This window comes from Streptomyces sp. NPDC007095 (genome assembly GCF_040634475.1).
Lineage (GTDB): Bacteria > Actinomycetota > Actinomycetes > Streptomycetales > Streptomycetaceae > Streptomyces.
The window spans coordinates 1-57671 of the sequence record NZ_JBEYFS010000049.1 but is presented as its reverse complement, the minus strand read 5'-3'; the positions used below and the strand labels follow the sequence as shown (position 1 = coordinate 57671).

General features: G+C 67.8%; 44 protein-coding genes. 25 read left to right on the top strand and 19 right to left on the bottom strand.

From position 1 onward, the window contains the following. Window positions 1-435: 435 nt before the first annotated feature. The 3 genes from ABZ656_RS18730 to ABZ656_RS18720 form a co-directional block, all read right to left on the bottom strand. Complete coding sequence (locus ABZ656_RS18730; protein WP_360269283.1) at window positions 436-804, bottom strand: hypothetical protein; 369 nt, start codon at window positions 802-804, stop codon at window positions 436-438. A 134-nt stretch (window positions 805-938) separates the two neighbouring features. Beyond that, complete coding sequence (locus ABZ656_RS18725; RefSeq protein WP_360269281.1) at window positions 939-7559, bottom strand: RHS repeat-associated core domain-containing protein; 6621 nt, start codon at window positions 7557-7559, stop codon at window positions 939-941. 129 nt (window positions 7560-7688) lie between these two features. Next, the gene (locus ABZ656_RS18720; protein ID WP_360269279.1) at window positions 7689-11387 is read right to left on the bottom strand and encodes a LamG-like jellyroll fold domain-containing protein; all 3699 of its coding nucleotides are present in this window, start codon (window positions 11385-11387) and stop codon (window positions 7689-7691) included. 751 nt (window positions 11388-12138) lie between these two features. Between ABZ656_RS18720 and ABZ656_RS18715 the strand changes: the two genes are divergently transcribed. The 5 genes from ABZ656_RS18715 to ABZ656_RS18695 all read left to right on the top strand — a co-directional run bounded on the left by ABZ656_RS18715 (window position 12139) and on the right by ABZ656_RS18695 (window position 14613). Continuing rightward, complete coding sequence (locus tag ABZ656_RS18715; RefSeq protein ID WP_360269277.1) at window positions 12139-12627, top strand: hypothetical protein; 489 nt, start codon at window positions 12139-12141, stop codon at window positions 12625-12627. Between the two features lie 90 nt (window positions 12628-12717). Continuing rightward, on the top strand, window positions 12718-12939 hold the full coding sequence (locus tag ABZ656_RS18710) for a hypothetical protein (RefSeq protein WP_360269275.1): 222 nt from the start codon (window positions 12718-12720) through the stop codon (window positions 12937-12939). Further along, on the top strand, window positions 12846-13481 hold the full coding sequence (locus ABZ656_RS18705) for a hypothetical protein (protein ID WP_360269273.1): 636 nt from the start codon (window positions 12846-12848) through the stop codon (window positions 13479-13481). The genes ABZ656_RS18710 and ABZ656_RS18705 overlap by 94 nt, the downstream gene beginning before the upstream one ends. Window positions 13482-13585: 104 nt before the next feature. Then, window positions 13586-14068 (top strand): winged helix-turn-helix domain-containing protein, encoded by a 483-nt coding sequence (locus tag ABZ656_RS18700; RefSeq protein ID WP_360269290.1) that lies wholly within the window; start codon window positions 13586-13588, stop codon window positions 14066-14068. Further along, on the top strand, window positions 14065-14613 hold the full coding sequence (locus ABZ656_RS18695; RefSeq protein WP_360269289.1) for a transposase: 549 nt from the start codon (window positions 14065-14067) through the stop codon (window positions 14611-14613). Before ABZ656_RS18700 ends, ABZ656_RS18695 begins: the two co-directional genes overlap by 4 nt. A gap of 180 nt (window positions 14614-14793) precedes the next feature. On the opposite strand, the gene ABZ656_RS18690 is transcribed toward ABZ656_RS18695, so the two are convergent. The 3 genes from ABZ656_RS18690 to ABZ656_RS18680 are packed head-to-tail and all read right to left on the bottom strand — an operon-like array spanning window position 14794 to window position 16492. Then, entirely contained in the window at window positions 14794-15279 is a 486-nt protein-coding gene (locus tag ABZ656_RS18690) for a hypothetical protein (protein WP_360269271.1), read from the bottom strand. After that, complete coding sequence (locus ABZ656_RS18685) at window positions 15276-15479, bottom strand: hypothetical protein (protein WP_101408509.1); 204 nt, start codon at window positions 15477-15479, stop codon at window positions 15276-15278. The genes ABZ656_RS18690 and ABZ656_RS18685 overlap by 4 nt, the downstream gene beginning before the upstream one ends. A gap of 2 nt (window positions 15480-15481) precedes the next feature. Beyond that, window positions 15482-16492, bottom strand: coding sequence for a hypothetical protein (locus ABZ656_RS18680; protein WP_101408510.1), 1011 nt, complete (start codon window positions 16490-16492; stop codon window positions 15482-15484). 967 nt (window positions 16493-17459) lie between these two features. Here ABZ656_RS18680 and ABZ656_RS18675 point away from each other — a divergent pair. Together ABZ656_RS18675 and ABZ656_RS18670 are read left to right on the top strand one after the other, a co-directional pair. Then, window positions 17460-18419 carry an IS110 family transposase gene (locus ABZ656_RS18675; protein WP_360269269.1) on the top strand — a complete coding sequence of 320 codons (960 nt, stop codon included), beginning with the start codon at window positions 17460-17462 and terminating at the stop codon, window positions 18417-18419. A gap of 6 nt (window positions 18420-18425) precedes the next feature. After that, entirely contained in the window at window positions 18426-18788 is a 363-nt protein-coding gene (locus tag ABZ656_RS18670) for a hypothetical protein (protein ID WP_360269267.1), read from the top strand. A 119-nt stretch (window positions 18789-18907) separates the two neighbouring features. On the opposite strand, the gene ABZ656_RS18665 is transcribed toward ABZ656_RS18670, so the two are convergent. Then, entirely contained in the window at window positions 18908-20569 is a 1662-nt protein-coding gene (locus tag ABZ656_RS18665; RefSeq protein ID WP_101408511.1) for a serine/threonine-protein kinase, read from the bottom strand. A gap of 164 nt (window positions 20570-20733) precedes the next feature. Between ABZ656_RS18665 and ABZ656_RS18660 the strand changes: the two genes are divergently transcribed. Both ABZ656_RS18660 and ABZ656_RS18655 read left to right on the top strand, forming a co-directional pair. Further along, a complete protein-coding gene (locus tag ABZ656_RS18660; protein WP_101408512.1) occupies window positions 20734-21072 on the top strand; it encodes a thioredoxin domain-containing protein in 339 nt (112 codons plus the stop codon). Window positions 21073-21341: 269 nt separating this feature from the next. Beyond that, the gene (locus ABZ656_RS18655; RefSeq protein ID WP_101408513.1) at window positions 21342-21650 is read left to right on the top strand and encodes a hypothetical protein; all 309 of its coding nucleotides are present in this window, start codon (window positions 21342-21344) and stop codon (window positions 21648-21650) included. 159 nt (window positions 21651-21809) lie between these two features. On the opposite strand, the gene ABZ656_RS18650 is transcribed toward ABZ656_RS18655, so the two are convergent. Further along, window positions 21810-22232: a hypothetical protein gene (locus ABZ656_RS18650; protein WP_129592424.1), complete on the bottom strand. Its 423-nt coding sequence runs from the start codon at window positions 22230-22232 to the stop codon at window positions 21810-21812. Window positions 22233-22609: 377 nt separating this feature from the next. On the opposite strand from ABZ656_RS18650, the gene ABZ656_RS18645 reads away from it, so the two are divergent. The 3 genes from ABZ656_RS18645 (at window position 22610) to ABZ656_RS18635 (ending at window position 25170) form a co-directional block, all read left to right on the top strand. Continuing rightward, complete coding sequence (locus ABZ656_RS18645) at window positions 22610-23443, top strand: hypothetical protein (protein WP_360269264.1); 834 nt, start codon at window positions 22610-22612, stop codon at window positions 23441-23443. Window positions 23444-23570: 127 nt separating this feature from the next. Beyond that, a complete protein-coding gene (locus tag ABZ656_RS18640) occupies window positions 23571-24833 on the top strand; it encodes a serine/threonine-protein kinase (protein WP_180362793.1) in 1263 nt (420 codons plus the stop codon). Beyond that, window positions 24826-25170, top strand: coding sequence for a hypothetical protein (locus ABZ656_RS18635; RefSeq protein WP_101408516.1), 345 nt, complete (start codon window positions 24826-24828; stop codon window positions 25168-25170). Before ABZ656_RS18640 ends, ABZ656_RS18635 begins: the two co-directional genes overlap by 8 nt. Before the next feature lie 216 nt (window positions 25171-25386). On the opposite strand, the gene ABZ656_RS18630 is transcribed toward ABZ656_RS18635, so the two are convergent. Further along, window positions 25387-25689: a hypothetical protein gene (locus ABZ656_RS18630; protein ID WP_101408517.1), complete on the bottom strand. Its 303-nt coding sequence runs from the start codon at window positions 25687-25689 to the stop codon at window positions 25387-25389. A 136-nt stretch (window positions 25690-25825) separates the two neighbouring features. Here ABZ656_RS18630 and ABZ656_RS18625 point away from each other — a divergent pair, with 136 nt between their 5' ends. Then, a complete protein-coding gene (locus tag ABZ656_RS18625; protein ID WP_101408518.1) occupies window positions 25826-26695 on the top strand; it encodes a hypothetical protein in 870 nt (289 codons plus the stop codon). Then, window positions 26692-29571: a caspase family protein gene (locus ABZ656_RS18620; RefSeq protein WP_101408519.1), complete on the top strand. Its 2880-nt coding sequence runs from the start codon at window positions 26692-26694 to the stop codon at window positions 29569-29571. The genes ABZ656_RS18625 and ABZ656_RS18620 overlap by 4 nt, the downstream gene beginning before the upstream one ends. A gap of 182 nt (window positions 29572-29753) precedes the next feature. Here the strand turns inward: ABZ656_RS18620 and ABZ656_RS18615 are convergent, their stop codons facing one another. Both ABZ656_RS18615 and ABZ656_RS18610 read right to left on the bottom strand, forming a co-directional pair. After that, a complete protein-coding gene (locus tag ABZ656_RS18615) occupies window positions 29754-30326 on the bottom strand; it encodes a hypothetical protein (RefSeq protein WP_360269261.1) in 573 nt (190 codons plus the stop codon). Beyond that, a complete protein-coding gene (locus tag ABZ656_RS18610) occupies window positions 30326-32863 on the bottom strand; it encodes a type II toxin-antitoxin system prevent-host-death family antitoxin (protein ID WP_360269259.1) in 2538 nt (845 codons plus the stop codon). The genes ABZ656_RS18615 and ABZ656_RS18610 overlap by 1 nt, the downstream gene beginning before the upstream one ends. Window positions 32864-33223: 360 nt before the next feature. Between ABZ656_RS18610 and ABZ656_RS18605 the strand changes: the two genes are divergently transcribed. Continuing rightward, window positions 33224-33715: an amino acid transporter gene (locus ABZ656_RS18605; RefSeq protein WP_180362827.1), complete on the top strand. Its 492-nt coding sequence runs from the start codon at window positions 33224-33226 to the stop codon at window positions 33713-33715. Between the two features lie 247 nt (window positions 33716-33962). Here the strand turns inward: ABZ656_RS18605 and ABZ656_RS18600 are convergent, their stop codons facing one another. The 4 genes from ABZ656_RS18600 to ABZ656_RS18585 form a co-directional block, all read right to left on the bottom strand. Beyond that, window positions 33963-35135, bottom strand: coding sequence for a hypothetical protein (locus ABZ656_RS18600; protein WP_360269257.1), 1173 nt, complete (start codon window positions 35133-35135; stop codon window positions 33963-33965). A 983-nt stretch (window positions 35136-36118) separates the two neighbouring features. Continuing rightward, window positions 36119-36322, bottom strand: a complete 204-nt coding sequence (locus ABZ656_RS18595) for a cold-shock protein (protein ID WP_097228186.1) — start codon at window positions 36320-36322, stop codon at window positions 36119-36121. Window positions 36323-36525: 203 nt separating this feature from the next. After that, entirely contained in the window at window positions 36526-36807 is a 282-nt protein-coding gene (locus ABZ656_RS18590) for an HU family DNA-binding protein (protein WP_054230207.1), read from the bottom strand. A 618-nt stretch (window positions 36808-37425) separates the two neighbouring features. Next, on the bottom strand, window positions 37426-37923 hold the full coding sequence (locus ABZ656_RS18585) for a GNAT family N-acetyltransferase (protein ID WP_360269255.1): 498 nt from the start codon (window positions 37921-37923) through the stop codon (window positions 37426-37428). Window positions 37924-37971: 48 nt separating this feature from the next. On the opposite strand from ABZ656_RS18585, the gene ABZ656_RS18580 reads away from it, so the two are divergent. The 4 genes from ABZ656_RS18580 (at window position 37972) to ABZ656_RS18565 (ending at window position 42312) form a co-directional block, all read left to right on the top strand. Further along, window positions 37972-38289: a hypothetical protein gene (locus ABZ656_RS18580; protein WP_360269253.1), complete on the top strand. Its 318-nt coding sequence runs from the start codon at window positions 37972-37974 to the stop codon at window positions 38287-38289. A 1085-nt stretch (window positions 38290-39374) separates the two neighbouring features. Further along, window positions 39375-40376: a bifunctional DNA primase/polymerase gene (locus ABZ656_RS18575; RefSeq protein ID WP_360269251.1), complete on the top strand. Its 1002-nt coding sequence runs from the start codon at window positions 39375-39377 to the stop codon at window positions 40374-40376. After that, complete coding sequence (locus ABZ656_RS18570) at window positions 40373-41914, top strand: phage/plasmid primase, P4 family (RefSeq protein WP_101408526.1); 1542 nt, start codon at window positions 40373-40375, stop codon at window positions 41912-41914. Before ABZ656_RS18575 ends, ABZ656_RS18570 begins: the two co-directional genes overlap by 4 nt. Next, a complete protein-coding gene (locus ABZ656_RS18565) occupies window positions 41911-42312 on the top strand; it encodes a DUF6009 family protein (RefSeq protein ID WP_101408527.1) in 402 nt (133 codons plus the stop codon). The genes ABZ656_RS18570 and ABZ656_RS18565 overlap by 4 nt, the downstream gene beginning before the upstream one ends. Window positions 42313-42455: 143 nt before the next feature. Here the strand turns inward: ABZ656_RS18565 and ABZ656_RS18560 are convergent, their stop codons facing one another. The 3 genes from ABZ656_RS18560 to ABZ656_RS18550 form a co-directional block, all read right to left on the bottom strand. Beyond that, window positions 42456-43898: an NF041680 family putative transposase gene (locus tag ABZ656_RS18560; RefSeq protein WP_101408715.1), complete on the bottom strand. Its 1443-nt coding sequence runs from the start codon at window positions 43896-43898 to the stop codon at window positions 42456-42458. Window positions 43899-44557: 659 nt separating this feature from the next. Continuing rightward, complete coding sequence (locus ABZ656_RS18555; protein ID WP_360269287.1) at window positions 44558-46033, bottom strand: helix-turn-helix domain-containing protein; 1476 nt, start codon at window positions 46031-46033, stop codon at window positions 44558-44560. Window positions 46034-46417: 384 nt separating this feature from the next. After that, a complete protein-coding gene (locus ABZ656_RS18550) occupies window positions 46418-46975 on the bottom strand; it encodes a hypothetical protein (protein ID WP_266945889.1) in 558 nt (185 codons plus the stop codon). A 1317-nt stretch (window positions 46976-48292) separates the two neighbouring features. On the opposite strand from ABZ656_RS18550, the gene ABZ656_RS18545 reads away from it, so the two are divergent. Genes ABZ656_RS18545 through ABZ656_RS18535 form a run of 3 tightly spaced genes read left to right on the top strand, consistent with a single transcriptional unit; the run spans window position 48293 to window position 50552 of the window. After that, entirely contained in the window at window positions 48293-49204 is a 912-nt protein-coding gene (locus ABZ656_RS18545; protein WP_101408529.1) for a DUF6192 family protein, read from the top strand. 2 nt (window positions 49205-49206) lie between these two features. Continuing rightward, window positions 49207-49617: a RacP protein gene (locus tag ABZ656_RS18540; protein ID WP_101408530.1), complete on the top strand. Its 411-nt coding sequence runs from the start codon at window positions 49207-49209 to the stop codon at window positions 49615-49617. Beyond that, window positions 49614-50552 carry an IS5 family transposase gene (locus ABZ656_RS18535; RefSeq protein ID WP_360269248.1) on the top strand — a complete coding sequence of 313 codons (939 nt, stop codon included), beginning with the start codon at window positions 49614-49616 and terminating at the stop codon, window positions 50550-50552. The genes ABZ656_RS18540 and ABZ656_RS18535 overlap by 4 nt, the downstream gene beginning before the upstream one ends. Window positions 50553-50681: 129 nt before the next feature. On the opposite strand, the gene ABZ656_RS18530 is transcribed toward ABZ656_RS18535, so the two are convergent. After that, window positions 50682-52127 carry an NF041680 family putative transposase gene (locus ABZ656_RS18530; protein WP_360269246.1) on the bottom strand — a complete coding sequence of 482 codons (1446 nt, stop codon included), beginning with the start codon at window positions 52125-52127 and terminating at the stop codon, window positions 50682-50684. Between the two features lie 1031 nt (window positions 52128-53158). Between ABZ656_RS18530 and ABZ656_RS18525 the strand changes: the two genes are divergently transcribed. The 3 genes from ABZ656_RS18525 to ABZ656_RS18515 all read left to right on the top strand — a co-directional run bounded on the left by ABZ656_RS18525 (window position 53159) and on the right by ABZ656_RS18515 (window position 57480). Further along, window positions 53159-54760 carry a hypothetical protein gene (locus ABZ656_RS18525; protein WP_360269244.1) on the top strand — a complete coding sequence of 534 codons (1602 nt, stop codon included), beginning with the start codon at window positions 53159-53161 and terminating at the stop codon, window positions 54758-54760. A 330-nt stretch (window positions 54761-55090) separates the two neighbouring features. Then, a complete protein-coding gene (locus ABZ656_RS18520) occupies window positions 55091-56356 on the top strand; it encodes a ParA family protein (RefSeq protein ID WP_101408534.1) in 1266 nt (421 codons plus the stop codon). Next, entirely contained in the window at window positions 56353-57480 is a 1128-nt protein-coding gene (locus ABZ656_RS18515; RefSeq protein ID WP_101408535.1) for a ParB/RepB/Spo0J family partition protein, read from the top strand. The genes ABZ656_RS18520 and ABZ656_RS18515 overlap by 4 nt, the downstream gene beginning before the upstream one ends. Window positions 57481-57671 lie beyond the last annotated feature (191 nt).

Below are 57671 nucleotides of genomic sequence, written 5' to 3'. Positions count from 1 at the left end.
GGCGCCAGCCAGCACGTGGTGCGCGCCGCCGCGCAGGCGGCGGAGGTCCGGTGGGAGGCGGCTCCGGACGAGGTCGCACGCCAGCGGCTGGCCAGGCCTCGCGCCCCCTACGTACCGGGCCGGATCACACCCAGGCCGGACTCGCCGCGGCCATGGAACGCGTCCTCGCCGCGGCACCGGCAAACCCTCCCTGCGCGGCTTCGCCACCGCGCCGAGGCCGCGGCCAGGCTGACCTGAAGCGTCCTCACCGGCCGACGGCTGCCCTGCAAGGCGTGGCTTGCCGCCGCGTTCGCCGCTGCCTGCCACGCCAGCGAGGAGACAGCCCGGTCAGACGAACCCGGCAACTGCCGAATCGAGGTTACGGGTCCTGTCTGCGTCCGGCCCTATACCCTCACCCCAACCTCGCTGATAGCCAAAGAATGCTCCTTGGTTCGATCACTTGAGGACCAAGGTCCTATCGCTATCCGTGACAGTGCTCCAGAGAACAACTTTCCCCCCAGATTCACCCGCCCACAGCGTGGCGGAACATCCGTCCTCAAAGCGAAGGAGGATTTCACTGGACTGGCGCCCCTTTTCGGTTTCCCACGCCCCGTCACCGCTCTTCTTCAGGACGCCGCCAGTCGAGCACTCAAAGTATTCCAGTTCCAGCTTCACCGTTGAAAATTTGCCATCGCTCTTCAGCTGAAGAGAGGAACTCTCTCCTCCCCAGCTCTTCACAAGCGAGGACCTCTCGACGAACTTCCCTTTCGGATACTTTTCGTAATCCGTGGAAGCATAGCAGCCGGATGCCAGGAGGACAGCCACGACAGATGTAGCCGCCCGGAGCGCGTTACCGTGCCACCTTGCACTCACTTTTTCTCGATTCCCATTCAAGCTTCCCGTGGGATTTCCGCGACGGGATGCACCCGGAATCACCGAGCGCCCATAAAAACCCTTACTCACGACGGAATCACCACCCGGAAAGTGATAGTCATGTAATGCGACGTAGCGGCATTACCACCAGCAACGACGCCATCATTATCGTATCGCTGCACAAATCTATCGGCTGCCGTGCCGTAGCCTGTCGCAATATGCGCAAATGAAGACATTGTCATATTATTTTCTATCGTGATCCGTGCTTGAATTCCCGTACTGTTGGCGCGCAAGATCTTGTACTTGGCTGTGTACGAGCCGAGCACACCTGTTGCCGCATTTCGATCCCCCGACGCGATGGACCACTGATCACTCAAAAACTGCCTGATCTTACCCACCGAGTCCTTCGCCCCGATCGAGTAGGGCTCAAGAGAGCCTTCGAGTTTGCCATGAGTCCACAGTCGAATGATCTCCTTACGCTGCGCAGCCGTGATGTCGCTCATCATGACCTGCAGTGCGACACGGCTGTCTTCGCCGTAGGTGGTGGCACCGTCCAGGACTCCCGCAAACCATTTCAGACCAATCATCCGAAGGTCATCTCCTCCCCCGCCCAGGACAGCATCCTCGGGATTGCAGGTGAGCAGAATCGGCACCGTAGCGCATTCCCGAGCCTTCAAGTAGTCAGGGTGCGCAATGCCTGGCGGAATATAGGGAAGGTTCGTCGGCGCAGGACCGGCGACGGGACCTGGGGGAATCACACCACATGGGGCGAGGGGAACAACTCCGCATGTCGGTGTACCAGTTGGGCCCGGGGTAGAGGTACCCCCGCTGGCTCCGTCGCTGGTGGAATCACTGCTACTACTGGATCCGCACGTGTGATAGCAGCCGTCGGGTCCGGTGCCCCCAGCGGGGATTCCTGGGGTTGGGCTCTGGTTGCCATGGGCGTGGCCAGGGTTCGGTTCGCTGTGGCCGGTTCCGTCGTCGACACCCCGGCCCGTCGGGTCGCTGAGCGTGACGGGGTTGTTGCCCGCGTAGGCGTAGCCGTTGAGCGTCTGGTGCTGGTCGAGCGCCAGCTCTGGGTCGACGCTGATGAACTGGCCGGTGGAGGGGTCGTATTCGCGTGCGCCGATGTGGGTCAGTCCCGTGCTGGGGTCGGCCGCCATTCCGAGGAAGGCCTTGTCGTCTGGCCAGACGCCTGTCGTCTGTCCTCTGTTTGTGCCGAACGGTGTGCTGTAGCGCTTACTCAGTGTCTGGTTGGAGTCCCCGGTGATGGAGATGGAACTCGTTCCGTGGTGATCGGCGGCGAGGAAGCTCAGCGTCTCGGTGCCGGATTCGTTGGTGCGCATGGCGATGGTGGCGCCGGCCGCGGCGTAGTAGCGGTTGGCCCACTTCTTGCTGGTCTTGAGGTGCACCTCGGTTGCGCCGAGGTAGAGGACGGTTTCCCCGTTGGTGGCGTTGTCGCGGCGGATGAGTAGTTCGCCGTCGGCGCCGTACACGTAGTTGGTGGCCGTTGCCGCCGTGTCGTCGGTGACGCTGGTGAGACGGCCTTCCGCGTTCCAGGCGAGGGTCTGCGATGTGGTGGAGCCGGCCTTCTTGACGCGCTTTTCCGTGTTGCCGGTGTCGTCGTACTGGTACTGGCGCGTGAGCCCGGTGCAGGTACCGGCGGTTGTAGTGGCGGTCAGGGCGTGTGGGCGTGCGGTGTCGTAGCAGGAGGTCGTGGTCACCGGCGTCCCGGTGTTCTGCTTCTCGGTCTCGCGCTGGCCGGAGGCGGTGTAGGTGTAGGTCGTCCAGTAGGGGGCGGGACCGCCGAGGTTGGCTGCGGTGCGGCCGGAGGCAGCGCAGTCAGTGGTCTTCGGGGTCCAGGCCTCGGTGAGGCGGCGATAGGAGTCGTAGGTGAAGCACTGGTTGTCGGTGCCGGTGCCGATGTTGGCGCTGTCGGTGACGGAGGTGACGTTGCCGGCCTGGTCGTAACTGTAGGTGAGGTCTTGGACCGGGCCTCGGGTCTGATCGTCGACGGCAGCCTTGATCAGGCGCCGTGTGCCCTTCTCGTAGTCATTCGTAAGGAAGACGCGCTTGGTGCCGCTGGCCGTCGAGGTGCCGAGCTGGAGACCGCTGACTTCACCGAACGCTGTGTAGTTGGCGGCGAGCAGGTAGCCGGACGCGCCGGAGAGCTCGTTGTTCAGGCCTGCGCTGTTGTAGCGGTACTCGAGAGTCTCGGCGGGCAGGCCGCCGGCGGCGGGTTCCTTGGTGTTGTTGACCGTGCCGTCGAGCCGGTATGCCGTTTCGAAGGTGGTGGTGGCGGTGACCGCGCCTGAGGTGACGAGCGGGTCGTCGGAGGGCAGGGTCAGGGTGGTGGCGGTGGGCTGTCCGAGCGTGTCATAGGCGGTGACCTGCTTGGTATAGGCCTTGCCGGTGGTGCCGTTCTCGTAGCGAATGGAGGCGGTAGGCAGACCCTTGAGGATGCTGTCGTAGGTCCAGGCTGCGAGCTGGTTGGCTGCAGTGCGGCTGGTCTGCCACAGGCCATTCTTGCGGCCGAGTTCGTCGTAGTCGTACAGGAGGACGTGGTCCTCGTCGTCCGTGGTGGTGTCGATCTGGTCGAGATCGGTGTACGTGGTCTTGGTGGTACCCCCGTCGGGGTCGGCCGCATTCACCTGGCGGCCGAAGAGGTCGTAGGTGTACGTCCACTTGGTGTTGTCGGGGCCGGTGATCGTGTCCGGCTTGCCGTCGCGGGTGTAGGCGTTACGGACGCGGGTGTAGGGCGTGGCGGAGGAGGCGCCGTACTCGCTGTCGTTGGGCTGGGTTCCGGCGTAGGTGCGGGTTTCGGCGGTGCGGCCGAGGATGTCGATGATGGTGCGGGTGGCGTTGCCGCCTTCGACGGCTGTGGTGGCGACCGAGTCCCCCGTGTAGGTCGCCGTGGTGCTCCACTTCTTCACCCCGTCGACGAGCAGGGTGGATGTGGTGGCGCGGCCGGCGCCGTCGAACTGGGTCTGGGTCTGGGTCGCTCCTCCGTAAGGAGCCTGGGTGTAGGTGCTGTTGGGTGCGTTGCTGCTGTCGTAGACGTCCTCGTAGGTCTCGTAGGCCAGGCCGCGGCTGTCGTAGCGGGTGTCGGTCAGGACTCGGCCGCCCTGCGGCGACGAGACCTGTGTCTGGATCGGGCGCAGTTGCGAGTCGTACAGGGCGTAGGCGGTTTCGTAACTGGTGCCGTCCGCCTTGAGCTTGGCGACCGAGGTCCAGGGGGCCTTGTCGCGTTCGAGGCCGTAGCCGTATTTTGCGTTGGGGCTGTCATTGCCTGATCTGGAGCGATTGGGCAGCCAGGTGTTGGTGATGCGGCCGAGTGCGTCGTAAGTGTTTTCGGTGCGTTTGGTGTTGGCGTCCAGGACATAGTTGACGGTGCCCCGGGCTGGGTCGTAGTTGGTCGTGGTCTGGTGGGCCTGGTTGTTCGATGCCAGGCGCGGTGCCGTGACGACGAGTGTGGCCAGAGGGCCGGCGGCCGCCGGGTAGTACGTGGTCGTGGTGGTGCGGCCCTTGGCATCGGTGACCTTCAGCGGTCGGCCGAGTTTCGCCGCATCGGTGTCGTAGGCGGTGGTAGCCAGGGTCTGCCACCCGGTGGCGGCCGGGGGGTTGCGGTCGGCGGTGCCGGAGGCGGCCGGGTAGGCCTTGGCGCGGCCGGTCCAGGTGGGCAGGCCCAGGGTCGGGACCTGGCCCGGGCTCCAGCCAGTGGTGGAGGCGTTGTCGTAGACGACGGCGGTGTCACCGAGGACATCGCCGCGGGTACCCGAGTTGGCGGGCAGGCTGACGTTGTCGTCGGTGTTGGCGCAGGGCTTGGCGACCATGCGGGTGCGGGAGACGAGCGCGGTGAGGCCCTTGGCGTCGTTGCGCGCGTACCAGGTACGGGTGCAGGTCTCGTCGCCGGTCGCCGACCAGTTGCCGTCGTCCTGGACGGTGGTGGTCATGCCGTACGTGGTGTCGTACGTGTACGACGTTGCCGCGACGCGCCACTTCTGGGCGGCGGTCAGGTAGGCGTCTCGGTAGGTGCGGGCGGTATTGACGAAATGCGCCTTGATGTTGGCGTACGACTTCTGCTGGCTCGCTGTTTCCTTGGACCAGAGGTCGTTGATGCTGGTGGAGATCGCGGTGGCGCCGTCGTAGGTGATCTCCTGCCGGAGCTGCCCTGCGTAGAAGCCGTCGTCGTTGGCGTCGGCGACGTCGAGGTCGTCCAAGGTGGTCGCGGGGTCGTTGCCGGCGACGTTGTCGAGGTCGATGCCCTTGACGACCGCGGTGCGGGTGGTGCCGTCTTTACGCTTGTCACCGTTCATGCCCTGCATGAACAGCTTCACCGTCTGGGAGCGTGTGGTGCCGGGGTCGCCCGTGTAGGTGGTGACCTTCTGGTAGCCGCGCCAGACCGACCAGGTGCGTTCCTTCTCCTTGGTGAAGGGGTCATCGTTGTAGTGCCAGCCGGGTGTGCTGTAGTCGTAGGACGTCTGGGTGCCGGGGTTGCCAGCACCGGGATCGTTGGTGGTGATTGAGGTGACCCGGTATTTGTGGAACCAGTCGAGTTGCGGGTCGCCGCCGTTGATGGGCCAGTAGACCGGGTAGCAGGACAGGTCGTTGTCGTCCTCGGCCGTGGGCATCTTGGTTCCGCGCACGCACTCCGGGTCGGAGAGGGTGACGGAGGTGATCGCGCCGGTCTCCGAGAGGATGGATGCGATGCGCGGGCGCGTCAGGGCCGCGATGCTGCCGCCGCCTGGCTGTGTGCCGCCTTCCACCCGGTTGGGCCGCTGCTGGTAGGTGAACTCGACCGGCGGTACGGCGATGGCGGTGCCGTTCTTTCCGGTGCGGATCAGCGAGACGAGCGTGAGTACCTGGTCGGAGCTGTTGCCGATGTCCTGCCCGTCGAAGAACTTCTGGTCGAAGGTGTAGGAGTCGACCGCCTGGAAGGCGTCGGGTTCCGCCGCGCGGGACCAGTAGAAGGTGTCGATGCTAGTCAGGCGCTTGCGGGTGAAGAACGACGGTCCTGCGGACTTGCAGTCGCTCTCACTGGCCGAGCAGATCGCGTCGAAGGGGACGTCGGGCCAGTTGTCGGCGGTGTCCTTGGTCAGGGAGGAGCAGTCGGAGGCGGTGCAGCGCTCCTTGTAGGTGAAGGTGACCTTGTCGGAGACGGGGCTGGAGAACAGCGTGTCGGCGCGCTGGCCGTAGCGGATCTCCTCCAGGTATCCGCCGCGCGTGTAGAGCGCCAGGGCGGTCTTGTCGCCGTTCTTCGGGTAGTAGTTGGTCTCCGCCTTGTACCAGTAGGTAGAGGCGTTGCCATGGACGTCCTCAACCATGTCGAGGTTCCAGCGCCAGGCCTGGGTCAGGGCGCGGTCGGCGAACGCGGTGCCCTTGTCGTAGCCGGGCTCTCTGTCGTCGTCGCCGAAGACCGGGACCGTCCACACAGAGTTCGTCCGGTCGTTGCTACCGGCGCCGGCCAGCTTGTTCAGGCCGAACGTGTACGTGGTGCCGTCGCTGGTGACGATCTTCCAGTACTCGCCGTCGTTGTCGCCGTTGTCGGCGTCGGTGAGCCGGGTGACCTTGGAGGCGTCGTCGTCCTTGAGGTGCCAGACACCGGTTGTGTCGTCCTTGACGAGTTCGGTGGCCTTGCCGTTCAGCACCAGTGAGGCGTTGTCGTACTTCCAGCACAGATCGGACTTGCCGGTCTGCCCGTCGTCCTCACAGGAGCCGTACGTCCGCTCGACGTAGGACGAGGTCAGGTCGAAGCCTTCGCCCAGGAGGGAGCCCTGGTTGTTGGTGTTGGCGGTGCGTCCGTCGATACTTCCGGAGTCGTAGGACAGGGCCAGGGACGGTGCGGGGCCCGCGGCAGCCGGTGGTGTGCTAATCGGGTACGACCAGGTGAAAGCTCCGGACGAGGTGCCGGCCTGCCAGCTCGCGGATGCCGCGAGCGGCGTCGCGTTGAAGTCACCGACGCCCGCCGAGGAGGTCGTGGCCGACGTGGCCGTGAGAGCCATGACCGTCGGCGCGGCAGCCGAGGTACCGGCGAGCGTGGTGCGGGAGGTGACCGTCTCGGCGTGGATGTCGTTGTCCGACGTCTGGACTGTCGTGGCACGGCACCGCTGTTTCTGAGGTGTCGTCAGCGCGCAGGGCGGCAGGGTGACCAGCCCCAGTCGTGAGGACCAGTTTCCGCCGATGGCCGAGGCGAACGAGCTGTAGTCAACGGTGACTTGAGCAGCACCGGGGCTTTCCGCGGCAACGGTGAAGATGACCCCGGTCACGCCCGCGCGGCGGGTGGCCTTCTGGTCCAGGACGGTGATCTTCGCCTTGCCCGAGGCAAGCGCGCGGGCCTGGCGCGACGTGCTGCTGTGCTTCAACGCCTTGACCCTGACCAGGGCTTCGCCTCGCGGCGTGCGGGTCAGGTCCTCGGTGCGGACGGACGTCCCGGGCCAGGCTGCCTGGCGTTCCTTGCGGGCCGAGTCCACCAGCCGCTGGTTGGCCTTCTTTTCTCTGGCCACCTTGGCCCGGGCCGCTTTGGCCTGCGGTGACGTCACCTCCAGCACGCGGGCCGATTTGGTGGCGGGCACATCGGGACGCCCTGGCAGTTCGGCGGCTGCGGCCAGGGGTGTGAGCGGGGCGGGCAAGGACAGTACTGCCGCGAGCAGCACCGTCAGTGCGGTCCGCCGGCCGCGTGGGCGGGACGGGAACAGGCGAAAGGACACAGGAAAGCTCTCCAGAGGGTGAAGGGCAGCCGTGCGGCGGGAATCTTGGAAGATGAGGTGCGTCGCCAAAGGGGTGTGTCCTGTGCCCGACCGCTCTGGGCCGGGTGGTCGGCGGGCACAGGACGGGGGTCAGTAGCCGACGAGTGTTTCCACCTGAGTGGGGTCGGTCACCGCGCCTGCCCACAGGCGGATGTCGGTGATCCGGCCGGGCAGGTAGTGGCCCCAGGCGCTGTTCGTCCACCCCTTGCCCGCGGCGAACTCCCCGGTGCCGGCGGAGGCGGTGTAGGCGAGGGGATCACCCTGGCGGGTGCTGCCGACGAAGAGAGTGATCTCGCGCGTTGCGGCGTTGTAGGCCCCGACGAGGCCCACTTCTGTGCCCAGGACAGCTGCCTCTTCGCTCACCACGGAGACGCCGGTGCCATCGGCGGTGAGCCGGCCGAAGTGCCAGCGGGCCATCGCGACCGGACGAGTCTTCGGCTCACCGTTGTCGTCCAGAACAGGATTCCCGTCGTCGTCCAGCACTGGCTCCATCTCAGTGCCGGTCTTCTCCACCCACAGGCTCCACGACGATCCGGTCGCCATGCGCTGTCCGAGAATCTGGGCACGGTAGCCGTCCGGTTTGCCGGTCAAAGCTTCGGTGTCCACGTCTGCCTTGGTGGCGACGGTGAAGGAACCGGTGTCGGCGACCAGGGGCCGGGACGCGGTGGCCGCTCCTGCAGTGCCGTCGAGGACCAGGGCATCGTCGTCCAGGGAGGCGCCTGTAGACAGGCTGAGGTTGTTGCCGTAACCGGACAGGTCAGGCAGCGATGTGCCGGTAGCGCCGTCGGGGGCGTACTGGGCGACGAGCTCGGCCAAGGCCTTGCCGTCCGCGTCCACGGGGCTGGCCTCCTTGGCAACCAGGTCGGGCAGCTTGATCTCCTGCCACACCGCGACCTCGTCCACTTCGCCGGGGAAGTAGTCGACGTAGGAGCCCTTGTACTTCACCCGGCCGATCTGCAACGCCCCGGACGCCGGCCAGGCGCCGGTGGTGAAGTCGTCGTAGCCCTGTTCTGCGCCGTTGACGTACAGCGTCAGCTTTTTGGCGTTGGTGTCGATCACCGCGGCCAGATGGGTCCACACCTTGATCTGCGGCGCTTCCAGGGAGTCGACCCGCTGGTTGTCCAGCGAGGTGGTGGCGGCATCGGCGTCCGCCAGCCGCAGGCACCACCGGTTCGCACCGGCGCAGTACCCGAGGAAGAACGGGCTGTAGTACGTGCCGTCCTGGCCCAGCACCGTCGCCGCAGTCCCTGTGGCGTCCAGGCGCACCCACGCGGCCACGGTGTACGACGCCTGTGTCCCCAGTACCTTGCCGGAGGTGGCGGCATAGGCCTGGCCGCCCAGCTTGAGCGCCTTGTCCTCGCCCGTGGCACCGTTCTCCGTGACCACACCGCGGCGACCGGTGTTCACCCTGGTCCCGGCTGAGATCGTGGCGTCATCGCGCTGGGCGGACTGGGTCGCCGAGACGTCGACGGCTGCTCCGGATGCTTCGTTGAACGTCCACCGGCCGACCGGGTCTTCGCCTTCCGCGACCCGGAAGCGGACGCTGTTTGATCCTGTGCGCCCGGCCGAGTCCTTGGCCATCACCTCCAGCGTGATCGTGCCCGAGTCGAACGGGGTGATGGTCTCTGTGACCGTCGCCCCCGGTTGCCACGAGTGCCACGCCGTGTCGGTGGACAGCCTGTATTGATAGGCGACATTCACGTCTCCGCTGCCCGCCGCCGGACCGAACGTCACACTGCCCGCCGTCCCGGGAGCCCCCCCGGGGTCGCAAGCGCCGCCGGACACGCACGCGCTGTACACGGAGTTGAACGTGATTGCCGGAGGCTTCGGGCCAGTGCTGTCCACCGTGAAGTAGCACCACGAGGTGGCGGGGCCGCCCAGGTAGTCAGCGCCGCTGTTGTAGTAGGACTGGGTCCAGGCACGGTAGCGGTACTGCTTGTTGTCGGTGAGCGCGGCGTCCCAGTTCTTGTTCTGATCGACCCCGTCGCCCACGTACCCCGTGGGTGGGCTGAGTGATCCGGTGGACGGCTCTTTGGCATCCGACCATGTGCCGTCGCTGTTCTTCACATCGGCGTCGAAGTAGGCCCTCAGCGATGCCGAGGACTCCCCGCCGGCGACCGTCTGTGGTGTGGCGGCGAAATTCGGTGTGGGATCCGACCACATGGCAGGGGCCGACTCGGACTTGGAGCACACCTGACCCGTGCCCGTCTCCAGCCCGTATTCGGTGGGGACTGCGGGCTCGCCGACGTAGGTCACGACGATCACCGCGTCGTCGTCGAACCGCTTCCATGCGATCGGGTCCGACTCGTCCTTCGCCTTCAGCATCAGCGTCAGCGTGGAGAACTTGCCGTCCGCGAACGCCTTGACCGTGGGAGTCAGATTCTCATCCGTCTCATCGGGATTGTCCTGGAACCTGATGGGCGCGCGCGGCTGTGACGGGTCGCATGCGCTGCCCCGGCCCGCCGACACATCGCGGTCGCCCATCTGGTCCCAGGAGTTGTCGGACTTCGGTCCGCCCGGGCCCGGCCACTTCGATGACGAAGAGATGCCGTCTGTCCGCTCGAGGTCAACCCAGCGCGCGTCGCAGGAGAACGACCACGTCTCCGTCACCTCGAACTTCGCGTCCAGGACGTGCTTGCCCTTGAGCTTGTCCGGCTTGAACTCGAAGTACATGCGGTTGGTGTAGGCACTGCCGGTGGTGCAGTAGTAGATGTAGCCGCCGATCACGGCCGAGCTGCACCGGCCCACGCTCATGCCGTTGTCGCCGCCGGAGAAGTTGTAGAACACGTTCCCGTCGGACGACAGGACGGTCCGTTCGGATTCGTTCAGCTCCGCCGACGGGTCGATGTACAGCGGGAGTTCGGCGTTCGTCGTACGCGCGATGAGATCGGCATCCGGCTTGATAGTGACCGCATCCGCAGTCACGTCGACATCCATCACAGCCGCCTCGTCGCCGGCGCCGGGGCCGGCGAGAGGATCGCCTTCCTCCAGCGGGCCCGCCGGACGCTTGTCAGCTTCGGGCAGCGTCTCCTCCTGCCCAGCCTCCGCAAGTGGGCGAGTGAAGGCCGTCTGGACGCTCACGCCTTCACCGCTGGCGGAAGTAGCGGTCTCGCCGGCGGAGTTCCACATACGGGCCGAGGGCGAGCGGAAGACGACCTGCCCGTTGCCATCCAACGCGTCCATGGTGCCGGCCGCTCCCTCGCGGATCCGCAAGCCCGTGACGTCCATGGAGTACTCGAGGGAGGTGAGTGCCGGATCCTTGGCGGCCTCCAGCGTTGTCACCTCCAGCACCTGGCGGAAGCCTTCCACCGTTGCCGTCAGGATCAGGTTCACGCCGGGACGCACGTTCTCATAGGTGGCCCGCGGTCCCTCCAGGCGAGGTTCCGGCAGCCTTCCCGGCCACCCCAAAGAGACAGACCTGCCGTCCTCGGCGATCGTCACCAGATCCGTGTGGTCGCCACCGGGGGAAAACGACAGATCAACCGCGGCAGCCTTCGGCCCAATCGATCCGTCTTCCCGCTTCACCAGCGTTACGTCCGGTTCCGTCCAACCGCCTCCGGGCTCTTCCACCCGCACCGGAACGATCGACTTCTTCAGGGTGAACGTTTCGCCGTCCGGATTGGCGAACACCGTATCCCGCTCGGTTCGCTCCCCCACCACCTCGACCGGTTCACCGGACGCCGCCGCCCGTTGCTGTGCCTGCTCCGTCTCGGACAGGTCACTGCTTGCTGCAGCGACCGCGGTCGGCGCGGCGGCGACCGCCGGGAACGCCGGAACTGTTACGAGCACAGCAAGCGCCGTCAGCCACGCAAGGCCACGCCCACTCCCCTTGGCTGCTCTTCGCGCACGCCACACCCCGTCCCCCACTGCCCCACCCCTCGTTCACATGATCAACACAGGTGAACGAATGACATATGCACTACCCAACAAATGTCAAGGGAAAGGCAAAGAGCCCATGACCTCACCTTGGGGAAAATTTCTCAATGCCACCAAAATAGAGCAGACTATTTCATTAGCCATTTACGCGAAGTGCACGACTAGAACATTTCTCCATAAATTTCTACAAAATAAATCAGAAAATCGTTTGGCGGATTTATAACTACTCTTTCGAACTATTGACTGACATTGCCTGGAGCAGCAATTGATATGGTCATATGTCGATCCAAGAGCAGTCCGGCCGCCCCTGGCATCCCTCGGCGAAGTTGCCGCAGGCCGTACTCGGCGACGCCACGCAGCCAGTCCACGGAGCAGCTCAAGACCATACCCCGTACACGGGCCCTCAAGTTAGCGAATGCACAGAGCTACATATCGACCTCCGGATGCAAAAGTGACAGGGCGTGGCTCAAGCCGCACGGTCCAACTCGGCACTCATATTGGGATGTTGACTGGCTCATGCCTAGCCTTCTGACTACGCGAACAGACCATCAAAGCTCGACCGCATTGCACCCGCGACGCCTGCCATGAACAGCGGGCGTGGAAGCGGCTCAGCTCGCACCGTGCCGTACGGCGAGACATCACGGCACGAGCCCGACATCTGCCAATGGTCGACAGAGATCGTTCGGCACTGCGCTCGTCAGTCGGCGAAGCCGTTGCCCACCTGGCCTCGCTGACCCACAAGGAACTCACCTTGGCCTTCGAGCAACTCGGCATACCCCAGGTGTCAGAGAGCGCTGGGAACAAGCGTGAGCGGATCGAAGAGAGCTTCCGCCAGGTTCCCGATAGTGAGCTGCCCCAGCTCGCACAACGTGCCATGGACCGCAGAAGCCTCCACTTGAGTCCCTCGGTCCGCTTCCACCTCGAGGACCTGCTGTGGGAAGAGAACGACCCACCCGAGATACCCAAGAAGATCCGCCGCGAACTGGCGCGCGCCCTCACCCTCTCGGAGCTGGCGCAGCACCGGGACCCCTTCATGGAATTGCTCGACCGTCTCTGGCTCGCTGAGGAGCCGGGCCATCGATTTCAGTTCGCTGGTGAACGGCTTCCGGCCGGTGACGCTGAGGGACAGGGTCGAGCGCCATGTCTTCCGTAACCAGGGGGACTGGACGACAGAGGAGCTCTTCGCACATCTCCGCGTGTTCGAGGCGGGGACGCCAGATTCGCCCGCTTCCTGGAGGGCCTGGTGTCAGCAGACGTCCTCCTGGATGAGCACGCACAGGAGGCAGCAGCCACCTTGATCAATACGCATCTCCGCCCCGCGGGAATCGAGTTGCGGCAGACCGGCAACGACGGCGGCATCCCCTGTTCACCATGGTGTCGACACGGTGGCACGGCACCCGGCGACCGAAGAACATCATCTTCGCCTCTCGCACCAAACCAGACATCCGCTTTCGATCGTCCGTAGACAACGACATCGAGATCGTCGGGGGACACGCGGACGACACCCTCGTCTACGACCGGGACGTCCCCGCCGAGGGCCTGCGATGGCATCATCTACACGCCTGGTGGAAGGACACCCACCCGACGAGCAACGACACCGACTTCAGGGACGACCTCTACAAGCGACTCCTCAAGAGCCTGCCCGAAAAGTCTCCAGGACAGAGGAACTTCTTCTCCGCCTACCACCACCTCCTCGGTCCCTCTCCCGACGATCCGGCCCTCCTGCCCGAGGTGTGGCTCCACTGGGACCACAAAACCGTCCGCGAGCGCGGACCCGAAGCATTGCTGCGCTCACGGATGGATTTCCTCCTGCTGCTGCCACACGGGCAGCGAGTAGTCATAGAAGTCGACGGCTCACAGCACTACACCCGTGATCGTGGCCAGACACCGGACACCGGCAAGTACGCGGAGATGGTCGCCGCAGACCGCGACCTCAAGCTCAGGGACTACGAAGTGTTCCGCTTCGGCCACGACGAACTCGCGCGACTACTGACCTTTGCGGCGTGATGTCGTTGGGGGCTGACGATGTGTGATCGCCGCGGTATGCCGGTTGTGTGAGATATCCGCAGGGTGGTGGGCTGACGCCTGAACGGTAGGCGTTTCGCGGGCGGATCCGGCTGGAGGCCGCGGAGCGATTCGCTGCGGGTGCCTCCAGCGCGGAGGTCGCCAGGGACTTACGGGTGAGTGTGCGCTCGGTGCAGCGCTGGCGCCGAGCCTGGCACGACGCCGGCACCGAGGGACTGCGCTCTGCCGGGCCCGTCTCACGGCCCAAGCTGAGTGAAGCGCTGTTCGCCGTGCTCGAGCTGGAGCTCGCCAAGGGGCCGGTCGCGCACGGCTGGCCGGACCAGACGTGGACGCTGGCAAGGATCAAGACGCTGATCGGGCGCCGGTTCCACAAGAGCATGACGCTGTCGGCGATCGCGCAGATGCTGCACCGGCACGGCTTCAGCCACCAGGTCCCGGCCCGCCGAGCCCTCGAGCGCGACGAAGAGGCCGTGGCAGGCTGGGGGAAGGAGACCTGGCCGCAGGTGGAAAGTCCGTGGCGGCGCTCGACGCCTGGCTGTGCTTCGAAGACGAGGCCGGCTTCTCGATGACGCCGCCCACCACACGCACCTGGGCCCGGCGCGGACGCACACCCCTCATCCGGGTCCGGGGGCGTTCCCAGCGCCGCTTCTCCATCGCCGCTCTGGCCTGCTACAAGCAAGGTAAACGCTCACGGCTGATCTATCGGCCCAAGCGGCATGTCGATCACAAGCGGGGCGGCAGACGCAGTTTCACCTGGACCGACTACCGCGACCTGCTCATTGCCGCACACCAGCAGCTCGGCACACCCCTTGTGCTCGTGTGGGACAACCTCAACGTCCACAAGGACCGCCGACTGCGGGAGTTCATCGACACCCACGACTGGATCACCTGCTACTTCCTGCCGGCCTACGCACCGGACCTCAACCCCGTCGAAGGCATCTGGTCCCTGCTGCGACGCAGCAGCCAGACCAACACCGCCTTCACCGACCCCGACCACCTCATCAGCACGCTCCGACACGGTCTCCGCCAGATCCAGTACCGCAGCAACCTCATCAACGGATGCTTCGCCGAAACCGGCCTCACCATGACGACACCACGCCAACAAGGTCAGTAGAGGATGCCAAAACCCTTCTGCGGCACTTCCTCCCAGACATGTTCCGCCGCTTCAAAGTGAACCGCTGACGACTCATGGCCCGCTCCAAAGCCTCCTGGTGTCAGGTGCCAGTCGGCTTCTCGGGGCGCGGTTCTGCAATCCCGTGGGTCTTGATGTGCTCGACTGCTTTGGGATGCCGCGTCAGCCAGTCCCCGCAAACAAGCCACCGGGGGATCGTGCCGTCGGCGACCTGCTTGCCGCGGTCCGTGGTGCGGACCATCCGGCGCAGCTCGTGAAGGGTGACGGCGTCGGCCTGGAGCGGGCCCGGGCCTTCATCTCGGCGTCGGACAGCGGGGCGTTGTCGATGGCGCGCAGGGCACGCAGGGTGGCGAAGTGCGCTTCGAGGGTCTTGCTGGGATGGCCCCGGTCGCCGAGGTCGGACAGGTAGGAGGCCACCGCGTTGGGCTCGTCCTCGGCCCAGGCGTAGGTCGCGCACCACAGGCTGTAGGAGCGCCAGCGGGTGGCCCGGCCGTCCCGGGAGTTCTGCGGCACCGCGGTGGTGAGCTTGCGGGCGGCGGACGCGGAGATCCGCTCGCCGCCGCGGGTGCGCACGTCGGGTTCCGCGCGTACGCGGCGCCGGACGCCCGGGGTGCGGCCGGGGGCGGGGACGAGCTCGGCCGACGTCATGACGCGTCCTCCTCGGTCGCGGCGGGCGGTTCCTGCCAGGTCAGCGTCTCCAGCGGCGGCCGGGTCGGCCGGCGGGCTGCGGGCAGCGGCAACGCAGCAGCAGACAGCGGATCGCTGAAGAGGGCAGCGGGCGCCGGGCCGGTACCGGGGCGCCCGGCCGCCGCGTCGCTGACGGGAGCGTGCCGGTGGGGCTGGTGCATCGTCAGAACCTGTCGTAGGCAGAGCTGGTGCAGTCCGGGCACAGCAGGTCTTCGGAGCCGGCTGGCAGCGCCCGTCCGCAGCCCGCTTCGCAGGAGGGGAGGTTGGCGTCGGTGAAGTCGGCGGCGCAGGAGAAGCATAGGAGCCGCTGTTCGTCCGGGGCGGCGGCGGTCTCGGCGTGGACCATCGCGTTGAACTCGCAGTCGGGGCAGACCTGGATGACGGCCTCGTCGACATCGGAGTACACCGGGTCCAGGCCATGGACCTGGAAGACGTACTCGACTGCGGTCTCTTCCGGGTCGTCCCAGGTCTTGAGGCAGAAACGGCAGGCGGGGAGGTCCGCGCTCAGGACCAGGGCCTGCTGGGCGCATTCGGGGCAGACGACCGTGCAGTCCTGGACGTCCTGGAGGTCGGCGCGGATCTCATTCATGCGCTTCTTGAGGTAGGCCTCGATGCCGCGTACCTGGCCGCGCACCACGCTCATGGTCTGCTCGACGTCGGCCTTCTGGTTCTTGTCCAGGCCGGGCACGAGCTGGTCGGAGATGAAGGGCAGCAGGAAGTTCAGCACATCGGCGGCGCGGGCCTCGACGGCGGCGGCCGGTGCGGTCAGACCGTAGTGCTGGAGCGCGTTGCGGTCCCGGGCCAGCCTCTTCACCGCAGCGACGGCCTTGTCCGGCAGGTCGAGACCGGCGATCTGGGTGAGCCGGGTGAAGGCCTCGCCGGTGGTGCAGCTCTCGAACTCCGCGCTATCGAAGTCCTTGCGGGTCGCGGCCGCCGGGTTCTTGAAGACCAGGGTCCAGTGCTCGTGCTGGAGGCGGGCCTTGAGGAACACCTCGGCGGCGGCCTGGAGATGCAGCACTGCGTACTTCAGGGCGCGGGCGTCGGGCGCCTCGCCCGGGTCCGTGGCCAGCCGGTCGACGACGTCGAGCAGATAGTCCAGCCCGTTGGTGATCAGCGGGTAGCTCACGTCCGCCCGCCGGCTCTTGCCCTGCCCCGGCTCGGATTCCGCCGCCATCGTGCCCTCCCCTGCTCCCGGCACGCTGGCTGGAAGTCCTTGTGTCCGGCGGTTACCCGCTGACGCTGATTATCGCGTCTCGGTCGGTTTCTGATTCCGGGTAAGGAGAGCGTATTCGGAATCAGGATCGGGCAGCATGCGGGAGCGAACACCGCGGCCGTCGCGCAGTCAGGCCGGTGCCCCCTGAACGGTGACGAACTCCTCTCCCATGTGGATGCCGGTCTTGATGAGACCGGCATCCACCAGTTCCGCAAGGTACGGGTCCAGGTCGGCTGAGGAGCCGACCCCAACGAGAGCAGGTGCCGTATCGCGGATGTCCGTGTCGTGCCAGCAGGACCACGTACAAGACCTTGCTCGTGGGGCTGAGGGTGCCGTCGAGGATCACGCCTCGATCAACTGTTACGGCAGAGGACAAACGGGCGTATCGCACACGGTCATCTTCCTGATGGTGCCAGCTCTCAGGAGGTGTCCTGACGGCGTGTTGCTGGAACCAGTACCTGTGGGAGCGTCCAGGTCGCGGCTTGTCCACAGTGAATGCGGGCACCGGTACGGCGGGAGGTGTACCCGTGTCCCGATCACCAGGACTGTGCGGGGAGGCGACCCGCACGCGGCCCTGGTCGTCGGGCCGGTTGACGAGCCGCCCGAGCGGGTGCGTCATGCCCAGTAGGTCCAATCCGGGATGCCGATCTGGTAGACGGCACGCGTCTTGTCGAAAGCATCCCGGGGGGCCGGTGTATAGGAGTCGACCGTTCACCTGCGGTGACGCCCCGCAGGCGTGAAAATCGATGCAGGGGCTGTCCGCCGACGCCGCTTGATGTTTGGGCTGTGAGCCCGCATAGGAGTCTGGTGAGGGAGCCGTCCGAGGGGGCCGCACACTGTCGCCTTGAGCACGCCGATCAGCTTCTCCGTTACCCCTTTGGCTTCCCTGACAGCCCCTGCCTGCACCAGCACAACAAGGGGGTACGTCATGGAGGAGTTGAGAGAAGACCACGACGACGGCACCGTCGCCAGGGTCGCGGCGATCGACATCGCGAAGGCGTCCGGGATGGTCTGCCTGCGCGTCCCGCACGACACCATCGAGGGCCGTCGCGTTCAGAAGGTCTGGACGGTCGCCTCGACTACGAACACGATCCTCGAACTCGGTGACCGGCTGGTCTGCCAGGGCGTCGAGCGGGTGGTCATGGAAGCGACGGGATCGTACTGGCGCCCGTTCTTCTACCTGCTGGAGGCTCGCGGCCTGGACTGCTGGCTGGTCAACGCACGTGACGTGAAGAACGTCCCCGGGCGCCCGAAGACCGACAAGCTGGACGCGGTCTGGCTGGCCAAGCTTGCCGAACGCGGCATGGTCCGGGCCTCGTTCGTCCCGCCGAAGCCGGTGAGGCAGCTGCGGGATTTCACCCGCACCCGCACCGTATTCGTCCAGGAACGCACCCGGCACAAGCACCGCGTGGACAAGGCTCTGCAGGACGCGCAGATCAAACTGTCCGACGTCGCCTCGGACCTGTTCGGCATGTCCGGGCGAGCCATGCTCGATGCCCTGGTCGCCGGAGAACGCAATCCGCGCACCCTGGCCGACCTCGCCAAAGGCAACTTGGTCAAGAAGAAGCCGGCCCTCATCGAAGCCCTGACCGGGCAGTTCGAAGACCACCACGCCCGTCTCCTGAGGCTGCTGCTGGGCACCGTCGACCACCTCACCGCGCAGTTAGGCGAACTCGACCGGCTGATCGCCCGGACGCTGGAGGAGATCACCGCCCCGCCAGACCGCTCGGGCACCGGGAGCGAGCCCGCCACGACAGTCAGTGCACGGGTTCTGGCCGAGAAGCTGGACCCCGTCCCCGGGATCGGACCGGCCACCGCACAGATCATCCTCGCCGAGATCGGCGCGGACATGAACCGGTTCCCCACGCCCGAACACCTCGTCTCCTGAGCGAAGTTGTGCCCCCGCACCATCCAGTCCGGCGCGAAGAACAGCACGGGTCCGGCCGGGCAGGGTAACCCCTGGCTCAAGGGCGCCCTCGGCGAGGCCGCCAACGCCGCCGCCCGCACCGACACCTTCCTCGGCAACCACTACCGCCGCATCGTCAAACGCCGCGGCCACGCCAAAGCCCTGGTCGCCGTCGCCCGCTCGATACTCGTCATCGCCTGGCACCTGATCAACGACCCAAACGCCTCCTACCAGGAGCTCGGCGCCGACTGGCACCGCCGCCACCTCGACCCCGCCCGCAAGACCCGCGATCTCGTCCGCCAGCTCCAGGCCCTCGGCCACCAAGTCGTCATCACCCCGGCATCAGCCTGACCGGCCCGTCTCACCGTCATCCGGTCCGCACGCGGCCCGGATGCTGCCGCCTGCCCTCCCGAACATCGATTTTCCGATCAGCTTGTTCGGGGCGAGCGGGACGGCTGAGCAGGGCTGGGTCAGGCGCCGACGTGTTCGGTGAGGCAGACGTACTTCGGGGATTCCTGGTCGCCGAGGCTGCTGTAGTCCAGGACGGCGGGGTAGGTCAGGCGGGTTCCGGGGTACAGGGGTGTGCAGTCCGGCTCGGTGTCGTAAAAGACGATCGCCTCCCCCAGTGCATCCCGGGTGCCGGAGGGGTCCACCAGGTCGGCACCGCACTGATAGCCGGGGGCGTTCATCAGCAGCACGGCGTCCCGAAATGTGTCGCTGGCGCTGCCGGTCCAGGCCACGCAGTAGAAGACACCTGGGTCTCCGCCGGTGGGCGGCTCGGAGATGATGTTCACCCTCTGCAGGGCGGGCGGCCCACCGCACAGGCTGTTGATGTTCTTAACGTAGTACGGGGATCGGACGGTGCAGATGTCCTTCTTGGATTCGCAGGTCGCCGGGCCGGTGGGCAGCTTGTAGGTGGCCGGCAGGCACGTGGCCGACACGGTCGCCGCAGGGGCCTTCTTCTTTTGCCCGGCTTTTGGAGTACCTGCTGCCCGGGAGGCGGTTACCGCTTCCGGGGAGGTGGTCACCGCGGCGGAACGTTTGCCTGGGGATGCCGTCGTGCCAGCCTCGGCCCGCGTGTTGCCCCGCTGGCCGTCCCGGTTCTGTTCTGCGATCAGGTAGGTGCTGGCGGCGGCCACGGCGAACCCGGTGACGGCGGCCGCGGCAGCGATCCAGGTGCGGCGGCGGGCGAACCGGCGCCGGGCCAGGGTCCAGGCCGGGTCGTCCTCGGCGGCGGGCAGACCCTCCCACCCGGCCGCCACTAGGTCACCCGCCAGAGTCGGCGCCTCGGCCCCCGGCTGCAGGACCTGGGTGGCCTGGGCGGCCAGCAGCACCGTGCACTGCCTGGCCAGCGCGGCGGCCGTGGGCCGTTCTTCCGGTGTTTTGGTCAGTGCGGACGTCACCAGGGTCAGGAGGTCGTCGGGGATCCCGGCAAAGTCGGGGTCGCCGGACATCACCCGGGCCGCGACCACGTCCGGTGCACCGGTGCCGAACGGCAGCCGTCCGGTGGCGGCGTAGGCGATCAGTGCTCCCCAGGCGAAGACGTCCCCGGCCGAACCTGTAGCGCCGGTGCGGTAGCCCTCCGGGCTGATCCAGCCCGCGGTGCCGGTCATCACGCCGGTCCGGGTCACCGAGGTGCCGTCCAGGGCGTGGGCGATGCCGAAGTCCAGCACCCGCGGTCCGTCCGGTGCCAGGATGACGTTCCCCGGCTTCACGTCGCGGTGCACCACCCCGGCTGCGTGGACGGCTGCCAGCGCGGCCGCGGTCCCGACCGCCAGCGCGTACAGCCGGGCCCCGGACAGCGGGCCGTGCGCGGCGATGTGCTCGCCGAGCGTGAGGCCGGGCACGTACGCGGTGGCCAGCCAGGGAACATCCGCGCCGGGGTCTGCGGCGAGCAGTGCCACCAGGCAGGGCCCCGTGACCCGCCGGGACACCTCGACTTCCCGCTTGAACCGGGCCCGGAACTCCTCGTCGTCGGCCTGTGCCGGGTGGACGACCTTGACCGCCACCCGGCGCCCGCCGGGATCCAGGGCCGCATGGACCGTTCCCATGCCGCCCGAACCCAGTCGGCCGATGAGCCTGTACGGGCCGATCCGGCCCGGATCGCCAGGCCGCGCAGGATGAACACGCATGGACAACAACGCCCCCCACAGGCCGAACACCCCAACCGCGCCGGCCGGAACCGCAACTCTCTCACGCGGCCATCGGTCAGCCAGACGAACGACCGGACTCAGCCTGGCGCACCGCGCGGGGGAAGATGGGGATGGAATGACGGAACGCGAGGTCTGGAGCTTCCATGGCGAAGCGGGTTCACCAACCCCGTGAGGACGCGGAGTTCGATTTCATCCTCGGGATGAGCGGAGTCCCGGTCCTCGCATACTTCACCGGGACATGGCCCAAGGCAATCGAGCCCTGCCGCGCGATGGACCTCGTCGTGGGTGACATCGCAGACCAGTACACCGGCCGCCTGACGGCCGTCCGCACCGACATGACGCGCTGTCCGTCCGCAACCAAGCGATACGGGATCACCGGAGCCCCGTCCTACGTCCTGCTGAAGGAGGGAGAGGTCGTGGCCCACGGCACGGGGCCCATGACCATCGCCGAGGTACGGGAGTTCCTGGACGACCACCTCTGAGCGGTCGCCGCAGCACTGCGGCCGCCACGTCTGTTCGGCGAGTAGGCCCTCCTGGTCCGGACGGTGACCACCGCCCGGACCACGTCAGTGCAGCCGCTTACCCCTCCTCGGTGGAGTCCGGATCGCGTAGGGGCCGCAGCCCGCATGTCCGCGCACGGCGAGCCGCTCCCCCGGCCCTCGACATGGGCTCCCTACTCAGACGGAACACGCCTCGCACATAAGTACGCGCCCCGATGCCCGTGGCCGCCGGCGCTGATGAAGTGGCCCTCATGACGACGCAGAACGCCGCGCCTCAGCGCCGAGCAGACCACCCGACCTGGTGGAGGATCCCCCTGGTGGCATCCGCGCTCGGCCTACCGGTCCTCGCCCTGGAATACAGCGCGATCCGGGCGCAGGCGGGCATGGGCCAATACGGAGCAGTCCTCTACTGGGCCCTCGCACTGTTCGCCGTGACCTGGGCCCCGCCCCACCGCCGCTCGTTCAGAACCTTCCGCATCCTGGCGAGTGGAGCGGCCCTAATGATCACACTTCTGCCCGTGACGCTCCTGCTGCTACTGGGCGTAATGCTGCCCGGCTGACGCGTACGCCCCGAATTCCGTCCAGGCGGTCGAGGAGCTTTTCAAATGGACGAGCGCCTTGAGGGCCAGGGCGAAGCGGCGGTACAGGACACCGTTTGGGGCTTGCGCGCGGTGTTCTACGGGCGGGATCCGTAGCCGCCGACGACGTGGTCCCCGTCGTCAGAAGTGGGGCTGGTCCAGGCCGTCGCTCGTGTCGTCGTAGGCGTTGACGTAGGCGAGCCGGAAGGACGTCCCGCAGCGGCCGCCGGCGCTGTAGAGCGCCTCGTCGCCGAGGTGCTGGTGCGCGGCCGCGGAGAAGACGCCCTCCACCGAGCCGACGGCCTTGCCGTTCTTGTCGAAGAACTCGTACCTGATGTCGTACGCCATCGAGTGCGCGGTGTGGTTGCGCAGCCAGAACGTGATCTGGGGCGTCTCGCCCGCCTCACAGTCGCTCTTCACCCAGTACAGGTCCTTGACCGGGTGCAAGTAACTCCGGCTCGGCGACGGGCTGCTCATCGCGTGCTTGCCGTCCGACGAGGACACGGACGAACAGCCGACGGTGGCGAAGGCGAGGGCCACAGCGGCGGCGATGCGGTATCTCACCTGGTCACAGTGGCAGGCCCCGAGCCGCCTCGCTGTACTTTCCTGCAGGTCTCGGGGCGGCTATCTGTCCGTGGGGCCGTAGGCGGCGGCCATCTGCTGCTCGATCTCCCGGGTCGACTTCATCAGTTCGAGGGCCTCGCGGGGCAGGTCGCTGGCGCGCTCGCGTAGTTGCCGGACGCGCCGGCGCTGTCTGTCGGGGCTGTACTTGTTGACGAAGGAGCGGTGAGTTGCCCGCAGGATCGCGGTACGTCGGTCTGGAGAGCTGCTCGATAGGTGTCGCCTGATCGAGTTTTCTGTCGCTTGGAGTCTTGGCGTGCGGGGATGAGTCGCTGGGGGCCACGGCCGCCCGCTGCACCCGCCCGCTAGCATCCCTTCGCATGACGAGTCGGGGGTGGCGGCTGGGTGCCGTGGTGGTGCTGGCGGCGATCTGCGCCGCCGGTCCAGAACGCCCGGACGTCATCCGCGCGGCGTCGGACCTCGGCCCCCTTCCGGCCGACCGCTACGACTACACGCCGCAGGACTACCAGCGATCGCAGAGGGCATCGGCGTTGCTGATCCGGCAGTGCATGGCGCAGCGCGGCCACCCGGACTTCCCGCTCGACCCCCGCTACCCCAGCGACCCCGTCGTCGCCACCGCAGTCAGCACCGACTACGGCGTCCTGGATCTCGCCACCGCCCGCCGCTGGGGCTACGGCTGGGACCCGGAAAAGTCCCTGCCACTCCGGCCGAAGGGCCGCCGGATGACCAACGCCGAGTATGCGGACCTCCCCGCCTGCAGCGCCGAGGCGAGCCGGCGGCTGATGCGCGGCATCGACCTCAAGCGGGACTGGCTCTACGCAAGCACACGGGCGATCGAGGTCGACAAGGCGGTCAAGCGCGACCCGCGCCTCCGCGCGGCCTGGGACGTGTGGTCCCGCTGTGTGGCAGAACAAGGATTCACGCGCTATCCCGACCCCGTCGCGGCGTACACGGACGCCGGCTGGCAGCGGAACAGTGACGGCAACACCCGGCATACGCAGCGGGAGCGGACCACCGCCGTCGCGGACGTCACCTGCAAGCGACGCCACCATACGGCCGAGCTCTGGCACGCGGCACGGGCGCAGAAGCAGACCGTGGACATCACACGGCACCGCGACCGCTACGCCGCCGGGCTGCAGGCGCTGCGGACGTACCGGGCCACCATCGCCGAGGTGCTGCGGAAGCTCGGCTAGCGCGGGCATGCCCGGCTACGTCGATGCTTGCTGCACTCTCGTCCCAGGCCTGTTCCGCGAAGTCGGCGGGCTTGGCTTCCTGACGCAGGACACTGGGTATGGCGTCTTGAGTCGCACGGGAGGGGCCGTGGTGCAGGAGATGGGACCGGGGCGGACGCTCGATGGGCGCTACCGGATCAGGAACCAGGTGGGATCCGGCGGACTCGGGTCCGTGTGGACGGCGTACGACGAGGCCCTGCGAGTGGAGGTGACGGTCGAGGCGGTGGGGGCGGCGGGCTCGGAGAGGATGGCACGGGTAGCACGGATTCTCCGCGCGGCCGCGCAGCTGCGGGACCATCCGAACGTCATCCCCTTATACGACATCGTGGAGACGGACGGCATGCTGTGGACCGTCATGCCGCTCGTCTCGGGCCCGTCCCTCGCCGACCACCTGGCCGAGCACGGCCGGATGTCCGGCGAGCGGGTACGGGAGGTCGCGGACGCAATGCTCGGCGCGCTGGAGGCGATGCACAGGGCCGGGCTCGTCCACGGGGATGTGCGGCCCGCCAACATCCGCTTCGACAGGGGCCGTTGGGTCCTGCTTCCCGGAATCGGCGCCCTGGCGCGGGCAACCGAGCTCGAGACCACCCGGGACGACGAAGGGTGGATCTCCGAGGCGAACTACATCGCCCCCGAGCGCCTGCACGGCGCTCCCCGGGAGCCGAGCAGTGACCTCTTCTCCCTGGGGGCGACGCTCTACCACCTCGTCGCGGGGCACGCGCCATTCCACCGAGACAGCCTCATGGCGACCTTGTCGGCCGTGGCCTTGGAGGAGCCGCCGCCCCTGGGGGGTATCGGTGAGCTCGGGCGGCTCATCGAGGGGCTGCTGGAGAAGGACCCCGAGAGGCGGCTGACGGTGGCCGAGGCGCAGCGGATGCTCTACGGGGCCAGAGGGGATCCGCACGCGGAGCCCACGGCTAGAACGGCGGCTCCGGCCGCTGCCGCGACGCGCCGGGTGTCGGCCAACCACGCCGTCGGCGCAGCCAGTTGGGGACTCCTATCGGCGGTCCTCGTGGTGGCGCTGACCTTAGCCGGGGCCAACCTCAGAGCGGCCGACGTCTCGGACACCTTCGCGACCCTGCTGCCCTGGGCGCTCTTCGCCCTCGGACTCTGCGTCCTCGCCGTACAAGCGCGCGCGGCCCTCACGCGGCGGCGCAACCACGAGCGGGTGCCCGTGTGGCGGTGGTACGTCCGGTCGCTCGCGCCGCCCGCGCCGTGGACCGAAGAGGAGCGGGACCGGCGCCGAGCCGCCGCCGAACGGGCGGTGGACGAGGCGCTGTTGACGGTCGACCGACGACTCGCGGCAGCGTCGCCTGGCAACGGTGGGGGCAGGGGGACGACCGATGTCTGACCAGGAGACGCCGCCCGCCGGGATGCCCGCCTGGACGGTGCCGTCCTTCCCCGAGGCCGACGAGGCGCGAAAGTGGCAGGAGATCGACCCCCAACACCTCGCGTGGCGGCGCGACCTCGTCGAGCGCCAGCTGCGCCGGGAGCGCCTCGACCAGTGGGTGGGCTACGGGTTCCGGCTGCTTGAGCACGTGATCGTGGTGGGGTTCGGCGTGGCCTTCGTCTGGCTCGGGTTCTACGCCGTGGACCACAAGGTGTCGATGCAGGTCGTACCCATGATCGGCGGCGGGATCGCCGGGCTTGCGGGCGCCGTGCTCGCGGTGCGGAACGGGAGGGGGTGATGGCTCAAGCCCTGTGGCTCAACGGGCGCCGTGACTACGTACCCGGCGCGGTGCCGGCCTGCTTGACCTGGACGGCACCCCTGTCCTGCTGGACCTTGCCGATCCGCTGCCCGAAGGCGTCACCGGCACCTTGATCGAGCTCTTCATCGAGCCCGCGGAGATCGCTCTCTACCCCTACGAACTCTCACCTGCGTTCCCCGGCTCACGTACGCCTCGTCAGGCTGATGCCTGATGAACGATGACAACCGGTTCCCCCTCTTCCATGCCCGTTTCGATGAGACCAGCATCCGCAAGCTCCGCGAGGTACTGGTCCAGGTCGTCTGAGGAGTCGACCCCAACGAGAGCGGGCGCCGCATCACGGATGTCCGTGTCGGCGGGCAGCGCCAACAGGACCACGTACAGGAGCTTGCTCGTGGGGCGGATGCCGTCGTCGAGGATCACGTTGCGATCAACTACAACATCGGACAACGAGCGGCGATATCGCACAGGCATGAAGCCATCCTCCTGAATGGTGCCCACTCGAAGCCAGTGTCGTGACGGCGCGTTGTGGCCGCGCTGCTTCACGAGTGGAGTTCGCGGATTGCGGTGCTCCGCAAACCATCTCCCCCTAGAGTGCTGACCACGGCAGACGGGGGCGAGCACGGGGGCGCAGGGCATGGCGCGTGTGGTGGCGGTGCACGGCATCGGCAAGCAGACACTGGGTGAGGAAACGCTGCGCCGGCAGTGGTTACCGGCCCTGAACGACGGCCTCACCCGGGCTGATCGCGGGGTTCGCCTGCCGCCGTCCGACGTGTCGGTCGCGTTCTACGGTGATCTCTTCCGTCCCGACGGGGAGTTCCTTGCGGCCGGTGATCCGCCGTATACGGCCGCCGATGTCGAGGAGGGCTTCGAGCAGGACCTGCTGCTCGCCTGGTGGACGGCGGCCGCCGAGAGCGATCCGGCCGTGGTTCCGCCCGGCGCCGACACTCTGGTGGCAACGCCGCGCTCCGTGCAGGCTGCGCTGCGGGCCCTGTCAGGCTCGCAGTTCTTCGCCGGACTCGCCCTGCGGGCCATGGTGTTCGACCTCAAGCAGGTCCACCGCTACCTCACCGACCCCGACCTGCGCGCGAAGGCCCTGGCCCGCGTCGTCGACCAGATCGGCGACGACACCCAGGTCGTCGTCGCGCACTCGCTGGGCTCCGTCATCGCCTACGAAGCGCTGTCCGCCCGGCCCGGCCACCACGTGCGGGCCCTGGTGACGATCGGGTCCCCGCTGGGCATCCCGAACCTGATCCTCCACCGCCTCCAGCCGGCACCCCTCACGCTCGGCGGGCAGCCGCAGGGCGTGTGGCCCGGCAGTACGCAGCTGGCGTGGACGAACCTTGCCGATCACGGGGATGTCGTTGCCCTGGTGAAGGATCTCCGGCCCGTGTTCGGGGACCAAATGCGGTGCGCGGTCGTGCACAACGGCGCGCACGCGCACGATGCGGCCGCGTATCTGACCGACAAGCTGTGCGGGCAGGCGATCGCGGACGGCCTCACATGACCGGCCCTGCCGACGGCGGACCGCAGGACGGCGAGGGGCCGCGCCGGTATCTGATCGCGGCCGCGGTCTCCCGGTACCCCAAGTGCCCGGACTGGGACCGGCCCGGACTCGTTAAAGCCCGTCAGCAGATCGTCGAGCTGATCACGCAGAAGCTCGGCTACCGGCATCACACCGCGCTGGGCGCCGACCCGACCGTGCAGCAACTGAGGGAGCAGCTGCGGGCGTTCTGCACCTCGGACGAGCGCCGCGAGGACGACCTGGTCGCCGTCTACCTCTCCGGCCACGGCGAGGTAGGCGAAGCCGGCAGTGAACACGTGCTGCTGATGGCGGACACCGATCCCGCCGACGTCTCCTTCACCTCCCTGCCGACCGCCGAACTGGTGCACGTGTTCAGCGCCACCCGCGTTCGACGGCTTCTGCTGATCCTGGACACCTGCTATTCCGGCCGGGTCGGCAACGAGCTCGCCGGGGCCGCCCTGGAGCGCCTCGGTACGTCGTGGGCGCAGGGTGCGGCCAGTCCCGGGCTGGTGATCGTGTCCTCCGCGCAGCCTCACCAGCAGGCCCAGGCGGGCCTGTTCCCGCACCTGCTGAGCCGGGTCGTGGACAGCCAGGCCACGGCCGGCCATGCGCCGAAGCACCTGTCGGTGTCCGCGGTGGTGCAGCAGATGAACGGCCACGACGACAAGCCCGCCTACCAGCACATCAGCCTGTCCCTGCTGGGGCTGACCGGGGAGCCGCCCGACTTCCTTACCAACCCCCGCCACAGCACCCGTCTGACCGAGGTCGACCTGGCGCTGCAGGACGCCGCCGACTTCGACGCCGAAGCCCGCCGCAGAGAAACAGAATTCACCAGCCGGCTCCTCGTGCGGGCCATGGGCAGCTACTACGGGAAGTACGCCCGCGGCTGGTGGTTCTGCGGCCGCCACAAGGCCCTGGCCGAAGTCACTGCCTGGCTCGACAGCGAGAACAGCAACCGCGGGCCCGACCAGGATGAGCTATCCGGGAACGCCCTCCCTGGCGGTGCAGGGACGGGCGATGTCGTGCGAGTGGTCACGGCCGGCCCGGGCTCGGGCAAGACCGCCGTCCTCGGCCTCCTTGCCGCCCTCACCATGCCCGAACGCCGACGCACCGTGCCCATCGACGAAATCGGCCTCAGTTCCCGCATGCTTCCTGCCGAGCGCAGCATCGACGTGGTGATGTACGCGCAGAACCTCACCAACGCCGAGGTGCTGTCCGGCTTCGCGGCCGCCGCCGGTTTCAAATGCGCTACCGTCAGCGAGTTCCTGGAAGGCCTGGAACGGAGACACCGCGGCCGCAGGCGCCCGTTCACCGTGCTCCTCGACGCGCTCGACGAAGCCGCCACTCCCGACACGCTGTGCTCGCAGGTCGTGCGGCCCCTCATCGAACACTCCAAGGGCCGCATTCGGCTGCTCCTCGGGACCCGCCCCTACCTCCTCGACCGCCTCGGCATCTCAGCAGACGACCAAAACCAGGTTCTGGACCTCGACAGCAACCGCTACGCCGACCGCCATGCTCTGCGCGCATATACGATCCGCAACCTCATCGCAAGCCACAGCGCCTCCCCCTACCGGGAGGCAGACACCACGCTCCTGCGGCACGTCGCCAGTGCCGTCGCAACCGCTGCCGGTACCTCGTTTCTCGTCGCACGGTTCGCCGCTTACACCCTCGCCGCAGCCGATCGAGTCGTCACTGACCCGCGCGATCCGCAATGGCGCGCCAGCCTGCCCCGCCACGCAGACGAAGCCATGCGCGACGACCTCACCCGCCGCCTCGGCGACGACGCCCAGCGCGCCGCCGACCTGCTGCGCCCCCTCGCCTACGCCGAAGGCCAGGGCCTTCCCTGGGAAGGTATCTGGGCCCCCCTCGCCTCAGCGATCTCCGGCCGCACCTACACCGACGACGACCTGCTGTGGCTTCGGCGCAACGCCGGCTCCTACGTCGTCGAAGCCATCGAAAACGGCCGCTCCGCCTACCGCCTGTACCACCAGGCCCTCACCGAACACCTCCGCGAAGGCACCGACCCTGCGGCCGTTCACAGTGCTTTCGTCGACACCCTCACCACCTGCGTCCCCTACCGCAGCGACGCTACCCGGGACTGGTCCCGCGCCCACCCCTACACCCTCAACCACCTCGCCACCCACGCCGCCGCAGCCGAACGCCTTGACGACATCCTCAAAGCCACTGAATACCTCGTCCACGCCACCCCCTACAACCTCACCCCCCACCTGCAGCACGCCAAGTCAGACGAAGCATGCCTCACCGCCGCCGTCTACCGCACTGCTCTCCACCTGCACGCCCCCGCCACCGCCGCCGTACGCCGACAAGCCCTTGCTCTCAACGCTGCCCGCGCCGGTGCTACCACGATGCTTCGTCAACTCACCCGCCATACAGGCCGCGATGAGTGGACGCCCACCTGGGCCACCGGAAGCGACTTCACTCCAGCCCTCCGCGAGACCCTCGTAACAGACCGTGTAGATGTCTCCGCGGTGGCGTGCGCGGTCCTGGACGGGAAACCCGTCGCCGTCACCGAAGGTCGTGACGGGACTGTCTGCGTCTGGGACCTGGCCACCGGCCAGCCCATCGGCAACCCCCTCACCGGACACGAACGCATGGTCAACGTAGTGGCCTGCACGGTCCTCGACGGGAAACCCGTCGCTGTCACCGGAAGCCAGGACGGGACTGCCCGCGTCTGGGAACTGCGGGCTGGGCGGCTCTTGCACACCTTCGTTGCCGCAAATTTCCGGGCAGCGGCATTTTCGGCAGACGGCCAACTGGTTTTGGGCCTTGAGCGCGATATAGCTGTACTTCGTTGTGTCAAATACCAAGCCGCCGATGGTGACAGTCCCAGAGACTGACGACGAAAGCACCCCGATCTGCTGATCCGCTGATGTCCCAGTGGGAACAGACCTCATACCTGGTGTTCAGAGACCAAGACAGGCTGCTCCGCGCCGGGCGTTGTCGCTGCAGCAGACGCACACGATCTACGGGACCCACAGGCCATGTTCAGAACCTGCCGAGGTCCGAGTCCGCGCGAGTGTCACCTGAGTTCGACGGCGTAGGCGCTGCCGGAGAATTCCCAGCCGTCGGTGCCTTCGCCGATGTCGGCGATGATGATGTCGTCGATGAAGCGGTCCTCGAAGTCGTCGTCGCGCAGGTCGCCGGCCAGCCAGAGCGCCTCGATGTCGCTCCAGTCGCCGCGGCTCCCGTCGATGCGCAGGGGGGCGGCGCGGTGGCTGCCGCGTTCGCGTTCGTCGGCGCCGGTTTTGACGAGGCCGCTGATCTCGAACTGGCCGTTCTTGACGTGGTCGGGGATGGGGTCGGCGGGGACGATCGCGACGTTCTCGTACGCGGTGTGGATGAGGTCGCGGTAGCTGCGGCGGACGTTGTACTCGGGATCCGACAGCCACTTGAAGAGGGTGTCGGGTTTGACGTCGAGGCCGGCGCTCTCCAGGGCCTCGTAACCGCGTCTGGTCCCGGTGAGCTGGCTGAGCTGGGCGTGCCAGTGCTTGGCGCTGTAGGAGGACAGCCGGTGGCGGGGGGTGACCTGGGCGCGCAGGAGGTCGCCCAGTGCGGCGCCGAGGGAGTTGCCGCGGCCTGTGGGTCCGGCCATCAGTCGTCACCTTCGGGGATGAACTCGCCGGGCTGGATGAACTTGGCCTTCACCTGACCGAAGCCGGTCCCGAGCCGGTACGTGCCGGGCGGGGTCTCGTCGGGGGTCCAGAAGATCGCGGCGTCGACGTTGCGCAGGGCGACGAGGGTGTGGCCTTCCTGGACGGCTTTGAAGGCGTTGAGCCAGTGGCGGACGGAGGCCTCGGCGACCATGCTCATGCGCCAGTCCGGCCGCCAGAACGGGGACCGCTGTGAGGGGCGTTTGGGCCACAGCAGGCGCAGTGCGATCGACAGGCGGGTCTTGTAGTTCTTGTAGGGCTCGCCGCCGGCCTGGATGAGCTCGGTGCGGGCTTCGCGGGCCGCGGTGTAGAACGGCTTGAACAGCGACTCGTTCACCTTCCCCGTCCACGAGTCGTGGATGGTCACGGGAGCGGTGAGGTGTCCCTCGCGGTGCAGGCGCTCCAGCTGCTTGATGTGCGGGGTGGTCACCCACACGCGGCCCTGGTCGTCGGGCCGGTCGATGAGCCGCCCCAGCGGGTGCGGCATGCCCGGGTAGTCCCATTCCGGAATGTCGATCTGGTAGATCCCGGCCTGGGTCTTGTCGAACGCGTCGAGGGGCCCGGTGTGCAGGAGTTTGTTCGGGGCGAGGGGGACGGCCGAACAGGCGGAGGGGAAGGAGCCGTTGCGGTCGATCAGGCACAGCACACCGTCCCCGAAGGAGGCGGGCACCTCGAGCTGGTCGCGCCGTACCCGCTTGCCGTTCTCTCGAGTGTGGGCGACGCGGGAGCTGGTGACGTCGGGGTGGACCCAGCGGGGCTCGCCGTCCATGTCCTCGCTGATCAACGGCCAGGGGCCGTCCTCCCGGTCCTCAAGGCGGATGACCGGGACCGGGTGCATCTTCGAACGCGTCACGGAGTCCTTGAGGATCCGCAACGCCGGGAACACCGCAGTTTCCGGCTCGTCCTCCTCGTCGCCCGGGACCAGGCCGTCATCGTCGTCCCGCGCCGCGTCTTCGTCGTCCGCGTCCGCGACGGCGCCGCTGGCGGCGGCAGGTCGGGCGGATTCCGGGGCAGAAGGCTGCGCGGTGGCGCCAGCGGGGGCGGGCGCGCGGTAAGCGTGCAGCGCGGCCGCGAGACGACGGCCCTCGGCGGTGTCCGGCATCTGCGGCGGCGCGGCAGCAGCCTGCACCAGGGACGCCGCGAGCTCGGCGATCGCCTCCTGTTCACCGGCTACCAGTGCGGTGCGCAGCGCGGCCAGCAGGTGCGTGAGAGCGGACGGCAGTCCCTTCTGAGCGCCGGAAGTGTAGGGGAGCGCGGCGTCGGCCAGCTCCCGCTCCTCCGGCGTGGTGTGCAGCCTCCAGTCTTCGCTGCCGGTCCCTGCGGCGGGCACGGCCTCCGCGTCGCCGAAGCGGGCATGCAGCAGGTCGGGGCGCAGGTACGCGGAGCCGATCACGCCGAAGTCGCGTTCCGCCACCGTGACTTGGACCCTGCCGGGGTCCGTGGTCGCGGTGAGCGTCAGCAGGACATCGGCGTCCAGGAGCCCGAGCAGCGTGGGCTCGTCACTGTCGACGACGGCGAGTACCGGCACGTGCAGGGTGCGTGCGAGGGAGGCCAGGACCTGGGAGGCGTCCGGGAGACGGTCGCCGGACAGGGGAAGACGGGCGTTGTGGGCGGCCTGGAGCCGGTCCACGACCACCAGGGCCAAGTCCGGGACGTACGGGGCAGTCTCCGCGATGGTCTCGGCGGTCAGATCGCTGCCGTCGTCGATCATCAGCGGCGCATGGACCAACTGTTGGGCAACCTGCTGCTCCTGCGGGGTGAGGCGGCCCTGCTTCAGGCGCGGGTAGTCGCCCCCGGTCTCCGCAGAGATGATCCGGCGCATGATGTCGGCCTGGTTCGGGCCCGACGCCGCGTACAGGACCGTGCGGTGGTCGACCAGAGCGGTCGTGCGGGCGGCGGCCAGCCCCAGGAGACTTCCGCCGACGTTAGGGGCGGCCGCCACCAGAGTCAGCCGGCCCGGCTGCAGACCGCCGGTCGCGGCGTCCAGGCCGGGCAGCCCGAACGTCGGGACGTCGGCGGGGCCGGCGGTGAGCACGGAACCGATGGCATCGCCCAGTGTCGCGAGCCTGCGCGGCACGCTTTCCCGGTCCTGCTGTCCTTGGCTGTTCACCGCACCTCCTGCGGGCGCCGCGCCGGAGGGCGCGGCCGGGTCGGACGAGAGGGCACTTGCGTGGGTGTCGACCGGGAGCAGCACCGCGACGGGCGTGGTGTTCCTGCGGAGCACCTGCGGTTGGCCTTGAGCCGCCCGCGAGATCAGGTCACCGAACTCCTTCTGCGCCGCGCTCAGTACCCAGGAGGGGAAGGCGTCGGCTTTCCGCGCTGCCGGGAACCGGTCGAGCGGGGCGAGCAGAACACGGTCCTCCCGCTTGTGGATCAGCGTCGTGACCCCGTCGCCCTCGGCGCGCTTGACCAAGGCATACAGATCCCTGCGGGCGTCGCTCGCGTTCACGGTGTGCTCTGCCTGTGGTGACTGACTCACTCACCCTCCCAATACTCAACTCCCCTTCAGGATATCAGAAGTCACTCACCCGATTGGCCAAAGTCATACATTATATTGGCTACTCTCACTCACTCGCGAGACGTTTCGGTGTGGGTTGACGACTTGGGTGCTCACGGGCGGCAGCCTCGCACGGCCGGACAACTGTGACTTTGATCGTTAGTTGGCGGATTTGATTTCTGGTTGGCGAGCGATCGGTCTGGTGACTGTGGGTGCGGTCAAGTTCGAAGATGTGCTCTTGCTGCGCACGCCGAACTCGTCACTGCCACCAACCAGCCGGCGGAAGGCTGGCCAGGAAAACGTTCGCGGCCCTGGGTGAACGCTCCTAGCCTGCGTCAGGTGATGACAGCTGAAGACGTGTTGTTCGTCCTGGCTCTGCTACGACAGGCGAAGGCGGACGTCTGGATCGGTGGAGGATGGGGGATCGACTCTCTGATCGGCGAGCAGACGCGAGACCACCGCGACCTGGACTTGATGCACCGGCAGGACCAGGAAGACGCCGTGTTGGCTGCCCTCCATGAGGCCGGCTTCGTTGAGACCCTGAACTGGAGGCCCATCCGATTCGTCGTGACAGCACCGGACGGACGAGAGATCGACCTCCACCCGCTGGTCTTCGCCGACGACGGCTCAGCAGTACAGGCATCACCCGAACCCGAGCGTCCGTTCACCCACCCGTCCTCATGCTTCGTGACGGGCACCATCCATGGGACGCCAGTCCCGTCCTTGTCCGCCGAACAGCAGGTCTACTTCCACCAGGGCTACGAGCCGTCGGAACGCGATCGTCACGACATGGCACAACTCCGCCGCGCCTTCGGCATCGCAACGCACTTCTGATCCACGTCGGCGGGCGGAGACTCACCTCACGTTGAGTGACTGACCGGGGTCTCCGAGCCGCCAACTATCAATCAAAGAACCCGCCAGCCAGAGGTCAAAGGCGCCACGCGACCAGCAGGTCCGGCTGCGGCACCCGCCAACTATCGATCAAAGTCACAACAACATGACCAAGGCCGGGGCTACCAACCGGCCCCGGCCTTGACCCACCGCGTCCGCAGGCGAACACACACCCGCCGAACAGACAGACTCAGCCGCGCACTGCCGGCTCCTGTCCGCTGGGCGCCTCCCTGTATGCGAGGTACCCGAGGGCGGAGTACGCCCTGCCCAGCACTCCCGCGAGTTCCGCGGCCGTGAGGGACGCGTCGGTGTACCGCTGGATCGCTTCGTCGAGCGTCTCGTCCCGCAGGAGTTCCTTGTTTCGAAGGCCTGCCACGGAGGTCCTGAGCAGGGGCAGAGCTGTCCTCATCTCCCCCGCCACGCGGGTGAGGAAACTGTAGATGCGGTAGGCCTCCACCGGGTACTCGATCCCCCGGTACTTGAGACCGGTGACGAGCTCGGCAAGGGAGCGGACCGCGGCCGCCGGCCCCTGCTCGCCACCCGGCACCTCCTCGTACGCCGGGTGCTCGGTGACCGGGCGGGCCTTGCCCAGCGCGTCGGCGAGTTGCTCCGCATCGAGGGATGAGTCGGTGTAGCGCTGCAGCACCTCGCCGCGCGGTTCACCCCGGTAGTCGGTCATCAGACGGTCCTGCTCCCGGAGGCCCTCCATGAAGGTCCTGAGCAGAGTGAGGGCTGTCGTCATCTCGTCTGCGGCGCGGGTGAGATCGCGGTAGATGCGGGAGGCCTCCGCCGGGTACTCGATCCCGGTCCCCCGGTACTGGAGGTCGGTGACGAACTCGGCGAGGGAGCGGGCCGCGCTCTCCGCGTGCCGGATGACGTCTTCGGTGTTCTCGCTCATACGGATCCGGTTCTCCTTGCTGGGCTGAAGAGGCGCGGGCAGCTGGTGACGTGGCAGCGGTCCTGTACGGATCACGCCGCGCTCATCCGACGAGACGGCGATGGCCGCCGCGCCCCCGCCCCCATATGCGGGAGCGGGGGCGCTGAAGAGGTCCAGCGCGTCGTCCAGGAGCGCCGCACGGTCCGCTGCGGGCATCCGCTCGACTCCCGCGAGCAGCAGTCGGGCATCGCCACCGTGAGCGCGGGCGTGCTCAACGAGGAACGAGAACGCCTGGGCGGGCCCGGCGACAGGGCCTTCTTCTCCGGGTACGCGGGCCGCCGCGTACAGGCGGTAGGCGGCGCCCGCGGTCACCGCGAGCACGATCGGGTCCTCCTCGAGGAGCTTCGCCGTGAGGGACTGCCGGCACGGCGCGCACCGCTCAATGCTGGCGCCGATCAGCGCGACCGCGGTCCGCAGGTCCGGCACGGTCTCGACTCCCCACCGGCCGGGGTCAGGCTGAAGGTCCGTGGCCGACGGCCACTGGCGTGCACGTGACGGGTTCCCGCGTTGGCGGCCGCGTAGGCGACGCCGGAACGGCGACTCCTGTTTCTCGCCCGGCTCTTACGGCCGTGGTTCTTGGTCATACGGCTCTCGCATTTCCCGCGCCCCGGCCCCATGACCCGATGCGCGTGACGAAGAGCAGCATGCGGAAGGCTCAACGGCCCTGTGGCCGGGAAGACGTACGCCTCACACTGATGCTCACAGACCGGACCCCGGTGCGGGGTCCGCGGGCACCTTCGCCGTGGTGCACCCCGGTCATGGGCCAGGGAGCGGGCTTGGGCCGATGCGCCGGCCACTGCTGCGCAGCGTACCGGTCCGCCCGCCACGTCCGGTGCCGATGCACCAAACGCCCCCGCCCGACGGGTACGAGCGCACGCGGAAGTCGGCGCCCGGCCCTCCGCACGCGGTTCTACGCTCTCGTCATGTACTGCACAGCAGGCGCCCATCACCACGCTGGCGGGCAGGGCGCTGCGGCCGCCTCCCGAAACATCAGGCCTGCTCGCCCCAATCAGCGGGGCATTGTGCAAGGTAGGTAAAGACCGGCCCCGCGTCGTCGAAGCTCACGGTCATGCTCGAGGCGTCCTGGTTGATGTACACCGGCTGCTCCCCGTAGGCACCGCGGATGTCCTCTTCGGGGCTTGAGTCTCGTTGAGGACCCTCGCCGGACGGGTGCGTTCTAGAATGCGCGAAGGCTGAGGTCCCGGCGCCAACGGGCTGTTGGTCCGCAGTTCCAGCCCGGTCTCGTAACGCTCTGGCGGGGCCGGGCTGACCACTTCTCGGCGCTGCCCGGGCTGGCCAGGTTCGCGGGGAACAGAGGAGGGGCCCGGCTGCGCCGGACCCCTCTTCACACGGTGGGATTCAACCCGAGGCTCTCGAAGGCCTCGGACTTCCACTCTGCGATGTTCGTGTCAGCCGCGGACGATGTTCTCGGCCTGGGGACCCTTCTGGCCCTGGCCTACGTCGAACGTGACCTTCTCGCCCTCAAGGAGCTCCCGGAAGCCGTTGCCGGAGATGTTGGAGTAGTGGGCGAAGACGTCCGGTCCGCCGCCGTCCTGCTCGATGAAGCCGAAGCCCTTTTCGGCGTTGAACCACTTCACGGTGCCGCTGGCCATGCTGATGTCCTTCAAATCCTGCCGGAATTCCCGGCTCGTCTGGGTGCAGGCCCGTCCTCGACCGGACGGTGCCCGGCGTCCGTTCTACCCTGCCGGCGGCTCAAGTACCCGGCTTTGCGTGCGGCGCAGCGTGCCGCGTCCCCGCCTGACACCCGTGCCGATCCGTGCTCCGCGGTGCCCCGCAGGACACCGGGAGCCGGGGGTCACTTGCCCTTGGCGGCTTCCTTGAGCTTGGAGCCCGCGGAGACCTTCACGCTGTATCCGGCCGGGATCTCCAGCGGCTCGCCGGTCTGCGGGTTGCGCGCGGTTCGCGCGGCGCGGTGGGTGCGCTCGAAGCTGAGGAAGCCCGGAATCGTCACCTTCTCGTCTCCCTTGGCGACGACATCGCCGACGCTTTCCGCGAGGGCGGTCAGAACCGCATCGGCGTCCTTGCGGGTCACCTGGGCGCGCTCTGCCAGCGCAGTCACCAGTTCGCTCCGGTTCATTGCGTTGCTCCATATTCCTGGATCAGCCCGGTCTGCGGCGTGCAGGCGGGACAAGCCGACCATGCTGCCATCGGCCACTGACAGTGCGACCCGCGGGGCGAAGGAATGGTGCGGAGCATGGGGAGAACGTCTCCAGGGTTGCGGACCTGGAGGCGTTTTTCCGTCCCGCCCCATCCCGTCTCCGACGCGGCATTGCGGCTGGTGACACCAGTGGACAGGTTTCGGCCAACGTCTATCCGTGTGGCCGGTTTGTGGTGCATGGTGTGCCTGCGGGCGCCGCGCTAATCCCCCGGGTGAGGCCCCCTGTTGGGCCCTGCCGGTCACTGCGACCGGCAGGGCCCGCCGCACCTCCCGGCTCCCCACGGGAGGCCATGCGGCTGCCCTGGCGCTCACATGACCTCCGCTCGCCCGGGCGACATTGACGCGGTTTCCTGTCGCGGCGCGCCGCGTGGCCGGTATCAACGCAGCATGTTCAAGATCGCGTTGCGGGGCCTGACCGCCGCCAGGGTCAGTTGACACTGTCGCTGAGCGGGATGCTGATTCCGGCGCAGCAGTCGTGTCCGGCACTTGCGGTATTCCTCGGTGTGTGCGGCCTCGTGGGCTCGTTGGCGGCGAAGGTCACTCTCCGAGCTGCTTCGTCAGAGCGCGGTTCACGAGCGGGTCTCGTCCGGGCACGTATGAGAGGCGAGGCCTGTATCCACTGTTCTGGTAGAGCGCCAGGGCGCCGTGATTGCTGACACCGGTCTCCAGGACGATCTGCGTGGCCCCCCGGGAGACTGCTTGGTCCTCCAGGCTCTGGAGAATGTGCCTGCCCAGGCCTTGGCCGCGCGCGGTCTGCGCCACGTACATCCGTTTGATCTCTGCGGTGTTCTCGTCGAGGAGGCGGATGCCGCCGCAGCCCACGGGCACACCGTGCCGGTGGGCTATGAGGAACAGCCCGTGCGGTGGGTCGAAATGCGTGACGGGGGTGTCGGTGGGGTCGTCGGCGAACCCGTAGGTGGCGATCTGTTCCCGGTACAGGGCCTGAGTGAGGCGGCGTGCGTCGGGATGGTCGTAGGGCACCTCCCTCAGCAGCCGGGCGGATTCGCTGGGCTGGGCAACGCTGAAGGTGGTCATGACACCGATAGTGCCCGGTCGACCATAGCGAGCGCATCAGCGCTGGATGTGGGTGCCGGCCTGGCGGCGGATGCGGTGCAGGAGGCTGCGGCAGCGGATCGACTGGACGTGCGGCACGTGGTCGGCCAGTCGCAGCAGCGTGTGCAGGGTCGCTTCAGTGTCGTGCGCGAGGAGGTGGGCGCGCGCGAGGTGGATGCCATGCAGGAGGGCGGAGCGCTGGAAGCCGCTGGTCGGACCGTTGTCGGCAAGTGGGGACAGGTGTTCGGTGGCTTCGGCGAGGAGCCGTCGTGCGTGGTCGGGTTGGCTGCGGCGAGTTCGACGAGGGCGTGGCCGGTTTCGGCGGCGACCTGTTCGGCGGTGAAGTAGTACAGGGCTGGCGGGTCGTCGTCGCGGCGGTGCTGCAGGTGGTGGCGGATCTTCCGCAAGACCGCCCTGGCTGGGCGGTCCTTCGCCAACCCCGACGACATCGCCCAGGCCACAGCCCTGGCCACGCAGCAGCTCAACGCCCGCGCACGGCCATGGGTCTGGGGCCGGCCAGCCCCGCCGACCCGCCCACTACGACGCCGATATGTGTACATCCAATGAGGAATCCAGCACTAGCGCTCTGTCAGGAAGCGAACTCCTCCTGCAGTAGTTCAGTAACCGGCCGCGCGGATCGTTGTGAACCAGCTCGAGCATGTCCCGCACCTTTCTTCCGGTCGGGGCAGTAAATCGGACAGGTCTGACATCCGGCCCTGCTGCCGGTCGCGGCGCCATGCCTGGTGCAGGACTCCGCGACCGCGGAGGCGGTCTCCCAAGTGCCCCGGACTGCCCTGAGCGACCGAAGCGACTCATGGCTGGGTTCTCCGTCACAGCGGCCAGTCGCGAGCCCTTTGTCGGCCGCTCAGTCGCTTCAGTCGCTTGGGTTGTTGCGGGGGTGGACGAAGACAGCGACCGAAGGCCCAGCTACCCAGCGACTGTTCGGTCGCTGCTCGCCTGATGTACGAATGTGCAGGTCAAAGCAGTGATCAAGAGTTCACAGCGACCGAAGCGACTCAAGGTCGGGGTATATGAAGACGTTCCTGTGTGCGCGTGTGCGTTACATATAGGGAGCTTCAGTCGCTTCAGTCGCTGTTCTGAGTCGTGCGTAGCATCTGACCTGCAGTTTTCTGTGAACTGGAGCGGCAGCGACTGAATGTCTCTGGGTCGCTGCCTTCTGTGTTGGGTCGCTGCCGGTGCCTGCCGGTCGCATCATCGACACGGCCTCGGGGTTCCTTCGCACGTGCTGCACGTCCTCAAGGGCCACGTTCGCTAGGCTGTGTCCGTCGTTGAGTCGCTTCGGTCGCTGATAGGGGGTGTGTATGCGTGCTGACCTGCGCCTTTCTGGCAGCGACTCACGGCAGCCCGCCCCCGAGTCTTCAGTCGCTGCCTCCCTGGCCACTGCCAGCTGGTGCGCGCGCCGTGGCTGGCCCGTGCACCCCCTGGCCGCCGGCCGCAAAACTCCGGCCGCCAACTGCACCCAGTGCCGCACGACTCCGCACCCGCCCGCCGAGTGCCCGTGCCTGCCCGCAGGCCGCTGGTGCCACGGGTTCCACGCCGCCACCCTCGACCAGCGCTATATCACCCAGTGGTGGGGCGCCCACCCGGAGTTCGGCGTCGGCATCGCCTGCGGCCCGGCCGGTCTGGTCGTCATCGACATCGACGCCCACCTCACCCAGCCGCCCACCCGGGACCGGATCCTGCCCGGTATCCCGATCGGCGACGACATCGATCTCACCGGCCTGGCCAACGGCTTCCACACCCTTGCCGTCCTGGCCGCTCTGCGCGGCCAGCACAGCCCCGCGGAAGACGACACCACGCTGCGCGTCCGTACCCCCTCAGGCGGCCTGCACGTCTGGTACCGGGCAGCCGACAACCGGCGCTGGCGCTGCTCCGCAGGCTCCAGCCAGGGCACCGCACTGGCCTGGCAGGTCGACGTCCGTGCGCACGGGGGCTACATCATCGCCCCCGGTACCACCACCCGTGACGGCACCTACGTCCCGGTCGACAGCGTCCGCGAGCTGGCCGCCTTGCCCACCTGGCTTGCCCAGGAACTCGAGCGCACCGGTCACCTACCCGCCCCGAGCATCCCCGCACCCCGACCGGTCCCGCCACGCGCCCAGCAGGCTGTGCTCGCCGCGGGCGGCGGCCGCGACCGCATCCAGCGCATGCTTGCCTCCGTCCTCGCCCCCGTCGAGGCCTGCGGCCACCTCACCGAAGGCGCAGGGTTCTCCGACACCCTCAACCGTGCCGCCTACACTCTCGGCGGCCTCGTCGCCGCAGGCCGCCTTACCGAGGAAGAAGCCGAGCTCGCCCTCACCCAGGCTGCGGCCGACGCCCGCCCGGGCCAGGAGCGCCGAGCCGCCCAGATCATCCGCAGCGGCATGACCGCAGGCCGCCAGCACCCCCTCCACACGCGAAGGGGCCCCCGATGACGTCACACCGCAACGAGACCGAGGCCCTCTTCGAGTTCGACCCCGAAGCCGTCGCCGCCCAGATCCGCAACCAGGCACGCCCCGCACCAGCCACCACCGTTGCTCTGCCGGCCCAGGCTGACGCCTCCCGCGCGGCCGCCGGAGAAGCGACCGCTGCCGGACTCCTGCCCGACACCCTTACCGACCGCGGCAACGCCAAGCTGTTCGTCAAGCTGTATGCCAACGACTACCGGCACGTGCCCGGGATGGGCTGGTACCGGTGGGACACCACCCGCTGGCAGATCGACGAGGACGACACCGTGCTTTGGGCAGCCGGTGACCTCGCCGAGGCTATCGCCGTCCACGACCCCCGTGGCGTGCTCACGGCCCAGGCCCTGCAGTCGCACCGCCGCCGCGCGCTGTCCACCACGGGCATGAACGCGATGCTCGCCCAGGCCAAGTCCGCCCCTGGCATGGTTCTCAACGCCGCTCTCCTGGACGCCGACCCATACGCCCTGTGCACTCCCGACGGGATCGTCGACCTGCGCACCGGCCTGGTCAAGGTCCCCGACCCCAACAAGGATTTCCACTCCCGCTCCACAGCCGTCGGCCCGCAGAGCATGCCCATCCCGCGCTGGGAGCGGTTTTTGACCGATACCTTCGGCGCCGACGCCGAAGACCGGCAGATGATCGCCTACCTGCAGCTGCTGCTGGGCTATTCCGTCACCGGTGACGTCGGCGGCCAGGTCCTCCCTTTCCTGTTCGGCTCCGGCAAGAACGGTAAATCCGTCCTCCTGGACGTCCTGATGAAGCTCCTGGGCGACTACGCGGACGCGGCCCCGCCCGGCTTTCTGATGGCCCGCCCCTACGAAGGCCACCCCACAGACCTGGCCGAACTCCACGGCCGACGCGTCATTGTCTGTTCCGAGGTGAAACCGGGGGACAAGTTCGACGAAGGCCGCGTCAAGCTGCTGACCGGCGGAGACCGCATCAAGGCCCGCCGCATGAGGCAGGACTTCTTCGGCTTCAACCCCACCCACAAACTGTGGCTGCTGGGCAACCACCGCCCCGAAGTCGGCACCGGCGGCTTCGCGTTCTGGCGCCGCATGCGGCTGATCCCGTTCGAGCGGGTCGTCCCCGACCACCGCAAGATCGACAACCTCGCGGACCTCCTCGTCACCGAGGAAGGCCCCGGCATTCTCACGTGGCTCGTCGACGGCGCCCGCCGCTACCTCGCCGGCGACCGCGACCTGACCGGCCCTGAACGCGTCCGGATCGCCACCAGCGCCTACGCGGAAACCGAGGACCACACCGGCCGCTTCTACGAAGAGTGCTGCCGCCTCGACACCGAACTGCGCGCGGAACAGACGGCGCTCTACGCCGCCTACCGGGCCTGGTGCCAGAATGAAGGGGCACCGGCCATGTCCTCGCGTGCGTTCGCGTCCCGTACCCGGGAACTCGTCGGCCTGGCCTCGCCCAAGGAGATGATCCTGTCCAACCAGCGCAAGCACTACCCCGGCATCGGACTGCTCACCGACCAGGAGAGGGACCGCGCATGAGCTCCCTGATTACCGAGGACGAGATCAGCCACGAAGCCGACATCGTGTGGTTGGAGGACATCGACCACCTCGACTACGTCCGTCAGAGCCTGGACCGGCTCCCCACCCGCAAGGGAAAGCCGGCTTACCACCGCGACGGCCGCATGGTCGGCTACGTCCTCCTGGGCCCCACCGCCAAACCCTCCCGCGCCTCCGGCACGTTCCGCCGCCGCGTGTTCTGGCTGTTGCCCCACGACCGCGACAGCCAGCCCGTGGGCTTGTACGCCAAGAGCGCCCCCGCCGAAGCCGTCGATCCTCGCACCCTGGAACCCCGCGTCAAGGGCTACAAGACCGAACGCTCCGAAGGCGGCCCGCCCTCCAGCGCCATGCAGGAGCTCGGCATAACGCTGCCGCTGTAGTCGTGCTGTCGATGTTGCGCTTCCCCAGCAGCAGGCCCGTCTGGGGGCTGGTCCTCGGTCACGGCTCAGTGAATGGTCAGTCCGTATTCGGCGGCGACGCGCCGAAGACCCTTGTCCATCGTCGTCTGGAACTTGTTCTTTATCTACCAAGATCTTCCAGGCTTGCCGATGGCCTTGAGGGTCTCGGGGCGTTTGACGGTCTTGCCGACGTCGTAGCGGGGTGCCCGATGTTTGTTCTTGGCGCCGGGTGGCCGTCCGGGGCCAGCGCCTCGGGGTTTGGGAACACGGGTCGGGCAGGTGAGATGAGCGCGGATGTTCCTGAGCCCCCGGCGGACCCGGGCCGGGGTGAGCCGGTTGGAGGCAGCGGGCTTCTCCCAGGGCCGGCGGAGGTCCGCAGCGAGGGGACGGGCGAGCCGGAGTTGGGTGTGAGCGACGATCAGGAGCCAGGTCCAGCGGTCCGCCGCCTCAGGAGTACGGAGTTTCGGAGTGGCCCAGCCGAGGGTCTGCTTCGCGAATCGGAAGGTGTGCTCCAGATCGAAGCGGCGGAGAAATGCCTGCCAGAAACGGTCCACGTCGTCCGGGGTGGCACCGGTCTTGGAGGACCATAACCACACCGGCGGGGCATCTCGGTCCTTCGATAGGTGCTCGACCTTCAGCCGAATCAACGTGCCCTCGACCAAGGGCAGTTCGCCGTCGTGGTCGAGCCAGGAGGAGCGGTGGGTGAGCCTGGGGTGCACCCGGTCCCACGCCTGGGTTTCGGCCTTGCCGTAGTTGCTGGTGTCGGTGACCGTGGTGATCGCGGGCTCGGGCCAGGTGTCCGGCTTGGTGAAGCGGAATTCAGGGCCGTGCTTGGGAGGCCGACCGTTGACGCCGTGCATCCTCGGCGGCTTCGGCAGGCGCATGACGCGGTCGGAGCGGACCCGGCCGACCATCTCGACGGGCAGGTCGCGCAGGACCCAGGCCAGGCGGGTGACGTCGTAGCCGGCGTCGCTGACGATCACGATGGCCGGGTCCCCGGCTTGCCACTGGCCTGTGGCGATGAGCCGTTCAACGACTCCTCGGAGCTGGGCGGCGGTGACCGCGGTCGCGTCGTCCGCCGGGCCGAGCCGAACCGTGTCCAGGATCGCGGTCCAGGAGGTAGCGCCCGGCTCCAGCGCGGCCACGAAGGAGTAGGGCCAGCCCGGAATGAACTGCGATGCTGTCTTCGCGCGGCCGTAGACGTGGCAAAACAGCCGCTCTGCTGAGCATGGCGCATCCGAGCGGAGCCACGGCGACACGTCGACCGCCAGGACCAGGCGCCCGCCCTCGAAACGCGGCAGGGGTAGCCCGGCCAGCACCGTCTGGAGCTGGTCGACGTCGATCCGGCCGTGGTTCAGGCCGCCGTACATTGCTCCGTGCCCGCGACGATGCTCGGGCAGCAGCGTCAGGTCCACCGGGGACTTCACCGCCCCGTCCGCACACAGCACCGCGTCCACGAGCTCGAACAACTCGTCGCGCCGGGCGGTCAGACACTCGTAGAACTCGCCCCGGAAGCGTGATGCTTCCGCGAACGCCTCCCTTCGGACAGCATCAGGCAGCAGACTCACCCTCACGGCCTTCGTCGTGGTCACGTGCACCTTGGTCGGAGCACATGATCAGGCGAAGGCCGCCCCCACGTCTGGCGAATCCCCATGCGAGCGAATCCGTTCGAGACGCCATTCGAGACCGTGGCACCATGTACCGCATGACGACGAACCGAAAGGTCCATGCCGCGTAGACGGCCAGGACAGATCCGTGCTGGCGCCCCCGGCAGCCACCCGACAACGGGTGCAAGGCCGGTCATCGACGGCCTGTCTTCGCGTGCACTGTCCGAGATCAGCCGCCTCGAGCACACCCGCAACTATCTGCGGCCAGGCGATGTCAGCACAGCTGTGGGTCTGTGGAAGAACTACGTCCACCAGCCCGAGCGGGATCTGTGGCACGACTACGAGTGGGGCAACGTGCACTGGTACTGCTGCGGCAACCCCCTCGAATCCCGAGCCCTCCTCGACACCGTGATGCAGGCCATATCGTCCCGGAGTGCCCACGAACTTGGGAAGGTTGTCAGCCGGTCAGACGCCGTCTGGAACCGTCCGTCCCCGCCCTATGACGCGGACGGTAGATAAAGAACAAGCTGAGAAGCTGTTTCTGAACCCAAAAGGTCAGGTCAGCGCCGGGAGCTGGCCTGGGCCTACACGACGTGGCGGCCCCGCCGCAGGTGGCCTCATCATGCGCTCGCGGAGAGGCCGACAAAGTGGCGCGGCACTTCGCTTGGCTCGGCCAGGTCGAGGGCGCGTAGTGCGAGCCACTGGTCATGGATGGCGCTGGGGGACCGTAGAAGCGAGCGTTTGAGCAGTGCTTCGCTGCGTGTCAGGCGCTTGCGTACGGCGGATGTCGAGATGGACAGTGCGGTCGCGGTGGGGCCGATGCGTGCGTCGAGGCGCAGCCAGGTGGTGAGGGTTTCCGCGATGCATGCTGGGATGTCGGGCGCGGTGACAGGACGGAACTGTTGTTGGGCCCACGCCGCGACACGGGGCAGCAGCAGGAGCTCGTCCAAGGTGGGTAACGTCTGCCCCGCCGGTGCGGCATCGTCCTCTGGCGGTGGCGGGATCTTTGCGGTGATGGTGCGCAGGGCGAGTGCCAGTGCGGCTTGGTCGGCGAGCCGATGCAGGTCTGCGCCGAGCAGTTCTTGGATGCATGTCAGGCGCGCGCTCAGGGTGTTGCGGTGAATATTCAGGTGGGCCGTCGCACGGGAGTGGAAGCTGAGCCATGACGCGGCGGTGGCCAGCAGTTCCGCGCTGTCGGGGTCCTGGGCCCGCTTGGCGCGGTGGGTACGGATCGGTGAGAGGAAGGCTTCGGCCCAGGTTGCCGCTGCGGGCCCGATGGTCGGTGCCAGGTCGGGGTTGGCCGCGAACGAGGCCTGCCGTTTGGAGCTGCCGCGTGCGGCGGCGAGTGCGTGGAATGCCTGAGCGTAGCCGGTGGCGGTTTCCCGCAGGGGCACGGCGCTGCTCTCTCCGATCCAGCAGGTGGCCGCCAGCTCGGGGGGCCAGACCGGTGCCGGGGCGCCGTCACCGGGCGCAAGCATGAAGAGGTGGTCGGCGTACACCGGGCATTGCACGACCCATGCGCCTTCGGCCACATCGGTCAGTTCCTCGACCAGTTGGCTGCGATCCCTCGGCGGACACTCGATGACGTACACCCGCACCATCGCGGGCAGAGCCGGGCGTAGCGCCCCCGCGATCTGGCGGGCAGCGGACGTATGGCCGTTGAGCAGCAAATGCAGGACTGCTTCGCGCGTCCCGGCTTCGGCGATCCTCAGCCGACGCTGCTTTAGCCGGGTGTGTTCCGCCAGCCAGCTCAGACTCAGCACGGATGTGGCATCCGCGAGCAGGAGCGGCAGTTCAGGTGGTGCCGGCCGGGGCACGACGGCAGCGAGAAGGGGCGCGGTGGCACCCCGCGATCCGTCGAGGGGAAGGACGATGCAGGTGAGTCCGTCCTGGTCGATGGCAACGGACCTCAGCCGCCGCTCAGCTAACTCTCGTGCACCGCGCAGCGCGAGACCACGCTCGGCGTCGCCGAGGAGAGCGTGGGGCGGGTGGTCCGGAGCACCCGCAGAGTTCATCAGAAAGATGGTGGCGCCGGTGCGGCCCGCTAGCCAGCGAAGCACAGGCCCGGTGCCGCCCTTGCGGGCTGCACGCTGCATGTCCAGCACGGCGTCGGCCCGTCGAATCCGTCCGACAGTCGCCGTGTCCGCACGCAGATCACCCTGCATATCGTCCCCCGAGAGACTCGCAAGCCGCTTCGGTCGCAGAGTAGGCAGGTGCTGGCAGGGGCACAACAAGGCTCGCTGTGCGGACCGACACTGGAGGGCCCGTCTCACAGTGCCAACAGATCCTTCGCGCCGCTCGCAGCCGTCATGGCGGGGCTGCGGGCGGCGTTCGAGCACTGCAACCGGGATGCAACCGGGACGGATCTGTCACCTCCCGCTGGCACCGGGTTCACCTGCGCCGGGACACCCGGCGTCACCGTGCACCTGCGCAACGGTTCCGAGCGGCAGCACCCGGCGTGACCCCACCGTCGAAGATCTCTAGCAGATGCTCTGGCTGTCGAGGGCGGCATCCCACCCGCCTCCCGGGTCACCTCCGGTCGAGTACTGGTGCCAGTCGGAGTCGAAGAACACGCTGTTCTCCTGGCTGCCGTCGGAGTAGGAGGTACGCACCCAGCCCCGAGCCTGGAAGGACTTGGGCGCCGGGTAGTTGTCGATGGATTGGGCCGCAGTGATGACGCCGTACCAGCGCTTGAATCCGTTGGAGTCACCGTGCGAGATGACGTGCCCGTTCTGATCGACGAGGTCGACCGCGAGCCACCAGCCCGGGCCCGACGGGAAGTGGCAGTCCATGTTGTAGTAGTCGACGTCCAGCTCCGCCCAGGTGGACCGTTGACACGAGTTGTAGTAGAGCGTGATCGTTCCCAGCGGCGCATCGTCCCTGCTGTCGGTCAGCGTGTGCGAGCCGACCATGGCGCTGGAGCCGCATGCGTGGGCCGACGGGGACGATGCGACAACCCCGAGGCAGGCCATCGGCAGTACGACCGCGGCGGCAAGCGCCAGCCTGGTTGTTCTGATCAGAGGTACGAAAGCGGGCATGGGTGTACTCCTTGGCTGACGGAGGGCCCCGGTCCGTGTCAGGCCGAGGGAGGGGAGCGGGTGCTGTCGAAGCAGGCCGGGCTCCGGCCCGGGGAGAGGGTGCAGAGGAGAGTCGCTGTGGCAGTAGTTGCAGGAGGCGTTGTTCCAGTTGAGTTGCAAGGTGACAGGCGCGGTCACGCTCGTCGGCGCGCCGCCGTCGCTGGTGACGATGAGGACCGACTGTCAGTAGCTGCCCGAGGTCTTCATGCAGGGCGGCACATGAGGCCCGTTGATGTCGACGGTACTGCCGGGCCGGCCACAGTGCTCACGGCCGAGCCCAGGGCGCACACCGTGAGCGCCTTGAGTGTCTTGTTCATTGGTCTTCCCCCTGTATGACGGTGGACATGGCTGTGCCATGACAGGTGTGGCGGATCCCGGGGACTTCGGCAGCGCAGACGGGGATTGTCCCCATCGCCCTCCACCAGAATCTAGGCTCGCCAACGCGCTCTGAGAAGTGCCTGGTTGCACGGTGACGGCGGGGTTTCGGTGCCGATGTGCACAGCGAGCGGCGAATGAGCTTGTCCTACGGTCTTACATGACAAGTTGAGCGCCGCCTACGCGAAATCGATTTGTCATGGTTCATGCTGACATCCACTAATTTATAGACCCCTAGAAAGCCCGCGCGAGACACTCACCCTTCGGGAGATCGGCGAAGAGATCGGCATGTCCACCCCTCGCGTCGACCAGGTGGCCAAGGGCAAATAGCCCGGCGCCACATTGGGGAAACAGTCAGCCCCCGCCGGGGTCTCCCGGTGCCTGTGTCTGCTTCGTACGGTGTCCGGTATGAGCCAAGACGGGGTGCCCCGGCTGCGGTTGGTCGCCGTCACGGTCGACGAGGGCGGGCCGCGGTTGTGCCGGGGATGCGGTGGTCCGCTGATGCCGTCGGCGAAGGCGACGGCGGTGTTCTGCGAGGACGCGTGCCGTTCGCGGCACTGGCGGCGAATGCGGCGGGCGAGGGTGCGAACCGAGGCGGTGAAGGCCGGCGTGACGGCCTCGTGTTCACAGTGCGGGACGGTGTGGACGGTCGGGGTCGGCCGTCCCGTCTCGGCTGTCTACTGCTCTCCCGTCTGCCGCAAACGGGCCTGGAACGCGCGGCGCGCGCAGTCCGATGGGGCGTGAGCCTGCGCGTCCGGTGGCGGTGGAGCTGCTTCGAGCGCCGGGCCGGTACGCTCTTCCAGCGGAGGAGAGGCGGTCGGATCGTGCGAAGTGACGGGCTTCCAGGGCGAGTTGACGGCACGCGAGGGTGTTGTCCCCGGGGCTCGTGGGGGTGGTGTCCGGATGACCGGAATGGTCGGCAGTGTGACCCGGCAGCGCTACGACGAGCTGGTCAAGCTGGGGCGGGACTGGGTCGCCACGATGAGCAGCGTCCAGTGGCAGCTCGGGGACGCGGCCACGGAGATCGAGCCGATGCGCCCCTACGGCGGTTCCAACCCGTCGGGCAACGAGGAACTGTTCACGGTCAGCGAGGCGTTGCGCCTGTTCGCCGAGGACGTCGGCCTCGCCTACACGACGATCCGGGACTACCGGTGGGTGGCCTCGCGCTGGCCGAAGGAACACCGGCGGGCCGACGTCTCCCACACCATCCACAAGATCCTTGCCTCCATCGCGGATGAACAGGAGCGGTTCGAGGCGGTGGACAACCCCCCGCCCAGTCCGCGTGGCGGGCCCGCGCGCTGGACGCACGACAGCGCGAAGCGGATCGTCGGCTGGAAGGTCGACACCCCCGAGAGCGTTCAGGAGAAGGTGGACGCGATCCACGACCTGGCCGCCGACGACCAGGTGGCCGCGCGGGTGGCCACCGACTTCCTGCGCCGCCCGGCGGTAGCCTCGAAGGCGATGGCCGACGGCACAGCCAGGCATGCAGTGAATGAGGCGCAGTTCGACCAGTTCCGCCAGCAGGTCCAGTACGGGCAGGAGGAAGCCGCCCCGCAGCTGGACCAGCTGCGGCGCATGGAACACAGCACCCAGTTCATGGACCTGGTCGCGGTCTGCACGCAGTTCACCGTCACCGCCGGAAGGATCGTGCCGAACCTGCGGGGTGAGCCCTACGACGACGCCGAACGCGAGACGATCCTGCGGGGCCTTGCGCGGGTGAGGGCGTCGGCGGACTGGATCGAGAACGCGGTCACCCGCGGCGAGGTCGACCTGGACGAGCAGCTCCAGAAGCTGCTGAAGGGCTCGGGCGAGTAGCGATGGGGCGGGGCGTTCCCGCTCACGTCCACGCCGAAGCCGTCCTCTCCGCCCTCCTGGAAGCCCGCCCCGCCGGCCTGACGATCGTCCAGCTGATGGCGGCCACCGAGCGCACCCGCGCGCAGGTCCACACCGGGCTCGCGCACCTGCGCCAGGTGGCCGCGGCGAAGGGGCTTCCACCGGTGACCTGGGACAAGACGTGGGGATATCGGATGCTGGACGACGCGCCGGAGGTCTGGATCGGCTACGAGCGGGCGTTCTTCGAGTCCGTCCACCACCGGGTGGAGAACTTCATCGCCGGGATCCTCCTGCCGCACCAGAAGAAGAAGCCCGACGATCCCTATATCCGCACGGTCATGGCGCAGATGGGCGCGATCGAGTCCACCCTGCACCTCCTCGCCAGCCTGGAGTGAACCCCCGGAAAGGCAACGGGCCGCGACCGCCCGGCAGCTGGCTCCTTCCTCAGGTCGCGGCCCGGCACCCCGGCATGCCGCTGCCCCGCTACCGCTATCCCTCCGACACCAGCGACCTCGAATGGGTCCTGCTGGAACGGCTCCTGCCCACCCCCTCCTGCCAGACACCGAAGGGCGGGGCCCCGGAGAAGTGGCCCCGCCGCCGCGTGGTCGACGCCATCCGCTACATCACCGATAACGGGGCGAAGTGGCGGGCGCTGCCCGCTGACTTCGGCATTCCGTGGCGCACTGTGTTCGGGTATTTCGCCCGCTGGGCGAAGGCCGGCGTCCTGCGGCGCATCCTCGACCAGCTCCGCCGGCGGTTGAGGCTGCGGCGAGGGCGGTGTCCCTGGCCGGTCCGGGTGATCGTGGACTCGCAGTCCGTCAAGGGCGCGGAGACCGTATCGAAAGCCACACGCGGCTACGACGCCAATAAGCACATCAACGGGAGGAAGCGGAATCTTCTGGTCGACCAGGACGGCTTTCTCGTCGACCTCCTCGTCACGCCCGCCGACGTCCAGGACCGGGACGCCGCCCGCGTTCTGCTGACCCGCCTTCATGCCGAGCACCCCGAAATCGTCCTGGTCTGGGCCGACAACGGTTACGGCGGCGAGGAGTTCGCCACCTGGGCCCAGGACACCCTCGGCATCACCGTCAAGGTCGTCTCCCGGCCCAGGGACGCCAAGGGCTTCGTCCTGCTGCCCAAGCGCTGGGTGGTTGAACGCTCGAATTCGTGGACGATGCGAGCCCGCCGCAACTCGCGGGACTACGAACGCCTCATGTCCCACGCCGAAGCTCACATTCAGTGGGCGTTCATCACCCTCATGACCCGCCGCCTCACCCGCCGGAACCGTCGAAACGAGACCGTCCCGGCCTCTCCCACGGCAGCCGCCTGACGATCTCTCATTTGCCGTTCGGTTCGGTGTCCATCCGACGCCGAACCGAACGGCAAGAACGATCACCCCTCCTCCCTATGCCCTATGACCTGCGGAAAGAGGATGTGACACAGCTTGTGAGCTTGGCGTTTATCCTCGGCGGGTTTGGTGTTCCTTGATTGACTCGGCGCGTTTGACGGTCTTGCCGACGTCGTGGCGCTTGGCCCGGTGCTTGTTCTTCGAGCCGGGAGGCCGTCCCGGGCCCGGCTTGGACGGTTTCGGTGCGGCCGCCGGACGGGCCGCCGTCGCGCCGATGTTGCGAAACCCCCGGCGGACGCGTGCGGGAGTGAGGCGGCGGGGCTCAGCGGGTCGCTCCCAGGGACGGCGTAGGTCCTCGGCTAGGGGGCGGGCGAGGCGGAGCTGGGTGTGGGCGGCGATGACGAGCCAGGTCCACAGATCGGCGCTGTCGGCGTGGCGGACCTTCGGGGCGGTCCAGCCGAGCGTCTGCTTCAGGAGCCTGAAGGTGTGCTCAAGATCGAATCTGCGGAGGAACGACTGCCACCAGCGGTCCACGTCCGCCGGCGTCGCGGCGGTGGCTGAGCACCACAGCCAGACCAGTTTCGGGTCGCGGTCGCCCGGCAGGCGCTCGACCTGTAGCCGCACCAACGTGCCGTGCAGGACGGGCAGTTCCTCCTCGGCGTGGTCCAGCCATGGGCCGCGGTGGGTGAGTCTGGGGTGCATCCGGTCCCAGGCCATCGCCTCGGCCTTGCCGTAGTGGGTGGTGTCCGTGCTGGTGGTGACGTCGGGCTGGTGCCAGCTGTCGGGCTTGGCGAAGGTGAGGACGCCGCCGTGCCGACGGGGCCGCCCGCCCTTCGGCCCGGGGCGGACCGGGCCTGGGTCGCGGAGCATGACCCGGTCCGAGCGCAGACGCCCGACCAGCACGACCGGCAGGTCGGCCAGGGCGTGGGAGAGGTAGGTGACGTCGTAGCCGGCGTCCATCACGATCAGGATCTCCAGGTCGCCCGGCCGCCAGTGCCCGGCTTGCGTCAACCGCTCAACGATGTCACGTAGTTGGGCGGCGGTCACGGCGGTCGCGTCGTCGGCGGGCCCCAGGCGTACGTCTTCCAGCAACGCGACCCAGGAGGTGCGGCCGGACTCCAGCGCGGCGACGAAGGAGTACGGCCAGCCCGGCACGAACTGGTCCGTCTTGCGGTCGCCACGTCCGTAGACGTGGCAGAACAGCCGGTTGTCGCTGGTCGGGGCATCGGGGCGGAGCCAGTTGCTCACGTCCACGGCCAGCACGATCCGCCCGTCGGCGGCACGTGGCAGCGGCAGGCCAGCCAGCGTGCGGCGCAACCGCGTCGGCTCCAGCCAACCGCGGTCCAACGCCGCGTACAACGCGCCATGCCCGCGTCGGTGCTCGACCGCCAGCGACAGCTCGACCAGGGTCTTCACCGGGCCGTCCGCGCACAGCACCGCGTCCGTGAGCTCGAAGAGCGCGCCCTGGCGAGCGTAGAGGCATTCGTAGAACTCGACCCGAAAGCGGGACAAGATGCCCAATGCGTCGCCTGCGGGCGCGTCGACCGGGAGACTCATACGCAGCGGCCGTTCTCTCGTGCTTCGTGACTCGACATCTCGAAGCGTGGAGGACGGCCGCCCCTGCTGTCCCCGGAAGAACCGCAGATCAGCAGGTCGGGTGACCTGCGAGGATAACGCCAAGCTGAGACGCGGCCATCGATGCCCCGGAAAGGCCGAGACTGCCCCGGGTCCGCTGAGACAGGACAATCGCCCACGCCGCCGCTTCTGGTCTCGCCGCGGCTCCGGTCGGTGATTACGCCGTAATCACGGTGTTCGGGGCCGGCCGCCTCCTGGTGATTACGGCGTAATCACTTGTCCCCGCGGACCCGGTCAGTCTCAGTCTCTCTGGAGGCAGAGGCATCGGCGGCTGCGTCTCCCTGCCCGCTCACACGGTCAAGAAGCCGGCCTGGTCGTACGCTCCACCCTGCCTCCCAACAGCTGAGATGAGCCAGACGCAATAGACAGCCGCGCTGACGAGGGGCCAGGCAGACCACCTCTCCCCCGGGCCCCAACCAGCCCCGCAGACGGGGGCGCGCGGAACCCCGCAATGGGGACGCGCGTCTCCACCAAGGCGCTGCATGCTCTGGCTGCAAAGCCAAGACGAGGGGACCCTGGACATGCCGGGTAGTGACCTGTCTGAGGCAGAACGACGTCTGTGGGACGCATTTCCCCGAGGCCAAAGCATCAGCTTCGGGCCCTCGGTGCTTGGGCCCGGATCGGCATCCGAGACCATCGTGCGCGCCGAGATCATTGCCCGGCTCATGCTCGGTGAACGCGAGCCAGAAGCCGGGCATGTCCCGGCTTTGCGCGTACACGGGGCCAGAGAGACCGGAAGGCTTGAGCTGTCTGGCTGCGACGTTCCCTACGCCCTCACGATGACGGGCTGCACGTTCGACCACGAACCCCGCCTGGAAGCCGCATCAACGAAACTCATAGACCTCACCGGCTCACGGCTGCCTGGTGTGCTGCTGCGAGACGCCCGCATTGACGGCCTCCTCCGCCTCACAGATTGCCGCAGCACGCATTCGGTCCGGCTCACACGGACTCACGTGACCGGCACAGCTGATCTGACAGGCCTGCACGTCAGCGGTGCTCCCGCCCTTCACGCCGACAGCCTCGTGGTCGAGCGCGATCTGCTCTGCCGGGACGCAGCCATCAACGGCGAGTTGCTGATGTGGAGCGCCAGGATCGGCGGGACTCTGGTCCTGGAGGGTGCCCGCATCGTCAACCCGGAGGGCGCGACTCTCAACGGAGACGGGATCGTGGTCGACGGCGGCCTGTTCGGCAGCTCCCGCCTGCCGGGCCACACACTCGTGTCTCAGGGGGTGCTGAGACTGCAGGATGCACGGATCTCCCGCTGCTGCGTGCTCAGCGGTGCACAGCTGAACAATTCCGCCGGTACAGCGGTGCGCGCCGAGCGGCTCCATGTGGACGGTCCACTGGCCCTCGATTCAGCTGCAGTCGAAGGCACAGTCCAAATATCAGGGAGCGCCATCCAGGGCCCCCTTCAACTCCAGAGCGCACGACTCGATGGCGCCAGCCAGTGCACCTTCGACGCCTCACTCGCAAGAATCAGCGCCGACCTGGTCGGCACCTCAGGCTTATCGGCGCGCGGACAAGTCACTCTGGACGGCACCCACATCGAGGGCTCGCTGGACCTGAAGGCGGCACGTCTGCACAACCCGGGACGCCAGACGCTGTCAGCCCGACGGCTGCACGTCGCGGGGCACATCAACTGCCGCGGCCTGTCCTCCGACGGACACATCGTCCTCAACGACGCAGTCGTCGGCACCAGCATCGAGTTTCACGGCGCCCGGCTGTCGAATACGGCTGGGAACACTCTGACCGCCAAGGGACTGTGCGCGGGCGACGCCTTCGAGTGCTGCGGCAGCTTCGCCTCCGATGGCGGGATGTCCTTCACCAGCAGCAGTGTTGCCGGCGTGCTGTGCCTCAAGCGGGCGACGACCGTAGGCCGACTGTCCCTAAGGAAGATCAGAGCGGGTTCCGTCAGAACGAAAGCAGACACCGACCTGAGCGGGCCCGTGGACTTCCGGCACTCACAGATCGATGTCCTCGCCGACGACCCGGCCCGCTGGCCCGACGACCTGCTGCTCGACGGGCTCACCTACCGCCATCTCGAAGCGAGCCTGCCCGTCCGGGACCGTCTCGCCTGGCTGGCGAAGGACGGCACCGGATACCTGCCACAGCCCTACGGGCAACTCGCCACCACCTATACCGCCCAGGGCCACGACGCCGCAGCGCGGCAAGTACTGCTCGCCAAGTGCCGTCGTCAGCGGGCAAGCCAACCGGCGACACTGCGCATCTGGGGCCACATCCAGGACTGGACGGTCGGATTCGGATACGGCTACCGGCCCATGCGCGCGGCAGCGTGGCTCGTGCTCCTGCTGCTCACCGCGACCCTTGCCTTCGCCTCACATCATCCACCCGCAGTGAAGCCGGCCGAGGCGCCCACCTTCAACGCGTTCCTCTACACCCTGGACCTGCTGGTGCCCGTCGTGAGCTTCGGCCAGGAGCAGGCCTTCAACCCGCACGGTTGGCAGCAATGGCTCGCCGCAGCGCTGGTCGCGGCAGGCTGGATCCTGGCCACCACGATCGCCGCAGGCCTGACGAGAAGCCTCTCCCGTCAATGACCTCAACTTTGTCCCTCCAGTGATTACGGCGTAATCACTCGTCCCGGCTTCGGCGCAGAACGGCCTGAGTTGAGGTCCAGGGAGCCGGAGCGCTCAGGCAGTCACACATACGGCTGCGGCCCGAGCCAGACCTGCTGCCGCAGATCGAATAGGACTCCCGGGGCATCGATGTATCAATTAGCATGAAGCGCCCACTGGCGAGCCGGGTGTGATGTCAGGGGCCGGGGGAGAGGACAGGAATCACGCGGGCAACTCCCGATCCGGCGTCAACTTGGCCTAACTAACGTGTCAATCGCTCGGATGATCTAGGACGTTAGTATGGTGTCCCCCATGAGTTCGCCATCCACTTCCAGCGACCGCGAGAAGGTCGTCTCCAAACTGCCGGGACGGCTCCGGCAGAACCTCAAGATCAGAGCCGCCCAGCACGGCATCGACATCCAGACCGCCGTCGAACAGGGCATCCGAGACTGGTGCAGCCTCGCTTCCACCCTCGCCACTCTCGACACCGCGGCAGCCGACTCCTTCTCCACCTTCCTGCCGCCCGGCCAGTGGGAAGAGTTCCGACAGATCGCAACGGACCGACGCGTCTCCCTCATCCAGGGCCTCGCACAGTCCGTCCAGCTATGGCTCGACACGAATCCGGCACCCGACATCCAGCGGCCCGCGATCACCCGCCGCATCGTCGTCTGCAACCAGAAGGGCGGCGTCGGCAAGACCGCCATCACCGCCGGACTGGGCGAAGCACTCGCTGAAGACTCCAACTCCCTGCACCCCGTGCGCGTGGCCAAGGCCCTCACCAAAGCCCTGCGCGCCAGTGAGACCAACGCAGGGGAAGCCGAACCCGCCGACGACCCGCTCGACATCGAGAACTTGCCCGGGCCCGGGATGCGTGTGCTGCTCGTCGACTTCGACCCGCAGTGCCACCTCACCAACCAACTCGGTGCCACCCCGCTACCGCTGAACGGGGACAGTCTCACCAACCACATGGCAGGAGACCCCAAGGGGGAGCTCCGCGATCTCATCGTCTCCGTTGACGACGACGTCTTCGACGGCCGGCTCCACCTCCTGCCCGCCTGCAACGACGCCTTCCTTCTCGACGTGCGGCTGTCCGCGGTCCGCGCCCGCGAATCAGCGCTCGAGCGAGCCCTCGCCCCGCTCGAGAGTGATTACGACGTAATCATCGTCGACTGCCCGCCCAGCCTCGGGCTCAGCATGGACGCCGCCGCCTACTACGGCCGCCGCCGTGACGCCGAGAAGCCCGGACAGTCCGGAGCCCTCGTCGTCGTCCAGGCCGAGGACAGTTCCGCCGACGCCTACGAACTCCTCACCACCCAGGTCGACGACCTGCGCAGCGACCTGCAGGTCGACATCGACTACCTCGGCATCGTCGTCAACCTGTATGACTCCCGCCGCGGTTACATCGCCACGTCCTCCCTTCAAGGCTGGGTCGACATAAAGGATCCGCGCGTTGTCGGACTCATCGGCGACCTCAAGGAACAGAAGGAAGCCGTCCGCGTGAAGAAGCCGCTGCTGTCCTACGCGCCGAAATCGCAGCAGGCAGTCGGCATGCGCGCCCTCGCCAGGGAGGTCCTGTGAGCAAGGCAGACCAGCTCGGCAGCGGCCGCTTCGGCGGGGGAGTGCGCACAGTCAGCGCCCGCCGCCAGGCCGTCGCCGCCGCAACCGGGGTCCCGACAGACGGGATCGCACCGCCCGCGGAACTCCCCGTCCACCGCATCAGCCCGAACCCCGACAACCCGCGCTCCAACCTCGGCGACCTTACCGACCTCGCGGGCAGCCTCAAAACGCACGGCCAGAAGCAGGCGATCACGGTCATGAACCGGGACGCCTACATCAAGGCCAACCCCGACCGCGAGGCCGACCTCGAACCAGACACCACGCACATCGTCATCGACGGCAGCAGCCGGCTTGCCGCGGCCCGCGAAGCCGGCCTTGCCACACTCAAGGTCATGGTCAGCGACGACCAAGGCGGTACTTCCGAGGAACTCCTCGAGTCCGCCCTCGTCGCCAACATCCACCGCCAGGACCTCGAAGAACTGGACGAAGCACGCGCTCTCCAGCGACTCCTCGTCATCCACGGAAGCCAGCGGGCCCTCGCCAAGCGCCTCCACCGCTCCCAGGGCTGGGTGTCACAACGCCTCGCGCTCCTCAATCTCACCCCCGAACTCCAGGCCCGGATCGGGGAAGAGCCCATCGACTTGCTGCGCGCGATCGGCAACAAGCCCGCCGATCAGCAGGCAGCGTCCCTGGACGAGCTCAAAGCAGAACGGGCACGCAAGGAAATCGAGGCCCGAGCCCCCCGTCCGCAGCCGGTGCAGCAGACAGCGGCCGAACCGGCTCCCAGTGTGCCGGAGAACGTCCAGAGTGATTACGGCGTAATCATCAGCAGCACGGCGGCCAACGTCTCGGCCTCAGAGCCCCAGACAGAGGCGCAAGACGAAGAGAGCGGACCCGAACCGGCCGTGCCGGAACCACGCGGCGCCGCCGACCGCCCGCCCAGGACCGACACCGTCAACGAAGACAAGCAGCCGCGCTCTCTGCCCTACGACGATCCGCTGTTCATCGCGATGCACCTGGCACGGAAGATGGAACAGCCCGCCTTCTTCGAAATGCTGCGTGCACTGAACCAGTTCGGGCAGGAACTCGACCCTGAACGGTACGCGCAGATCACGGCACTTGCCGACGCCGAGGAAGCGAGCTGACACGGCGTCACGCTCAACTCGACCGGAAGGAGAAGACACTGAGGTTCTCGCAGCGGCCAGAGGTACATGGGAGCCTGAGTGCTCTTCAGGTATGACTGTCAGTCTTTTCGCACCGGATCCCGCAAGGATCGGGTAGCCCCGGCTGAGGCGGTCTGACTCTTGCTTATGACTGACCCCGTGAGTGTCCTGGC

What these genes read in the sequence shown, in the direction of transcription:
- ABZ656_RS18715 (WP_360269277.1), top strand. Translation starts at nt 12,139, where the DNA reads ATGGTCGACAGAGATCGTTCGGCACTGCGCTCGTCAGTCGGCGAAGCC.
- ABZ656_RS18705 (WP_360269273.1), top strand. Translation starts at nt 12,846, where the DNA reads ATGGTGTCGACACGGTGGCACGGCACCCGGCGACCGAAGAACATCATC.
- ABZ656_RS18695 (WP_360269289.1), top strand. Translation starts at nt 14,065, where the DNA reads ATGACGCCGCCCACCACACGCACCTGGGCCCGGCGCGGACGCACACCC.
- ABZ656_RS18690 (WP_360269271.1), bottom strand. Translation starts at nt 15,279, where the DNA reads ATGACGTCGGCCGAGCTCGTCCCCGCCCCCGGCCGCACCCCGGGCGTC.
- ABZ656_RS18685 (WP_101408509.1), bottom strand. Translation starts at nt 15,479, where the DNA reads ATGCACCAGCCCCACCGGCACGCTCCCGTCAGCGACGCGGCGGCCGGG.
- ABZ656_RS18680 (WP_101408510.1), bottom strand. Translation starts at nt 16,492, where the DNA reads ATGGCGGCGGAATCCGAGCCGGGGCAGGGCAAGAGCCGGCGGGCGGAC.
- ABZ656_RS18675 (WP_360269269.1), top strand. Translation starts at nt 17,460, where the DNA reads ATGGAGGAGTTGAGAGAAGACCACGACGACGGCACCGTCGCCAGGGTC.
- ABZ656_RS18665 (WP_101408511.1), bottom strand. Translation starts at nt 20,569, where the DNA reads ATGCGTGTTCATCCTGCGCGGCCTGGCGATCCGGGCCGGATCGGCCCG.
- ABZ656_RS18660 (WP_101408512.1), top strand. Translation starts at nt 20,734, where the DNA reads ATGGCGAAGCGGGTTCACCAACCCCGTGAGGACGCGGAGTTCGATTTC.
- ABZ656_RS18655 (WP_101408513.1), top strand. Translation starts at nt 21,342, where the DNA reads ATGACGACGCAGAACGCCGCGCCTCAGCGCCGAGCAGACCACCCGACC.
- ABZ656_RS18645 (WP_360269264.1), top strand. Translation starts at nt 22,610, where the DNA reads ATGACGAGTCGGGGGTGGCGGCTGGGTGCCGTGGTGGTGCTGGCGGCG.
- ABZ656_RS18635 (WP_101408516.1), top strand. Translation starts at nt 24,826, where the DNA reads ATGTCTGACCAGGAGACGCCGCCCGCCGGGATGCCCGCCTGGACGGTG.
- ABZ656_RS18625 (WP_101408518.1), top strand. Translation starts at nt 25,826, where the DNA reads ATGGCGCGTGTGGTGGCGGTGCACGGCATCGGCAAGCAGACACTGGGT.
- ABZ656_RS18620 (WP_101408519.1), top strand. Translation starts at nt 26,692, where the DNA reads ATGACCGGCCCTGCCGACGGCGGACCGCAGGACGGCGAGGGGCCGCGC.
- ABZ656_RS18615 (WP_360269261.1), bottom strand. Translation starts at nt 30,326, where the DNA reads ATGGCCGGACCCACAGGCCGCGGCAACTCCCTCGGCGCCGCACTGGGC.
- ABZ656_RS18605 (WP_180362827.1), top strand. Translation starts at nt 33,224, where the DNA reads ATGACAGCTGAAGACGTGTTGTTCGTCCTGGCTCTGCTACGACAGGCG.
- ABZ656_RS18595 (WP_097228186.1), bottom strand. Translation starts at nt 36,322, where the DNA reads ATGGCCAGCGGCACCGTGAAGTGGTTCAACGCCGAAAAGGGCTTCGGC.
- ABZ656_RS18590 (WP_054230207.1), bottom strand. Translation starts at nt 36,807, where the DNA reads ATGAACCGGAGCGAACTGGTGACTGCGCTGGCAGAGCGCGCCCAGGTG.
- ABZ656_RS18585 (WP_360269255.1), bottom strand. Translation starts at nt 37,923, where the DNA reads ATGACCACCTTCAGCGTTGCCCAGCCCAGCGAATCCGCCCGGCTGCTG.
- ABZ656_RS18570 (WP_101408526.1), top strand. Translation starts at nt 40,373, where the DNA reads ATGACGTCACACCGCAACGAGACCGAGGCCCTCTTCGAGTTCGACCCC.
- ABZ656_RS18565 (WP_101408527.1), top strand. Translation starts at nt 41,911, where the DNA reads ATGAGCTCCCTGATTACCGAGGACGAGATCAGCCACGAAGCCGACATC.
- ABZ656_RS18555 (WP_360269287.1), bottom strand. Translation starts at nt 46,033, where the DNA reads ATGCAGCGTGCAGCCCGCAAGGGCGGCACCGGGCCTGTGCTTCGCTGG.
- ABZ656_RS18550 (WP_266945889.1), bottom strand. Translation starts at nt 46,975, where the DNA reads ATGCCCGCTTTCGTACCTCTGATCAGAACAACCAGGCTGGCGCTTGCC.
- ABZ656_RS18545 (WP_101408529.1), top strand. Translation starts at nt 48,293, where the DNA reads ATGACCGGAATGGTCGGCAGTGTGACCCGGCAGCGCTACGACGAGCTG.
- ABZ656_RS18540 (WP_101408530.1), top strand. Translation starts at nt 49,207, where the DNA reads ATGGGGCGGGGCGTTCCCGCTCACGTCCACGCCGAAGCCGTCCTCTCC.
- ABZ656_RS18530 (WP_360269246.1), bottom strand. Translation starts at nt 52,127, where the DNA reads ATGAGTCTCCCGGTCGACGCGCCCGCAGGCGACGCATTGGGCATCTTG.
- ABZ656_RS18520 (WP_101408534.1), top strand. Translation starts at nt 55,091, where the DNA reads ATGAGTTCGCCATCCACTTCCAGCGACCGCGAGAAGGTCGTCTCCAAA.